The sequence below is a fragment of the Cupriavidus sp. SK-3 genome (genome assembly GCF_000611145.1).
GTDB lineage: Bacteria > Pseudomonadota > Gammaproteobacteria > Burkholderiales > Burkholderiaceae > Cupriavidus.
Window position 1 is genome coordinate 1 of sequence record NZ_JFJV02000162.1, and the last position, 43,774, is coordinate 43,774.

Here is a 43,774-nt window from a genome sequence, read left to right on the forward strand (position 1 = left end):
GCGGCTTGGTCGGCGTGACCGAGATCTTGCCGCGTGTCGGAAACTCATGATATTCCAGGGCGGCCTTGCGCAGTGATTCGCGGCTTTGGTCAGGTGTGCTATCCGGCTTTGCTTCGTTATTTTCGGGTGTGGTGGTCATGATTTGCAGTACGAGATTGGCACGCCAATCGTGCTTCGGGCTGGATTAACGGAATGCTGTGATTCCATCAATCTTCGGGAGTGTCGGCTTCGGTTTCGCGAGCGATATTCCGGCATATTCATGCCGGAAAAGACGCGGCGTATCGGGAGCGATACAAACCGCCGCCACCGCGGTTGGCATGGCCTGATCGCCATGAGAATGATCGCGCGGAGAGTATCGGACCAAGCGTAGCCGTGCCCCAGGCTGCCGTACAGTATCAGAGCGCGCCTAATTTACCGTATCAGCGAAGTGCGGGCGAAATCAGGAGGAGACGGGAATATAACCATGGCCCGGATTTGAAATAATCTCAACCCGCCTTGAATTCGATCGAGGCATTGCGCGAATGCCGGGGGCTAGCCGGCCGGCCTTGGTTCCCGTTGCGCCGGCGGCGCAAGCCCCCGGCGCTCAATCGGCGTCGAGAAGACAATGGAAGTCCTTGTCTCGCCGAACCCGTTGATCTGGGAGAGGAACAACTCCAGGTCCTCCAGATCGGTGGCCACCACGGATAGCATGTAGGAATCGTTGCCGCTGACATGATGGCATTCGAGTACGCGCGGCGAGTTGCGGAGTTTGTCCAGCAACGCCTGCTTGCCCGGCTGAGGCACATTGATTCCCACCATGGCGCGCACGCTGTAGCCCACGGCCTTCGGGTCGATGTCCGCATGGAATCCTCGCACCACGCCGGCCTCTTCCAGGCGGCGCAGGCGCTCCAGCGTAGCGGGGATGGACAAGCCTGTGGCTGCGGCCAGCACCTTGAGCGGTTGCCGCCCATCGGCCTGGATGGACTGGATCAGGCGCCATGCCTTGTCATCGAGTTCAAGCATAGGGTTTCCGTACTTTGGCCGGGCAGCTTAAAAAATCGAAAGCACGTCTGCCGAACCACAGAATTTACATGATTCATGCACCGCGGAGAACGGGATACCATCGGTGCATGGATTCGACGACACTTCTCCTCTTCGTCAAGGCGGCCCTGGTCGGGATTTCGATCGCGGCGCCGGTCGGCCCCATCGGGCTCCTGACGATTCAGCGCACGCTTGAGCGCGGCATGGCGGTGGGATTGGCCACCGGCATGGGAGCCGCGCTGGCGGACTCCGTGTATGGCGCGATCGGCGCCTTCGGGGTCAGCTGGATCATCCACGCGCTTGCCGCCGCGCGCATGCCCCTGGCGCTGGGCGGCGGCGCCTTGTTGCTCTGGCTGGCCTGGCGTACCTGGCGCGCGCCGCTGGCGGCATCGGCGGCGTCCGTGCCCGGCGGCTCGGATCTGCTGCGTTGTCTCGCCGGCACCTTTGTCCTGACGCTGTCCAATCCCGCCACCATCCTGTCGTTTGTGGCCGTGTTCGGCGCATTGGGCGGCGGTGCCCTGGGCCCGGTTTCTCCCGTTCCCATGATCCTGGGGGTATTTGCCGGGTCATCGCTCTGGTGGCTCGCGCTTTCCCTGGTGGTCGCACGGGGCCGCCATCTGTTCACGCCCGCCTGGCGCCAGCGCATCAACGCGGCCTCGGCCCTCGTGCTGGCCGCGTTTGCGATGTGGCAATGGATTTCGGTTGTGGGAACTTGATATGGCAAACCTGCCCGATCAATGACCGGCGCTTCTCGACTTGCTACCGGCGTTGCTCAAAAGGCAGCTGGCAACTTTCGCAACGCTTCAGGAACATGCCGGGCGCTTCCCTGTCTATGCATTGCGTTCAGTTACAATGCTGTAGTGCACCATCGCCTCGCAACAGGCCATTTCGGGCCATTAGCATCCTGCGGCGAGCACTGCGCCATCTCGGTTTCCCCCCAATTCATGCGATCCCTGCTGCTCCTGCTGACCGTTCTGTGCTTGTCTCTGCTGTCCTTCGGGGCAGCGGCGGGTTCGCACGCCGGTGCGGCGGGGGCTGCATTCGAGTCTGCCCAGGCCGAGCGGCTTGACCCGCTCGACCGCGTGATCCTGGAATCCTCGCTCGCCCGCACCCTCGACGAACTGGATGGCGGTGCCGACCTGGAACGCGTTGTGGCGCCGGGCGACGATGGGCTGCCGGGCGAATCGGCCGCGGAGTTGCTGGCGGAGGACGACAACCCGCCCGGCTACTGCGAAATCTGGTCCGCCGACCTGCTCGACCCGCTCGACATGCTCGACGAGATCGAGGAATCCAGCGCGCTCTTCGCGCTGCCGACCGTACGCGTCTCGCTGCCGCCCAACGAGATCGCGCAACAGCTCCCGGCGCGCCCGGAGCCTTTGCCCGCGGCCTTCTTCAAGCCGCCCATTTCCCTGATCTGACAGCCCTGGCAACCCCGGCGCGCCATTGGCGTGCCCGGGCTGCGTTCCCATTGCCTGGGCGCCTGGGCCCGATCGCGTCCGCGATCGCTGGCTGACCGTCGGCGCGCGCTTCTTGCGCGCGCCGGCGGCGGGCGCGCAGCCGTTTCGCCTGCCCCCATTTGTCATGCAGATCAAACAGATCACTATGTTTTCCATGGTGGCGTTGCTGTCGCTCGGAGCCTTGCCGGCTCTCGCGGCGGAAACGTTCACCTTGCCGCAACTGCTGTCCCTTTCGCAGTCCACCAACAAAGGCGTCGAAGCGGCGCAGGCCGGCGTGGATGCCGCCAGCGCCGCCGTGACCAGCGCGCGCGCCTATCCCAATCCGCAGGTGGAGGTGCTGTACGGCCGCCTGTCGCCGCGTACCTCCGGTGTGGCCGGTGGCGCCGCGCCGACCGTGGCCATCACCCAGAAGCTGGACTATCCGCAGCAGCGCAAACTGCGCGCCGAGATCGCCGGGCGTAGCCTGGAAGCTACCGAAGCTGGCCGCCAGGCGTTCCGGGCGGATCTGGCGGCGCGCGTCAAGACGTCGTATTTCGACGTATTGCGGCGCGAGATGGAACTGGCCGCGGCCAGGGAAGACCTGGCCATGATGCGGCAGATCCAGGACCGCGCCCGCCTGCGGGTGGAGGTTGGCGAAGCGCCGCGCTATGAGCTGATCAAGGCCGACACCGAACTGCTCGGTGCGCAAAAGACGCTGCAGAGCGCCCAGTTGCGGGTCAACCAGGCCAAGGCCGCGCTGCGCCAGCAGGTGGGCGGCGCCTTGCCGGCGGCCTATTCGCTGGCTGGCAGCCTGAACCAGGCGCCGGCGCTGCCGGCCCTGCCGGTGCTGCGCGATACGCTGACCGGGACCAACGCCGAACTGACCCAGCGCCGCCTGGAAGCCGACCGGGCCAGCCTGGCCGTGGACTACCAGCGCTCGCTGAGGCTGCCGGAACTGGCGGTGCGCGCCAGCGCCGAACGCCAGCCCGACAACACGGTCTCGCAGGTCGGCCTGGTCCTCACCATCCCGCTGTGGGACCGCCGCGGCGGCCCGGTGGGCGAGGCCACCGCGCAGGCGATCCAGGCCCGCTCCGCGCTGGAGGCGCGCGAGTTCGAGCTTGCGCAGGAGCTGGAGTCGGCCTACCGGCAATACGAGATCACGCAGGCGCAGGTGAGCGCGCTGGAAGGCGGCATCGTGCGCCAGGCCGAGTCCGCGCTCTCGGTGGCCGAGTCGGCCTATCGCTTTGGCGAGCGCGGCATCCTGGATTACCTCGATGCCCAGCGCGTGCTGCGCGGCGCGCGCAGCGACCTGATCGCCGCGCAGTACGAATTGCAGGCGGCCACCATCCAGATCGAGAAGCTGCTGTCGAGCGTGCCCGGGCAGACCGGGGCACCCACGGCTCCCTTCGCTCCTTCGGCACCTACGGAAACCAAATAAGCATGCGTCCCCATTTCCTTCTTTCCCTGACGGCAACCGCGGTCCTGCTGTTTTCCCTGGCAGGCTGCTCCGACGAACCCGCGCCCGCCACCGAAGCGCCCAGGCAGCCGCCCGGCGTAGTCAAGCCGGAAGGCACCCTGCAGGCATCGCTCAAAGTGGCGCCGGTCGCCACCAGCGCCTTCAGCGAAGTGCTGCGCGTGTCCGGGCGCATCGATTTCGACGAACAGCGCGTGGCCCGCATCGGCGCCAGCGTGACCGGCCGCGTGACGGATCTCTACGGCATCCTGGGCCAGGAGGTCAAGGCGGGCCAGGTGCTCGCCCGCCTGCATAGCAGCGAACTGGGCGCGGCCCAGATGGCCTTTCTGAAGGCCGAGGCCCAGACCGAGCTGCAGGTCCGCAACGCCGAGCGCGCGCGCCAGTTGTTCGCCGCCGACGTGATCGGCCGCGGCGAGCTGCAGCGTCGCGAGAGCGAGCTGGCGATCTCGTCGGCGGAGATGCGTGCCTACCGCGACCAGCTGCGCGTGCTTGGCATGTCGCCCGCCGCCGTGGCGCAACTCGCCAGGAGCGGCAGCATCGATTCCTACTCGCCGGTGTTCTCCAGCATCAGCGGCACCGTGGTGGAGCGCAACGTGGCGCAAGGCCAGGTGGTGCAGCCTGCCGACGCGCTGTACACCGTAGCCGACCTGTCGCGCGTATGGGTGGTGGCGGAGGTGCCGGAGCAGCAGGCGGCGCTGGTGGCCGAGGGCCAGAGCGTGGATATCGAGGTGCCGTCGCTGGGCAATGGCGCTGGCCAGAAGCAGATCACCGGCAAGCTCATCTACGTGGGCCGTACCGTGAATCCGCAAACGCGCACCGTGCTGGTCCGCACCGAGCTGGAGAACCGCGAAGGGCGCCTGAAGCCGGCCATGCTGGCCAGCATGCTGATTGCCAGCGCGCCGTCCGAGCAACTGGTGATCCCCGAATCCGCCATCGTGCGCGACGGCAACGACGAACTGGTGTACGTGGAGCAGGCCGGTGGCCTGTACCGCCTGACCAAGGTCAAGCTGGGCGCCGAGAGCGACGGCATGCGCGTAGTGCAGGGCGGCGTGAAACCGGGCGAGCGCATCGTGGTGGACGGCGCCTTCCATCTGGACAACGAGCGCAAGCGCCTGGAACAGGGGTAATCGATCATGATGAAAGCCCTTGTGGAAGCCGCTATCAAGCAGCGGCTGGTGGTTTGCGTGCTGGCCGTTGTGCTGTTCTTCTTCGGCCTGCGCGCGGCGACCAAACTGTCGGTGGATGCCTTCCCCGATGTCACCAACGTACAGGTGCAGATCGCCACCGAAGCCACCGGCCGTTCGCCGGAGGAGGTCGAGCGCTTTGTCACCGTGCCGGTGGAAATGGCGATGACCGGGCTGCCGGGCCTGGAAGAGATGCGCTCGCTCAACAAGGCGGGCCTGTCGCTGATCACGCTGGTGTTCACCGATGCGACGGATGTCTACTTCGCCCGCCAGCTGGTGATGGAGCGCCTGATCGAAGTGGCCGGCCGCATGCCCGAGGGCGTGACGCCGGTGCTCGGCCCGGTCTCCACCGGCCTGGGCGAGGTCTACCAGTACACGCTGGACCGCACCGACGACGGCAACCGCGCGTTGACGCCCGAGGAACTCTCCGAGCGCCGCATCGCGCAGGACTGGGTGGTGCGCCCGCTGCTGCGCTCGATTCCCGGCGTGGCGGAAATCAACTCGCAGGGCGGCTTCGTCAAGCAATACCAGGTGCTGGTCAACCCGGACCGCATGCGGCATTACGGGGTCACGCTGCAGCAGGTCTACCAGTCGCTCGCGCGCAATAACGCCAACTCCGGCGGCGGCGTGCTGCCGCACTATGCCGAGCAATACCTGATCCGCGGCGTGGGCCTGGCCCGCGGCGTGGACGATATCGGCAGCATCGTGCTCAAGGAGATCTCGGGCACGCCGGTCTATGTGCGCGACGTGGCCAATGTGACCATCGGCCACGAGGTGCGCCAGGGCGCGCTGGTCAAGAACGGCGAGACCGAGTCGGTCGGCGGCATCGTCATGATGATGCGCGGCGGCAATGCCAAGGCAGTGGTGAGCCGCGTCAAGGCCCGCGTGGCCGAGATCAACGAGCGCGGCATGCTGCCGGGCAAGCTGCAGATCGTGCCGTACTACGACCGCAGCGAGCTGGTGGATTCGGCGCTGTGGACAGTCACCAAGGTGCTGCTCGAAGGCGTGGTGCTGGTGGTGATCGTGCTCTTCCTGTTCCTGGGGGATGTGCGCTCGTCCGTCATCGTGCTGGCCACGCTGGTGCTGACGCCGCTGATGACCTTCATGGTGATGAACCAGGTGGGCTTGTCGGCCAACCTGATGTCGCTGGGGGGGCTGGCCATCGCCATCGGCTTGATGGTGGACGGCTCGGTGGTGGTGGTGGAGAACGCGTTCGAGCGGCTCGGCCATCGTGACAAGAGCGGCATGACCAAGACCGAGATCCTGGTCAAGGCAGTGCAGGAAGTGGCCACGCCGGTGATCGTCGGCGTGGGCATCATCATCCTGGTGTTCCTGCCGCTGATGACGCTGACCGGCATGGAAGGCAAGATGTTCGCGCCGCTGGCGTTCACCATCTCGATTGCGCTGGCGATTTCGCTGTTCCTGTCGCTGACGCTCTCGCCGGTGTTGTCGTCCTACCTGCTCAAGGGCGGTGCGGAGCACGATACCTGGCTGATCGCCTTCATGAAGCGCCACTACCTGCGCATGCTGCACTGGGCGCTGAACAATAGCCGCAAGACCGTGATCGGCGCGGTGGCGGCATTCATGGCCACCGTCGCCATCGTGCCGCTGCTGGGCACCTCCTTTATCCCCGAGATGAAGGAGGGCTCGATCGTGCCGGCGCTGGACCGCGTGCCCAATATCTCGCTGGAGGAGTCGGTCAAGCTGGAGATGGCGGCCAACAAGCTGGTGCTGTCGGTGCCGGGCGTGAAGTCGGTGGTGTCCGGCGTGGGCCGTGGCGAAAGCCCGGCCGACCCGCAGGGCCAGAACGAATCCACGCCCATCGCCAGCCTGAAGGACCGCGACGAGTGGCCGGACGGCTGGACCCAGGACGATATCGCCAACGCGATCCGCGAAAAGCTCAAGGCCATCCCCGGCGTGCAGATCGTGATGGCGCAGCCGATTTCCGACCGCGTCGACGAGATGGTCAGCGGCGTGCGTTCGGACGTGGCGGTGAAGGTGTTCGGCGATGACCTCGACAAGCTGCGTGAGCTGGCCGGCGAAATCGCCCGCGTGGCGGGCGGCATCCAGGGCTCGCAGGATATCCGCATCGAGCGCATCTCCGGGCAGCAGTACCTGTCGATCGAGATCGACCGCCAGGCCATTGCGCGCTACGGGCTCAATGCCTCGGACATCCACGACATCATCGAGATCGCCATCGGCGGCAAGCGCGCCACGGACATCTTCGAAGGCGAGCGCCGCTTTGCCGCGGCGGTGCGCCTGCCGGAAGAGTTCCGCGACAACGTGCAGGCCATCCGCCAACTGCTGGTGGCCACGCCCAACGGCGCCCAGGTGCCGCTGCAAAGCGTGGCGAAGATCGAAGTCACCGACGGTCCCGCGCAGATCAGCCGCGAAATGGCCAAGCGCCGCGTGGTGGTGATGATCAATGTGAAGGACCGCGACCTCGGCGGCTTCGTCGCCGAGCTGCAGCAGGCGGCGGACAGCAAGGTCAAGCTGCCGGAAGGCTATTACCTGGAGTGGGGCGGGCAGTTCCAGAACATGGAACGCGCCATGGGCCACCTGAAGATCATCGTGCCGGTGACCATCGCCGCGATCTTCTTCCTGCTGTTCCTGCTGTTCAACTCCGTGCGCTTTGCCACGCTGATCATCACCGTGCTGCCGTTTGCTTCCATCGGCGGCATCATCGGCCTGTTCATCACCGGCGAGTACCTGTCGGTGCCGGCCTCGGTGGGCTTTATCGCGCTGTGGGGCATGGCGGTGCTCAACGGGGTGGTGCTGGTGTCGTATATCCGCACGCTGCGCGATTCCGGCCTGTCGCTGGACCAGGCCGTGATCCAGGGCGCGACCCAGCGATTCCGCCCGGTGATGATGACGGCCACCATCGCCATGCTGGGGCTGGTGCCCTTCCTGTTCTCCACCGGCCCAGGCTCCGAAGTGCAGCGTCCGCTGGCGGTGGTCGTGATCGGCGGGCTGATTACGTCGACCCTGCTGACGCTGGTGATGGTGCCTACGCTGTACCGCTGGTTCGATAACCGGAAGCCGGACCCGATGAAGGATGTGCCGGTGTAGTACAGGCCCATCGCACAGTCAGGCAGCGCCCCACGCGGTTTCGGCGGGGCGTTTTTCTTTGGTGCAAGCTGGTGCGCTAACGCATGACCCCGTCCATTCGATATCATGTGCGCTGCCGCGGACCAACGCGCAAGGCACGGCATGGCGTCGCACCGGGGCGGCGGGGCGCCGAAGCCTTTTACCGTAACGCCTCCAGGGAATAACGTGTCAGGGCCAGCATCAGCACAGATTGCAGAAGAATTCGAAGCCGGTGCGGAGGCAGCGCCGCCGCAAGTGCACGTCCGCCTCGACGGGCGCGTACTTCCGGAAGCCTGCGAACTCTGGCGCGCGGCGCTGGCGCCGCTCTTCGACGTCAGGATTGGCGCCGCGCAGGGCGCCTTCACGGGTGAATTGATGGCGTTGCATCTGGGAGACAGCCTGATCGCGCGCTGCGCCGGCTCCGTGGAGCATCGCTTCAAGCGCGGCATCGTCGAGATCCGGCGCAGCAATATCGACCACATCCTGATTCAGCTCTATGCCGCGGGCGGCGTTCAGGGCGAGTATGGCAACCGGGCGCTCAATGCTGGCGTGGGTTCGATCAGCGTGCTCGACTTGGGGCGGACGCTGGATAGCTGGACACCGCCGTTTGCCAATATCACCCTTACCGTGCCGCGCGATCGCCTTCCCGCGTCGCTGCGGAGCTGGAACCTGCACGGTACGGTGCTGGACGCCGGCCAGGGATCGGCGCGCCTGCTGGCGTCGCACCTGTCGCAACTCCTGCTGGCTGGCGACACGCTGACAGGCGAGGAGAGGGCGGCATCGGTCACCGCGGCGCTGATCATGCTGGAGGGCGGTGGCGCCAGGCTTCGCGATAGCGAGCCCGACGTGCAAAAGGCGGCACGCCGCAGCATGCGCAAGCTGGTGCAGCGCTATATCGAAGAACACCTGACCGCGGAAGCGCTCTCGCCGGAACAGGTCGCCGGCGCTTTCCGCCTGTCGCGAGCCAGCCTCTACCGCCTGTTCGACGCCGACGGCGGCGTGAACGCCTACATCCAGGGCCGGAGGCTGGACCGCTGTTTCGATGAACTTGCCCGGTCCAAGGGCAGCGGGCTCAGCATCGCCGAGCTGGCATATCGTTACGCCTATTCGAATGAGAGCACCTTCAGCCGTGCCTTCCGCCGCCGCTTCAGCCTGAGTCCGCGGGAGGTGCGCGCGCTCGCGGAGCATCCGCGCAACAGCTGGCCAGCGGCGCCGGCCGACGCAAGCGAAGCGACCACCATCAACGAATGGCTGGAGAGCCTGCGGGGCGAATTCACTGCCACCGGCAGCGGCGCCTGACACGGTCTCGGGGGCCGTCCGATGCCTGGCCCGGATGCCGCCTGGCGGCAAGGGCTCAGTCCTCGACTTCGATGACCTGCCCGCCGCACTGTATGTAGCACGCCTGGTAAGCGCTGTCGCAGCTGTGGGTCGATGCGTAGCTGGAGCAGTAAGCCTGCCGCTTGGTGCATTGCTCCTTGCCCTTGTCATTCGCGGCGGTGGCGAGGCAGGTGGCAAGGGTGTTGGCGCGCCGTGTTTCACAGGCCTGCTCCTTGACGGCCGCGACCTGTTCCTTGCCGGTGATGCAGATCTGCTTGTTGGTTTCGCAGGTCGTCACGCATTGACGGCCCGCATCGGATTTTGGGGGGACGTACTTGTAGGATGTACATCCTGCCGCCAGCACTGCCAGGAGGAAGCCGCACAGGCTTCGGTATGGTCGTTGCATTTCCATCATCGGGAGCGCGCCACGGGGCGCTGGTGCATCGCGCCTGCCCGGCGCAAGTTCCCGGCTGGCGTTTCGGCGCCTGGAGCGCCCCGGCGCTTCTTCGGGGACCCCAGGCAGCCGTGGTTTTCAAACGAGGCAAAGCAGCGTGACTCCGGCCGTGAAGACCGGCTCAGCGCACCTTGGGCTTGCCATACCGGATCGGCACATCGACCCCCGCCGCCGGCGGAAGCAGTGTCTTGAGCTGCTCCCTGGCAGCCGCCGCGTCCTGGAAGGAAGCGAACGTCAGTTTGCTGATATTCATGTGATCGAAGTACTGGATGCCGGTGGCTGAGCGGCTTAGCTTGCCGACTTTCTGCTGGACTTCCTGGGTTGATACTTGCGAGACAATCACCTCGTTGCGGCTCTCGCCGACAACGCCCCGGTCGTTCACGACCAGCGTCACCGGGCTCCCCATGGCGCCCGCACTCTTTGCCGTGGCCGAAGCCGGCAGCGTCTGGAACGACTGGCTGCCAAGGCGAACGGCCGTCGTGCCCGCAAGGCTCTTCAATTCCGCGGGTGAAAGCTGCTGCCCGGCCACATAGGCCGACGCGCCCGCGTGGCACAGCGTGGCGGCGAGCGCCGCGGCGCCGCATAGCAAGACCCTGAGGGACAAGTTCTTTTTCATCATCATTTTCCTCGCCCCGTTATTTCGCGGCAATCACACGGTACTCAACAGCCAGGGGCTTGCTGAGCTTGACGCTGGCACCATCGGCTTCCGGCAGAAAGCTGCTGCAGGCGCCGGGCGCGGCGGGGGCCGGCATCGCGCTGACTGCGTACACCTCCCAATTCCCGGCGGCGTTCTCGCCATGGAATGCATAGCTGCCCAGCCCGTAGCTTTTCACTTCCGGCACGCCTGTGCTGTAGTAGCTGTTGTATGGAACGGCGAGTGCGGAAATGGTCCCCGAGGGGGATTTGACAAAGATGCCAACGCTGCCGACGCAGATGGAGCCGCTCAGTCTCAGCTGCAGGGCATCCACCTTGTCATTGCCGCCGACCGTGAACTGGCCCAGCTTCTGGACCGAACCGTACTTGAGCTGCGCGCTATCCGCGAACGCCTTGGTGAAGCCGCCAATTTCCAGGGTTGCCGGCTTGTAGGCGCTGTATGCCTTCGCCAGCCTGACGGCGGCCGCGGCATCCGCCAGGCCGAAGCCGTACCAGTTCGAGTAGTAGTTGCCGGCGGCATTCTTTTGCCAGCCCAGATCCAGCCGCGCAGTCTGGCTGCCATCGACGAGGCTGGCATCTTCACTGGCGGTAAATGTCCCCTGCTTCAGGTCAAGCCGGAAATTCCGGCTGTCGCGCGAGCCATAATTCGGATCGATTCTCCTGGCGGTCACGCGAAGAATCTCGCGGACGTCTCGCCACGTCAGGTTCGGATTTGCCGCCAGCATCAGCGAAACCACCCCCGAGATGGTCGGGGTGGCGGCCGAGGTGCCATTCATGCTGGAATAGTCGCAGTTCGGGTTATCTTTCTTGTTGGTCGCGGTGCCGCCAATGGTGAATGCATTGGCCAGTTCCAGGTAGTTGCGGCTATATCCTTTCGCGCAACTGGTCAGGTCGGTCGAGTAGATCGTCGGCCCGGAGCCGCCTTCTCCATACTGCCCCTTCTCCCCATATTCACCGCCGAGCCCGGTGATCCAGTTGACCGCCCCGGCGTTGGAGTAACTCGATTTGATGCCCCTGGCGTTGGCCGCGCCTACCAGGATGACGCCGGGCTCAAGCGCTTCCGTGTCATTCGCGGGATTTTCGCAACTGAGGACGCCGCTTATCCCGTCGATATCGGGGCAAAACCGGGGTTTGTCGCCTCCGGTGTTGTTGTACTCATTGCCTGATGCCTTCACCATGACCAGGCCCTTGCCGCTTCTCAGGTTCGGGAAGGCCCGGATGACGGCACTGGTCCCAGTTGCGGTGTCGTATTCGTCCGGGACCTCCGGGTTCCCTCCGTATGATGCATTGATGATATGGGCATTCCGGGACCAGTCTGCGCCGCCGTAGGCCTGCAGGATGTCGGCACCCGCGGTGCCGATGAAGCGCGCGCCGCCCAGGGTGGCGCGGGGCGCGATGCCAATCACGCCCTTGCCGTTCTGCGCCGCGCTGATGATGCCGGCGACATGGGTGCCATGCGCGTCCTTGATGTTCATCGGGATATCGGCGGGCGTGGGGTTGCTGGTGCCGTCGTCAAAGTTGTAAGTCATCGACTTGTTCACATTGGCGACCAGGTCCTCATTGTTGATATCGACGCCATCGTCGAGAACCAGGACATTGACGCCCTGGCCCTTGATACCCGCGGCATGCGCTTCTTCCACATTGAGGTCGGTGACGCCATCCGCCGTATCCGGGAATGACTTGAAGTAGCTGGTGGCCTGCCTGAGCGCCCATTGGTAGATGTACAGCGGCTCCGTGACCCCGGTCTGACAGGCAAACTTCGCATCGACGCCGGTTTCGGTACAGCTTGACGCCAGGGGCACGGGTGTGGGCGCGGGCGCGGGTGCGCCGGGCGTCTGGGCGCTCGTAGCCGCGGTCTCCGGGTTGTCGCCCCCGCACGCCGCGAGCGCGGCGGCCGCCAGAAGCGTCAGCGATATTAGTTTCGTTCTTCTTTTCAGCATGAGATTACCCGCTCTAAAAATTGAGTTTTCACTACGCCATGACTGGTGCCGGCCGAATACCGCGGGAACTGCATGGTGTCGGCGAGCCGCGGCGATGCGATTGCGCGGACGCTGCCCGCCGCCATGCGGCGCTATGGACGAACGCCGAAGACGCGACCGGGCCGGCGCATGAAATTGCGCCGGACGCAAGCCGCGCTGCCTGGTTGCTATCGAGGGCCTGTTGGAATGGCCTGGTCGTGCGCGGCCCGCTGGTGGCAAGGGTGTCGTGCCCGCCATCGAAGGTCGCTTGCCAGTCAGGCCCGGGGCCGCGCTCTTTCTCTAGAGGGCTGGCGCGTACCTCGAACCGGCGCCAATTTTTGCAGAGTTATCGTTTCGGCACTTGACGCTGCGTCTCACAAAAACTGACGTTTCGTCTCACGTGGGGGTGTCGCGGGCGCTGGCAGGCAAGCATCGCCGGCACGGGACCCGGCGGGGCATGCGCGAGGGGGGGGCGCTGCGCCCCTGTCCGCTATTTCAGGAAGGGAACTTGCGCGGCATGGCGATGGGTTGATGCAGGTAAAGCCGGCGGTGAGCCGGATCACCCGCCGCTGGCATCGGGCGATCGGGCAAGCCGAAAGCCCGGATCAACGATGGCAAATGTGGGATGACCGCGACGGCGATTCGTGGCAAGGCAACCCCTCTCGGTATCGGACCAGCCGCCGCCGCGAAACACACGATACGCATCATCGACCTCCGGATCGTATTGATCGGCGAGTTCGCGGTATCGCGGACCATTTTCTGGAAGGACTGGAAGTCCTTGGCAGGAGGTTGCAATGCCGGACGGCATCAATCCATGATACGTTCTCCACCGGACATTGCGCGGCATATGCCGATGGCCATTAGCACTTGCCTGGCACGTCCAGCGAACACTTATCCGGCGCCTTGTCGGCCGGGCTGAATTTATTGCACTTCTCTATCCGGAAAATCATGAAACAAAAACGAAAAGGGCAAAGCCCGCTGAAGCGGCATATCGCTGCAGGTTCGATCGTATTCGCAACGCTAATGGCGGGATGCGCTGCCCAGCCACCCGTGAGCGCCGCACCTAACCCAGGCCCGCAAGGCAGCCGTGGCACGCCGGAGGGCTGCCAGGCTGACAAGCTTGCCGATGACGCGCTGATCGGCAAGAGCGAGGCCGATGCCGTCGCACTGCTCAAGGGCTGTGCCTGGCGATTTGGCGAACGCGACGGCCAGCATCTGCCCGGCACCATGGACTACAACCCCCAGCGCCGCACGCTGGACGTCAAGGACGGCAAGGTGACCGCGGTACGCCGGGGTTGACTTCCTCTCCGGGCTAAACCCCGGAGATTCCTTCTGTAAGCGCCTGAAGTCCCAGGCGGGCAATATTCCGGGCGGCGTTTGTGTCGCGGTCGTGTACCGCTCCGCAATCGCTGCACTTCCACTGCCTTATTCCAAGTCCGGCCCTACCTTTCGGACTGCTGGGCGGGATAACGCCACAGCACGAGCACGTTTGGGTTGAAAACGCTTCGTTGACCTCTGCGAACACCACGCACTGCCTGATGGCCTTGTACTTGAGTTGTGTCCGGAACGTCGTCCACGAGGCATCGAGCACGGACTTCGCCATGTTCGTTTTTGCCAGCGCCTTCGCGTTCACGTTGCCGACGAAGATTGCTGCATGTCTTTTGACAAGCGCCGACGTTTCCTTGTGGATGGCGTCCTTGCGCTGATTCGCGATTTTGGCGTGGATAGCCTTCACGCGCTTCTTCTTGCGAGCACGTTGCGCAATACCCAGCGCCGCTTCCGAATCGCGATACCACTGCTTCGGCTCGAATTTTTCGCCACTGCAATACGTCGCGAGCGACTTCAGGCCAAGGTCGATGCCGAGCACCGACGCACCATCCGGCACGCGCTTTTCTTCGATCTGTACCTTGACGGCCACGTTGAGATACCAACGCCCGCGCGAGTCCTCGTTGAAACTGCCCGCCTTCAATTCGTATTTCGACAGGCCATATGAGTCCCACAGCCCGATATTGATGCCGTTGAAGCGGACCTGGCCGTTCTTGTACGTCAGCGCACGGGCCTTGAACGGCACCCATCCCAGCGAGTATTTTGGGGACTTGCGGTCGCTCACGCGCCAATTGAGACGCTGCCGTTTGAACTGCTTGAGCCGTGTCGCGAATTCTTCGCACACCTGCTGCTGCGTTGCCGACCCGATGGAGACGCCTTCGCACTTGCTGAAGCCGTTGGTCAGTTTTTGCAGGTCGAAGCCGGATAACCAGACCTTCGGGCGATTGCAGTACCGCTTGAGGCTGCGGAACTGGGTCTCGTTGCAGAAATTCCAGACCTGATTAACGTCGCGAGCCATCGCAAGCATCGCCTTCGCGTGCTTGTCCTTGATTCGCAGTTTCAGTGTCCTGGTGGCTTCCATTCCTGGATAGTACACTTGGTCTTAGAAAATACTCAAGAGGGAAAATATGGGGCGGCCACGCAAGACAGATAGCGATTTACGGCACGGTCGGCATTGCGTCTTTGCGCTGCATGTTCACTTGGTATTCGTTACAAAATATCGGCGCAACGTGTTCAAGAAAGAGCACCTGGACGCCATGCAGTTGATACTGGCAAACGTCTGCCGGGACTTCGAAGCCGAGTTGGTGGAATTCAACGGCGAGTACGACCACGTACACCTGTTGGTCAACTACCCGCCGAAGGTGGCGTTGTCGAATCTCGTCGCGTCGCTGAAAGGCGTGTCATCGCGTATGCTCCGACAGCAGTTTGGAGACTTTCATCCGTGGCTGAAGCGGCGGGGCGTGTTGTGGTCCCCGTCCTACTTCGCGTCATCGTGCGGTGGTGCGCCGATAGATATCCTTCGGCAATACATCGAGGAACAGCAAGCGCCCCATTAGGACGCCTGCGGCGTCCGTGCTCTCGACCCCGGACTAAACTCCAGGGCTTCCCGCACATCTGGTGATCGGCCCGTAAGGCGGACGCAGCATGCCGTCGCTTCGTGGCCCACGCTCTACGAGCGTTTCGGCTTTGCGCTGCACAGTTGCGTGCGGAAAGGCGCAGGGTCCGTGGCCCGTTACGAACTGGCGGTCACGGACTGAACTGGCTGCCGTCCGTCAGCGTCGGCAGCAGTCATCCGGACCCTATCTTCCCGGCATCCGCTTCCCGGTCATTCGCGTCCCGCGAGCTCGATGTGGTAGACCAGGCGCTGGATGAAGGTCTGCTGGCCGGGGCCCAGGGAGACAAAGGTGCAGCCAATGTGATGCATGGCGCGCTGGTCGCTCCACACCAGACCATGCCCGACCACCTGCAGGTCGAACTCCAGTTCGCCCTGGTTGCGAAAGTCCAGCCTGCATTTCGGCAAGATCGTGCCTGTCGGAAATGGGTCGGTATTGGCGATACTGGTGCGAAGGCCGACACCGGAGAGCGAAAGGTCGGCAATGTCTAGCTTCAGGACCTCGTCATCGGGCGTGCGCAGCTCGCAACGATAGCCCATGGCGGCGTCCGGGCGTGCGCGGGGGTGGCGGCGGCGTTCAAAGTGGTAGAGCTGGGCCGGGAAGGCCGCGGCGCAGGCCATGCCGCCCTGATACCTGATGGGGTAGGGTCTATTGATGACGAAGCGGATCTTGACATCGCGCAGCACCGCGGAGACGGCAATCTCGTCCGATGTCAGCAGCAAATCCCGCTCCGCTTCCGTGCGGCATCCGTCGAAGATGAAGGTACAGCCTACGGGGTCAACCTTCAGCAATGTGGTGGCAATCCTGTAGCCGTCGCGCGTGCGCAGCCTGACAACGCACTTCAGCCAGGCAAGATCGAGCAGCACGGCACTGATCTGTATGGGCAGGGTGAGCCGGTGGCGGGCATCGGGCGGGAAACCGTCTGGCGCTTGCGTGCTAGCGGTCTGGCGCTTGGCATTGGCGGGTTCGAGGCTCACGGATTCCTTCGGCAAATTGGGAATCGAGGAGGGCTGCGTCTCGATTCCAGCGGCGCTATGTTCAGATGGGCGGGCGGTCCGGCGGAGGAGCAGGGCGTTTCCCGATGAGGAATAACGGCAGGAAGTGGCGAGACTTTAGCCCATTCACTTATACGGAAGTCAAGGTTCTTCCCGCAGTGCCTGAATAGCGGGGGCGCCGTCCATGGTTCGCTGCATGCCGATCCGGATTGTCGTGGCGCCAGGTTCACCGTCGCTGTTGCGCCCAGGAAATCCACCCAGGCAAGCCCATGTGCGATAGCTGCAGCGCTTCGACCCCGCATCCGGCCTTCAGGGCATGGGGTTCGCCAGGCCAGCAGATCCTGTGACACGGAATTACCCCATGCGGTGCTGACGCGGAGCCGCAGGCGCGGTCTGCAGCCATGCGAAAGAACCGCGCAAGTTCGGGAAAAGTCTCCCCCAATTTGAAGAAATTTCCTATACACGCCGCACTTCGCAGCGCGAACACTCCAGGTTTGGTTGCAAGTCACTCTCAGTTGCGGGAGCGGACAGGCGCAACTTCTCCGGCCTGCCACAGGCGGTACTGGATGTCCTCGGCAGGGGACCTGGGCCAGTACAGGGAAGAACAAACATGGAGCAGGGGAAGTTCTGGTCATCGGTAATGCGCTCATGCGGCCTGGCTTGCGGCCTGATGGTGTTTCCGGTCGCCTCGCAGGGGCAGGCACCCGGAAGCGCGGCGCAGGAATGGCTGCGCCAGCAGGAGCGCGAACGCGCCTTGCGCGAGCAGCAGGAAACCACGCCGGATGTGCGAATACCGATGCCGGCCATGCCGGCGCCCGATCTGTTGCCGAAGGAAGAGGGACCGTGCTTCGCGATCCACGAGATCCGGCTGACGGGCGAGGATGCCGGCAAATTCCTGTGGGCGCTGAAGGCGGCTGACCCTGCCGCCGATCCCGCCACCGGCCGTTGCCTGGGCACCGCAGGCATCAACGTGGTGATGAAGCGCATCCAGAACGCCATCGTCGCGCGCGGCTTTGTGACCACGCGCGTGCTGGCGGCCCCGCAGGACCTGAGCAGCGGCGTCCTGACGCTCTCCGTAGTGCCGGGCCGGGTACGGGCGGTCCGCTTCGCTGTTGAGACCTCCTCGCGTGCCACCGCCTGGAACGCCGTACCGATCCGCCGTGGCGATCTGCTCAACCTGCGCGATATCGAACAGGCGCTGGAGAACTTCAAGCGCGTCCCCACCGTGGAGGCCGACATCCGGATCGTGCCGGCGGAAGGTGAGGGCGCACGGCCGGGTGAAAGCGACCTGGTCATCGCCTGGTCGCAGCGCCGGCCCGTGCGGCTGAACGTGGCGCTGGACGATTCCGGCAGCCGGGCGACGGGCAAGTACCAGGCGAGCGCCACGCTCTCGCTGGACGATACCTTGATGCTGAACGATCTGTTCTACGCTAACTTCAACCACGACGTATTCAGCTCCGGCGGCAAGGGCACGCAGGGCTACACCGTCCATTACAGCGTCCCGCTTGGCTACTGGCAGCTGGGCGCCACCGCCGCCGGCTACGAATATCGCCAGACCGTGGCCGGCTACTCCCAGAACTATGTCTACCGCGGCACCAGCGAAAACGCCGAAGTCCGCTTGTCGCGCCTGCTGTACCGCGATGCGACGCGCAAGACCGGCGCCTACGTCCGCGGCTGGCTGCGCCAGTCCGACAACTACATCGACGACACCGAGATCGAAGTGCAGCGCCGCCGCACCGGCGGCTGGGAACTGGGGCTGACGCATCGGGAGTACCTCGGCACGTCCACCCTCGATGCCACGCTCGCCTACCGGCGCGGCACTGGCGCTTTCGGAGCGATGGCGGCGCCGGAGGAAGCCTTCGGTGAAGGCACCTCGCGCATGCAGGTCATCACCGCCGACGCCCAGTTCGCCGTGCCATTCCGGATCGCCAACCAATCCCTGCGCTACACCGCCAACTGGCGGGCGCAATGGAACCGCACGCCGCTGGTGCCGCAGGATCGCTTCGCCATTGGCGGGCGCTATACCGTGCGCGGCTTTGACGGCGAACTCACGCTCATGGGCGAGCGTGGGTGGCTATGGCGCAACGACCTGGGGCTGGCCGTGGGCGCCGGGCAGGAAGTGTACGTTGCCGTCGATGTGGGGCACGTCGGCGGCCCCGCCACTCGCTGGCAACCGGGCCGCACCCTGGCGGGTTCGGCCATCGGCTTGCGCGGCCGCATGCATGGCGGCTACTGGGACGTCTTCGTCGGCACGCCGCTGTGCAAGCCCCAAGGGTTTCAGACCGACTCCGTCATCGCCGGCTTCAACGTGAGCTGGTCTTACTGATGTCGACAGGGCGCGTGCGCCCGCATTCGTATTCTCGAAAATTGGGAGTGCCCGCATGAACAAGAACTGCTACCGCATCATCTTCAACCGTGCCCGCGGCCTGCTTCAGGCCGTCGCCGAGATCGCCCGAGGCCACAGCGCTGGCGGGGGCCGGGGCGTAGCGGCCCGCAGACCTTGCGTCGTGACAGTGCGGCCATTGACTTTCGCCTTGTGGATCATCATGGGGCATGTCGCACCGGGCGGCGCGGCGCTTGCGCAGGTGGTGGCCGATCCCGGTGCGCCGGGCAGCCAGCGTCCGACTGTGCTGCAAGCGCCGAATGGCACCCCCCTGGTCAACATCCAGACCCCAAGTGCAGCCGGTGTTTCGCGCAACACCTACCAGCAATTCGACGTGGGCCGGCAAGGGGCGATTCTCAACAACTCCCGCGGGAACACGCAAACGCAACTGGGCGGCTGGGTGCAGGGTAATCCCTGGCTGGGCAAGGGGACTGCCAAGGTCATTCTCAACGAAATCAATTCGAGCAATCCCAGCCGGCTTAACGGCTATGTCGAAATCGCCGGTAGCCGGGCGCAACTGGTCATCGCCAACCCGGCCGGGATTTCCTGCGACGGCTGCGGCTTCATCAACGCCAACCGGCTGACCCTGACCACCGGTACGCCGGTCGTCAACGGCGGCTCTCTGGAGGGCTATCGCGTCGAAGGCGGCGCGCTTCAGGTCCAAGGCAAGGGCCTGGACGCCAGCGCTACCGATTACACCGACGTGATCGCCCGCTCGATGGAGGTCAACGCCGGTATCTGGGCCAGGCAACTGCAAGTCACCACGGGCGTCAACGACGTCAGCGCCGATCACACCCAGGTGGCAGCCAAGGCCGCTGGCGGCAGGGCCCCGGCCTTTGCCGTGGACGTGAGCAGCCTGGGCGGCATGTATAGCCAGAAAATCGTTTTATTGGGCACGGAGCATGGCGTCGGGGTTCGCAACGCCGGGAACCTGGGCGCCCAGGCGGGCGAACTGGTCGTGACCGCCGATGGCCGCCTGGAGAATGGCGGTGCCATGCAGGCGCGGACCGATACCCGGGTGAACGCCAGCGGCGGCGTCGCCAATGCCGGCACCCTCAGCGCCGGGCGCGAGTTGGTGGTGAGCACCCCGCAGGATGTGGACAACAGTGGCGGCACCCTCAACGGCCGCCGCGTAGAGGTCAATGCGCAATCGCTCGCCAACCGTGGCGGTGCGATCGAGCAGACCGGCAGACAGAACCTGGCCTTGCGCGCAACGGTCGCCACCAACCGCCATGGCGGGCGCATTGGCCTGGTCGAAGCCAGCAGCGGTGGTGGCCCGGGCAGCCCGGGTAACGGCGGCACCCCGGGAAACGGTAGCGAAGGCGGCAGCACAGGCACCGGAGGCATTGGGGACGTCGGTGCCGGCACCGTGCCCGCGCCGCAGCCTCCGGACCGCCTGGCCGACGGTGCACTCAGCATTGCCAGGATCCTCGACAACGATGGCGGCCGCATCTTTGCCGGCGGTGCGATCAACCTCGACGCCAGCGGGGGGCTGAATAACCACGGCGGCCATCTGGGCGTGCGCCAGCTCAGCGTCAGCGGGGGAGACCTGGCCAACCGCAGCGGCGAACTGCAAGTCTCGGGCACCGCCAGCATCCATGCCGGCCAGGTCGACAACGACGATGGCCGCCTGCAACTGGGCGGCCCGCTGACCTTCACGGCCGGCAACCTCTCCAACCGCGCGGGCATCTTCCACCACAGCGGCACGGATGCCACCCATCTGCAGGTGGCCGATACGCTCGACAACAGCGATGGCACCCTGGCGAGCAATGCCGCGCAGCTGAGCCTGTCGGCAGGCCAACTCGTCAACCAGCGAGGGAAGGTCAACCATGCCGGCGACACCGGCTTGAAGATGCAGGCCGGCACGCTCAGCGGCAAGGACGGCCAGATCGCCACGGCGGGCGCGGCGGCCCTCGAACTCGGCTGCGCCGATCACCGCAACGCCACCCTGAGCGCGGCCCGGATCGACCTCGCCGCAGCGTCGTTCGACAGCCGCGGCGGCAAGATCGTCGCCAGTGGCGAGCACGGCAACCGGCTCCACGTGGCCGGCTCGCTCGACAACAGCCAAGGCACGATCGCTACCAATGGCGACCTGAACATCCGCGCCGGCACGTTCGGCAACACGGACGGTACCGTGCAACACGCCGGCAACGGCCGCCTGGATATCGCAGCCGACACACTCAACGGTGCCGGCGGAACGCTCGCCAGCAATGGCGCCCTCACCCTTGGCGGCGAAATCACTGACCTGCGCGGCGGCACCACCCTGGCCCGCAAGATCGACATCGACACCGGCAAGCTGACCACCGCGGCGGGCAGCCTGAGCGCCAGCGGCACCGACGCACTCGCCGTGAAGGTGCGCGGGGCGCTGGACAATCACGGCGGCACCATCGCCGGCAACGGCGCCCTCGACCTGAAGGCGAAATCCCTGGGCAACCGCGGCGGCAAGATCCAGGCAGCCGGCGCTGCCGACACGCACATTGCCGTAGCCGAAACGCTGGACAACACCGGCGGCACCCTGGCAGCGGCGGGGGACACCGCCATCCAGGCCGGAACGCTGCGCAACCAGGGTGGCACGCTGCAAGCGGCCGGAGAGGCCGGGCTGGATGTCCGGGTCAACGGCCACCTCGACAACCGCGACAGCGGCGTCATTGCCAGCGGCGGCGCGGGCCAGATCACGGCAGGTTCCCTCGACAACCGCGACGGCATCCTCAACGCCCATGGCACCCTGAACGTCAGTACCAGCGAAGGGCTGGACAACCGCGCCGGCAGGCTCGTCAGCCATGGCGGCCTGGGCCTGACCGCCGGCAGCCTGGACAACCGCGATGGCGGCCTCGTCGCCTCCACCAGAGGCGGGGTGACTGTGGACTCCCGTGGCCGTACCGATAACGCCGGCGGCACGCTTCAGGCCGCCGGCGACCTGAAGCTGGACAGCACCGGGCTCGGCAACGCTGCCGGCACCGTCCTTGGCGCCAACGTGGACATCGACACCCGCCAGGCGGCGCTGGACAACGCCCACGGCACCCTCGCCAGCACGGCGGGCAGGCTCGACATCCGCAGCGGCGTACTCGACAACACCGCTGGCCTGCTGCAATCGGCTGGCGGCATGGGCCTGGACACCCATGGCCAGGCGCTGGTCAACACCCAGTCGGGGGCGAACGGCGGCATCCTCAGCGGAGGCACCCTCGCTTTGGACAGCGGCGACCTCGACAATCGCGCTGGCGTGCTCCACAGCCAGGGCGACCTGGCCGCACAAGCCGGTACCCTCGACAACCGTGGCGGTGGCCAGTTCAGCGGCAACGCCGACATACGCCTGGACGGCGGCGCGCTGCAGAACCAGGGCGGCAAGGTGCAGGCCAACAAAAACCTGACCGTGACGCTGACCGGTACTGCCGACAACCGCAACGGCCTGATAGCGGCGGGCGACGATCTGGGCGTGAATGCCGGCGCCATCCTCAATCGCGACACCGAAAGCACCCAAAGCACCCAAAGCGCCGATCCCCAGGCGCCGCTGGGTTTGCAGGGCGGCACCGTGGCCCTGTCCGGCAACCGCATCGACAACACCGCCGGCACCATTGCCGCCGACGGTCACATCGGCATCACCGGCGCGGGCGCGGGCAACACCCTGGACAACACCCGTGGCAGCATCTCTTCGGCGGGCAGCATCACCGTGGCCGCCAACCGCATCGTCAACAGTGCCGGCACGCTGCTGTCCGGCACCCACCAATCCATCGAGGCCGAGGGCATGACCGGCGATGGCAGAGTGCTTTCCAAGGGCAGCCTGACCGTTGCCTTGCAGCAGGACTTCGACAATAGCGGCGAAATCACCGCCAACGGCCGCGCGCTCATCAGCACCGCTGGCCGCCTGACCAACCGCAGCACCTTGCAGGCCGGCGACCTGGAAGTCCGCGGCAGCCATGTGGACAACACCGCCAGCGGCCAGATCAGCGGCGGGCGCACCGTGGTGGCGGCCGGCGGCACCCTGGGCAACCGCGGCCTGATCGACGGCGGCCGGACCCGCATCGAAGCCGGCACCCTCGAAAACGTCGGCACCGGGCGCATCTACGGCGACCATGTCGGCATCCAGGCGGGGAGCGTGCTCAACCGCGAGGAGCACGCCAACGGCCAGATCAAGGCCGCCGCCATCGCCGCGCGCCAGCGCCTCGACATCGGCGCCGGCGTTGTCAACAACCGCGAACAGGCGCTGATCTTCAGCGCCGGTGGTGGCAGCGACGCCATGAACATCGGCGGGGCGCTCGACGCCGACGGGCACGCCACCGGCCGCGCTGGCCTGCTGCTCAACGACAGCGCCACCATCGAATCCCTCGGCGGCCTCACGATCGACGCCAGCCGCCTGCGCAATGGCAACCTGCACTTCGGCACCGAGGTGGTGCAGCTTGGCGGACCGATCACGGGCATGTACCTGCAGCCCAACGGTGACCCGAAAAAATACGACATCAACGAATTCGCCTGGGAGCGTTGGAGCAGAGCGGGCCTCTACCGCAACAAGCAGACCGGCGCCGAAGTGAAGGCCTGGACCCAGTACGACATCACCCGCACCGAGTACGAAACCCAGGTCACCCAAAGCGCGCCGGCGCTGATCCGCTCCGGCGGCAACATGACGCTGCGCGGCGACGAACTGATCAATGATAGAAGCCACATCTTCGCCGGCGGCGCCCTGCAGGGCGACCTGCACAACCTGAAGAACGAACAGGTGTTCGGCGAGCACGTCCAGCGCGAGCAAGGCACCAGCCAGTACACCTACAGCCGCTGGCGCGGCGGCCTCAAGTGGTATCACGAGCGCAAGTGGGACGGCAGGATCGCCTACGCCCCCGCCGACACGATCCAGACCATCCCCCTGAACGTGTCCAAGACCCAGCAATACACCGCCAGCAATGGCAGTGGCTACAGCGTCGGCGGGCGCAATACCGGCGGCGTGGGTGGCACCATCGCCGGCGGCAGCGGCACTTCCGGCGGCGCCAGCTCGCGCGAGATCATTGAAGTGGCTGCCGCGGTGGGAAGCGTCAGCGGCCCAGGCGCCAGCACGAGCGGCAACGTCGGTGCCGCCAGTGGCAACGACCCCGCCGTGATCCGCATCGTGGGCGTCGACACCCAGGTCCCCACCAACAGCCTGTTCCGCGTCCAGCCGGACAGCGGCAGCTACCTGATCGAAACCGACCCGCGCTTTGCAAACTACCGCAACTGGCTCAGCTCCGACTACCTGCTGTCGCAGCTGGGCTACGACCCGGCGCTCATGCAAAAGCGCCTGGGCGATGGCTTCTACGAACAGGGCCTGGTGCGCGACCAGATCGGGCAGCTCACTGGCCGCCGCTTCCTCCAGGGCTACGGCAGCGACGAAGCGCAGTACCGCGCGCTGCTGGAAGCCGGCGGCACCTATGCCAAGGCCTGGAGCCTGCGCCCCGGCGTGGCGCTGAGCCCCGAACAGATGGCCCAGCTCACCAGCGACATGGTCTGGCTGGTCGAGCAGGACGTGACCCTGGCCGATGGTTCCCGCACCCGTGCCCTGGTGCCGCAGGTCTACGTGCGTGTCAAGCCGGGCGATCTCAACCGCAATGGCACGCTGATCGCCGCCAACAGCATCGACCTCGACCTCAAGGGCGACCTGGTCAACTCCGGCACCATCGCCGGGCGCACTGCCGTCAAGCTCACCGGCGAGAACCTGCGCAACCTTGGCGGGCGTATCACCGGCGATGTCGTAGACCTCAAGGCCCGCAACGATCTGGACAATATCGGCGGTACGCTGGATGCGGGCAAGGCGCTGTCCGTGACAGCCGGACGCGACCTCAATGTGGTCACCACCACGCACAGCGACGCCAAGCGGGCGGGCCTGAGCGACTTCAGCCGCACCAACATCGACCGCGCCGCTGGCCTGTACGTCAGTAACCCCGGCGGCACCCTGGTGGCCATGGCGGGGCGCGACGCCAACCTGATGGCCGCGCAAATCATCAATGCCGGCAAGGACGGCAAGACCGCCATCGTGGCCGGGCGCGACCTCAACCTCGGCACCGTGCAGGTCGCCGAGCAGGAAAACAACGTCCGCAACGCCAGCAACTACCTCAAACAGGGCCATGTGCAGGACGTTGGCACCACCGTGCGTACCGAAGGCGACGTTCGCCTGCAGGCCGGCGGCGATCTCAACGCCCGCGCCGCCAACGTCACCAGCGACAAAGGCGCTTTGGTGGCCGTGGCCCAGGGCGACGTCAACATCGTCGCCGGCGAGGCCGGCAGCAACTGGAGCGAAGGCCGCAAGCACAAGAGCAGCGGCCTGCTCGGCTCCACCACCAAAACCAGCCGCAACAGCGTGGAGGAAACCAACGCCGTAGCCAGTACCTTCAGCGGCAACACCGTGGCTGTGCAGGGGCAGAACGTTACGGTCACCGGCAGCAACGTGGTGTCCAATGCGCGCACGGTCGTCGCCGCGAAGAACGACCTCACCATTGAGGCGGCCACCGAGACCCGCAGCGAAAGCCACTTCAAGCGCACTGACAAGAGCGGTGTGTTTAGCGGCGGCGGGGTGGGTATAACCATGGGCAGCCAGATGCAGAGCGTCGACCAACGTATCGTTAGCACCAGCGCTGCGGCCTCCACCGTGGGCGCCACCGGCGGCAACGTCACCCTGGTGGCCGGCAACCACTACCAGCAGACCGGCAGCCACGTGCTGGCGCCTCAGGGCGATATCGGCATCCTCGCCAAATCGGTTGATATCAACGCCGCCATCAACACCATGAGCGCTACGCAAGACAGCAAATTCAGGCAAAGCGGCGTGACCGTGGCGCTCACCAATCCGGTGATCTCGGCGGTGCAGACTGCGCAGCAGATGAGCCGGGCGTCTAACCAAACCAGCGATGGCCGGATGCAGGTGCTGGCCGGGGCAGTCACGGCCTTGTCTACCTATAACGCGGCCTCCGCCGTTTCGCAAAACCCGGGCGCGGCCGGCGGCGTCAATGTCAGCGTCAATCTGGGCAGCAGCAAGAGCCAAAGCCATAGCGAACAAAGCGGCACGACCGCCCAAGGCAGCACCGTGGCGGCGGGAGGCAATCTCAACATCGTCGCAGCGGGCGGCGGCAAAGACAGCAACATGAATATCATCGGCTCCAATATCAGCGCCGGCAACAACGTCAGGCTGATTGCCGACAACAACGTCAATTTACAAGCGGCGCAAAGCACTTATGAGCAATACAGCAGCAATAGTTCCAGTAGCGGCTCCATCGGTATTGGCTTTGGCACCAGTGGCTTGACCGTCAATGCCAGCGCTAGCCAAGGGCGCGGCAACGCCGATGGATCGGACGTCAGCTATACCAATTCCCATATCAATGCCGGCAATCAACTGGTCATCGCCTCCGGCGGCGACACCAATCTGAGGGGGGCGATCGCCAGCGGCCAACAATTCATCGCCGCTGTCGGTGGCAATCTCAATATCGAAAGTCTGCAAGACACGAGCACCTACGTTTCCAAACAGCGAAACGTCGGCATCGGCGTGACCATCCCGATCGGTGCAGGTGCGGGCGGCGTCAGCCTCAGCGCCAGCAAGAGCAAGATCGACAGCAACTACCAAAGCGTGACCGAGCAATCCGGCGTCAAGGCGGGTGATGGCGGTTTTGATGTCTACGTCAAGGGCAATACCGATCTCAAGGGCGGCATCATCGCCAGCACCGGCAAGGCTGTCGATGATGCGAAGAACAGATTCGTCAGCGGCTCTCTAACGCAAAGCGATATCCAGAATCAAGCGCGTTACAGCGCCAATTCCATCAGTGTCACCGGTGGTGTGGGTACCCAAGCGGCCGGCAATCAAGGCACTGGCGTAGGTTTTGGCACAGACAGCGGCAACGCCAGCAGCACCAGCCAGAGCGGCATCAGCGGTATTGCGGGTAATACCGCTGTCAGAGCCGGCGACAAGGAAGCCGGCATAGCTAAGATCTTCGATCAGGATAAAGTGCAAAAGGATATCGATGCACAAACACAGATTACGTTGGCATTCAGCCAGCAAGCACCGAAGGCCATAGGGACATTTGCAGACCAGAAGGCCAAGGAATTACGGGCGCAAGGCAATGAGGAAGAAGCTAAACAATGGGATGAAGGTGGCACGTGGCGTGTCACTCTGCACAGCGCCGCCGGGGCTTTGAGCGGGGGTATTGCGGGCGCCTTGGGGGCAGGCGCCACTGCCGGTGCGGCGCCGCTGCTGACGGACTTGCAAAACAATGTCCGTGACGGCTTGATCAACGCCGGTGTCGACCAGGCCACAGCCAATCTGACATCGCAGGCCATTGCGCTAGGGACGGCGGCAGGCATGGGGGCGTTGGTGAGCGGTGGCAGTATCGCTGGCGCGGGGATGGGATTGGCAGTTGACGCTAATAATAGAATGCCTCATCAATCGGAATATGACTTCGCCAAAAAGAATGCGAAGATCATCGCGGATGCTCTCTCAAAAAAAGAAGGACGAACGGTGACGGTCGAAGAAGCCGAAGGTCGAATTATTGCCGAAATGCAGCGTAATTCGGATAAGCAAACGGCCGACTCCGCCGGAGGTAAGCGCGACTATGAAATACGCAGCTTCATCGGGTGCCAGAACCTGAACTGCAGCGGTTACAAGAACGATCCGCGCTATGCGGATCACGATTACAACAGCGAACTTGTTGCAGCGAATCAGGCGGCGTATGACGCCGGACAGGGCCAGCTTGGAAGCGGACGGACTTATAACGATCTGGTGACCAGCAATATCAAGAAAGATCCTGTGGGAGCTACATTGGCGGGTGCGGGGATGATTGGGTTGGGGGTAGTAACGGCTGGCGGCATTCCATCGTTTTTTGGTATGGCTACAGGCGGAACTATTGGGGCCTCCGTTAATGCTGGAGCTCAATACGTTCTCAATGATGGAAAAATAAGTTTAGTGAATATTGGTATGGCAGGTGCAACTGGTGCATTGACATTTGGTGCAAGCCTATTGCCTAACCTCCTGGTAAATACAGGAGGTGCGCTCGCGGGATCCTCAATCACAGGGCAAAATCCGAATTTTAGTATGGCGGGTGCGGTTGCCGGTACATTGGTGGGCTTTTATGCTGGCGGTAAGCTTGAGGGCGCGTTAAACAACAGCATGAATCCGTGGTATCGCCAGGTATGGCGGGATATAGGGTTTGGTATGTCTCAATATATTCCACCAAGTGCCTTACCATCCGTTGGCGGATCTACGGCTGGGGCAATCAGCTCGGAGGGGGCATCAGAAGCAGTTAATAGAATTTTGAATCGTAAGGCGTCAGCGAAAAAATAATAATGAGATTGCGCATAATGAAAGAATTGGTTAGATTTTTTTACTACTGTATATTTTTTTCTCTGATAATAATCGTGTCAGGGTTTTTCTGTGAATTTATTTTTTGGCCTTTCTTGGCATGGATTGCCGGTGCTGATGGTTATCATTTTCCATCAATTGAAAGATTGTATAAGTGGTTAAAGCTCATCGGTATCGTTACTTGGCCATGTGCAATTGCCATGTGGGTTTACGAAAAGGAATGAATTAGCTGACCAGCGAGCGCAGACGATTAGCAATTTGGTGGTGGCTGGTACGATCGCTGCCCCGGTCGGTGCCGTTCTTGCCATTGGGGGACCAATTGCAACAACCGTTGGCGGGGCATTGGGATATTCGGCGATCGGTTTCTTTGCGGGCAGCGGTATGGTCGCAGCTGATAAGTACGCCCAGAGCGGTACTGTAGGGCCGGTGCAGTCGCTCTTTGCGGGAACCGCAGCGGCGGTTGCAACTCCTATGGCGGAGCCAATTATGAAATTAAAATTATTTACCGCCGTCTTTCAAATTTTTTTCTTGTGTGGATGTGGGGCTGGAGGATTTTGGATGACCGGAAATCCATCTGCTGGAATGAATATCAAGCCTCTCGTTGAATATTGGGAAGAAAATGTTTGGAATGCGGAAAAGAGAAATCGGGACTGGATGGAGTGTGGAGGAATGCGAGATGGAGGATACAGTAGCCCAAAATCGGGTGTTAGTGCTCAAGAGATGCGAGATGCAGCCGGTGAAAAATATATGGAAATACAGCGATGCATGCTTAGAAATGGCTATCGCTACACCGGATCTTGCGAAGGCTCGATACGCCAAGCGTATCCAGCATGCAAGGCTCAATAGTGCTGAGCTTGAGATTGCCGCCGGCAACAACGCTAAGCTGATTGCCGACAACAACGTCAATTTACAGTAACTGTGAAAGCCGTGAAGGATAGAGCTATGAAAAATATTCAAGTCATTGATGGTGCGAAAAACTGCGTATATGCCATTTTTATGGCGACGGAAGAGGAGTTTGCTCTCATATTTCATGACGGTGCCGACATTGTGTTTGTTGAAGAGGTGTATGCGAAAAGTGATGAGCAGTTGCTTGATGCAGCATTCAACAATATTTGGCAGTGCCGCATTAGGAAATGTGATGCTCAGGGTATTCATGGAATAATTTTTTACGAGCTTGCTGAGAAAATGGTCTACTACCCGACTAGAAAAGATGAAGAGGCTATGAATCCTAACGGTTCAAGGCTCAGGTAATGCGGTAAGCCTGGAAGAGCGGGCGTAGGACCGCGTGACAGTATCTCCCGTGCCTTCGGGATTGGTACCAACGACCTTTATGACATCTTTACTGTCGGGGACACATATCCCTACGCGTACCAGGATCTGATCTTGCCTGACGGCGGGCGAATCCACTTCGTGCGGACCGCCGCCGGGACCGGCTATAGTGACGCGGTCTATAGGCATACGGCGACGCCGACCGAGTACTACGGGGCAGTCATATCCTATGTGGGCGGCAAATGGAAACCGAAGCTGCGCGACGGCCGGATCATGTACTTTGCCGATTGCGAGGGGTGCTCCAGTCGTCCCGCCGCGCTGCGGGAATACTACGACCGGCTGGGCAACAAGCTGACCTTGACGCGTGATGTCGTGGCAACCTGACGCAAATCGCCAATTCGGACGGCCGCTACATCAACCTAACCTATGACAACGCGAATCGTGTCACTCGGGCGAACGACAACATCGGGCGCACCGTTGGCTATCAGTATGACAGTGGCGGCCGGCTCACGCAGGTGACCGATCCGGATTGCGGCGTTGAGCAGTACACCTACGATGCCGCGAACAACCTGCTCACCGTCAAGAAGCCCCATGGGCAGTTGATGGTGACCAATCAATATGATGCCAACAGCCGGGTTAGCCAGCAGACGCTGGCCGACGGCAGCGCCGGGCCTGGTCAACTACTTGCAGCGGCAACCCTCGTTGAGGCACACCGCATCACTGCGTATATCGGGAATGAACAGCGGGAAATTGACCGCGGGGAATGAAGCGCACGGGAGAAAACGCCTCGCTACCCATAACGCCTTCCCTCCCCCATAACCGCTTCACACCTTACTGCATCGTCTTCAGGTCGCCGATCCGGATCAGCATTTCGGTGAACATCTGCATATCCAGGTCGAGGTCGGAGACTTCCTTGTACTCCTTGGCATTGTGCGCGGTGTACTTCTTGCCGGGCATGGCCGGGCCGAAGTTGATGGCGTTCGGCATCAGCTTGGCCGTGGTGCTGCCGGCGGTGGGCACAGGTTTGGATTCGAGCCCCGTGGTATCGCCGAAGATATTGAGCAGGGTGGCCAGCCACGCGCCCTTGGGGTCGCGCGCCATCCAGTCGCCTTGCTCGTGGCTGATCGTCACCTTCTCGTGGTTGGCGTCGGCCCAGGCGTTGATCTTGTCGGCCACGGCCCTGGACAGCGCCTGCGGCGTGTTGCCGCGCGGCATGCGCACGTTGGCGGTGACTTCCAACTGGCCGTCCTTCTCCCGGACCAGGTTGGGCGACATCGTGAGCGGCCCCATGAAATCGTCCTTGTAGGCCACGCCCATTTTCTCGCCCAGGTAGCCGGTGCCGTACAGGTCGTTGAGGTACTTTGCCGCCCTGGCGTAGTGGTTGTCGGCCAGCGCGACCCCGGATTCCTGCAGGAACAGCGTCAGGCGGGGCAGGGGGTTCACGCCTTCCTCGGGGCGCGAGCCATGGGCGGAGGTACCGGTGACCTTGACCTCCACGCTGTCGGCGCCCTGGCTGATATCGATGGTGAACTTGCCCTGCGCCGCGTACTTTTCGATAAAGCCGGCGCGCGCCGCTTCAAGCCGCGCACGGGCCGCGCCGAGATCGCCGCCCTTGAGCTGCGCGCTGGCGGTTTGCGGCACGGCGTTGGCGGCCGCCGCGCCGCTCATGGCGACGATGGCGGTGGTCTTGCCATCGGTGGCCTGGACGGGGAAGAACACCTTCAGGCTGCCCGATCCCTTCTCGGCCACAACGGCGGGGTATTTGCTGTCGAGCACGATGTTGTACTCGGGCAGCGAGGTGTGCTCGCGGTAGTATTTCATGCCGTCGCCGCCGGTTTCCTCGGTGGTCTCGATCATCAGGCGGATGGTGCGGTCGAGCTTCAGGCCGCTCTCCTTCACGGTCTTCATCGCGTACAGCACCGTGGCGATCGAGCCTTTGTCATCGATGGTGCCGCGGCCATAGAGATAGTCGCCAACGCGCGTGACCTTGAACGGGTCGAGCCTGGTGCCGTCGTCCAGCACCCATTCGTCAGCCACCACGGGCACCACGTCGGCGTGGGTCAGCAAGCCGAATTCTTCCTTGCCCCGGCCCGGCAGCGTGACCTCGAACACGCGATTGTCCACGTTGCGGAAGGTCAGGCCGAAGTCCCTGGCCATGCCTTCCACCAGCTTGCCGAACGAGACGATGGCGGGGTTCTCGTGCTGGGGAACCTTGTCGTCGCGCACGGTGCGCAAGGCCACCATGCGCTCGATGGCGGAGATCACGGCCCGCTGGTTGTGGAGCCTGTTGTACACGCCGAGCAGGCGGCCGATATTGGTCAGGTCGTCGCCGCTCAGCACGGCCTGCTTGCGATACGCGGCGACACTGCCCGCCAGCTTGGGATTGGCCCTGACCGCTTCATCCAGGAAAGCGTTGAAATTCGCCGGCGGCTTTGCCTGCGCGGCCGCGACGAGGGTGTCTAGATCAGGCTTCTTGAGCGTTTCGGCGATGGCTGGCTGGCCCAGGGCCAGCGAGAGGAGGGCGAGCGAGGCGAGCAGCGTCGGGCGTTTCATGGGCAGGAATCCCAAAAACCGGAGATGTTCGCATGAGTCGGCCACTTTCGCACGCTTGATGACTTTTTGTTGGTACATTCAGTAACGCCAACGTCATATTCACGCTCTACTATCGGCGCACCGCGAACCCGTGCGCACCGAAATCCCCCGGTTCAACGGCTTTGCACAGACGAGAGGATCCCCACGCATGTCGTACCTTACCGATAGGGCCCGCGCGCCGCGCCGTGATGCCGAAGGCGTAGTCACTGTTCCGGGCCAGATGCTTGAAGACATCGTTGCCGCCAATCCGGCGCGCCGCACTGTGTTGCGCGGTGGCCTGAGCATGTCGCTGCTGTCCGTATTCGGCACGGGCGGCCTGCTTGCCGCCTGCGGCGGCGATGACGCGGCAGCAACGCCGTCCCCCGCTCCGGCACCCGCGCCGGCACCGGCACCGACGCCAGCGCAGCCGCTCGACTACAAGATCGGCTTTACCCCGGTGGCGGACAAGGTGACAGCGGACACCGTGACGTTGCCGGCCAACTACGCCTACGACGTCCTGTTCTCGGCCGGCGACCCGGTCGTCGCCGGTGCGCCGGGGTACAGCGGATCCTTCCAGACGTCGGCCGAGACCGAGTTGCAAGCCGGTGGCAACCACGACGGCATGCACTTCTTCCCGTTGCCGGGCGTCGACCCGCAGCAAGGCGGCTTGCTGGCGATCAACCACGAGACGCTCGACGCGGCCATCCTGTTCCCCGGCGGCACCTACAATGCCGCGACCGCAACGGCCGAACAGAAGAAGATCGCCCTGTCCTCGGTCGGCGTGTCGGTCATCGAAATCGCACTGTCCGGCGGCAAGTGGCAGGTCAGGAAGGGCTCAGCCTACAACAAGCGCTATACGGGCAACACGGTGTACAAGGTCAGCGGCCCCGCCGCAGGCGCCGTGGGCGGCACCGTGGTCGGCACGCTCAACAATTGCTCGAGCGGCCATACGCCCTGGGGTACTTACCTGACGTGCGAGGAGACCACCGACAACTACCTGGACCCGACCCAGCCGGAAATCGGCTACGGCTGGGTGGTGGAGATCGATCCGCTGAACCAGCTCGCCGCGCCGACCAAGCGCACCGCGATGGGCCGCTTCGACCACGAGAACACCGCGTTCATGACCGGCGCCGGCAATCGCGTCGCGTTCTACATGGGCGACGACAGCACGCCGGGCTGCATCTACAAGTTCGTCCCCACGAAACCCTTCGATCCGAACGACCGCAAGGCCAATTTCAACCTGCTCGACGAGGGCACGCTGTATGTCGCCAGGTTCAATGCCGACGGCGGCGGCCAATGGATCGAACTGACCCAGGGCAAGAACAACCTGCTGGCCGGCGCAACCGATCCGGGCAATACCACGCAAGGCCCGCAGACGCCGGTGGTGGTCAATTTCACCACGCAGGCCGATGTGCTGGTCAACACCAAGGCTGCCGCGCGCGTGGCCGGCGGCACGCTGATGGACCGGCCGGAGTGGATCACGGTAGGGCCGGATAAAACCCTGTTCTGCACGCTGACCAACAACGGCGGCCGCAAGGTGCCCGATGCGGCCAACCCCCGCATGAACAACTCGCATGGGCACATCATCCGATGGAAGGAAGCCGGCGATTCCCCGCTGGCCACGAGCTTCACCTGGGAGATCTTCCTGCTGGCGGGAGATCCCTCCATCGCCGCGTATAACCTGAAGGGCACGATCAACGGCAACACCTTCTCCAGCCCGGACGGCATCCGCGTGGATCCCAAGGGCCGCCTGTGGGTGCAGACCGACGCCGGCACCGGCGCGAGCACCACCAACATCTTCGGTGCCAACTCCATGCACTACGTCGACCAGGACACCCGCGAGTGCAAACGTTTCCTGGTTGGCCCGCACGGATGCGAGATCACCGGCATTGCGTACACGCCTGACCTGACCACGTTCTTTATCAACATCCAGCATCCCACCGACAAATGGCCGGACGCCGGCAAGCCTGCCAGGTCTTCGACCATCGTGGTCCGCCACAAGGACGGCAAGCCGATCGGCGCGTAGGGACGGCTGCGCAGATCCGTGCCGGCCTTGCCGGCACGCCGGGCCGCAGCCTGCAGGTTGCGGCTCTTTCGCTTCACGGTGCGACCTCGTTTTGCGATCTCACTTCCGTTCAATCACCACCTCCAGATACTCGCTGGGCAGCACCAGCGTCCCATCCCCCGAGCGGTTCCGGCTGCCGATCAACGCCAGCAGATCCTGCTCAAAGGCAGCCTGCTTTTCAGCGTCGAGCGCAGCGAACGCCTTGTTCATCGGTCCGTAGTAGGTACGGAAGATCTCAAGAAAATGCGCCGGCGAGTGGTAGCGGAAGGTGAACTGGCGGGTAGCCGTGTGGATCGCGCGCGCAGTCTCGCCGAAGAGGGTGTCGAGCGCCGCAGTCGTGCCCCACAACGCGGGCGATCTGACGCCCGGCGCGGGCGGAATGTACTTGCCGATCGTCTTGAACACCTGCCCGATAAAGCTCTCGGGCGTCCAGTTGGCCAGTCCGATCCTGCCGCGGGGTTTGCAGACGCGGGCAAGCTCGCTCGCGGCCTGTTCCTGGTTGGGGGTGAACATCACGCCAAAGGTGGACATCACCACGTCGAACGACGCGTCGGGAAACGGCAGGTTTTCGGCGTCCGCTTCCTGGAACTTGATCGTATGGCCTTCGGCCTGCGCGCGCACGCGGCCGGCTTCCAGCAGCGCGGGCACATAGTCGGTGGAGGTGACTTCGCACCAGCGGCGCGCGGCCGCCAGCGTGGCATTGCCGTTGCCGGCGGCGACGTCAAGCACGCGTGCGCCGGAGCGCAGGTCGAGCGCCTCGCACAGGTTCTCGCCGACGATCTGCAGCGTGGTGCCCACGACCGCGTAGTTGCCGGCGGACCAGGCCGCTTGCTGGCGGATCTTGACCGCGGAGAGATCGATGACGGGGGCGGGATTGGAAAGGACTGCGGACATGGCAGTTCTCCTTATGGTTTTGCGATTGGGATTCAGGGAGCCGGGGCTTGCCGTGCCGGGCGCGTTACTCCGTCATGCCGGCGCCGGAGCCGCCCATTTCAGGTGTTGTCGCGGATGGGCGTAGGTGTAGTATCTCCACGTTGCCTGTCTAGATGAATGCCCTGGCGTCCAGCGTTCTTGCGCGGGACGCCGGAATTGACGGACCCGATTGACGGACCCAATTGACGGACCCTGTTCATGGATGCCGTTTCCGACGTACTTCGCGTTGTCCGCCTGAGCGGCGCGGTCTATCTCAACGGCGAATTCACCGCGCCGTGGTGCGTGCTTGGCGAAGCGGATGCGGCGCTGTGCGAAGCCTTCCTGCCGCGCACCGAGCGTGTCGTGTCGTTCCACCTGGTCACTGAAGGGAGTTGCTGGGCACGGCTCGCGGACGATCCCATGTCGGCCATTCATCTCACTGCCGGCGAACTGCTGGTGGTGCCGCAAGGCGAGTCGCACATCATGGCCAGCGTCCTCGACATGTCCCCGGTGCAGGTGGGGCCTTTGCTGGCCGCGCAACTGGAGACGGCGCCACGCCAGGTGATCAGGCTGTCATACGGCGGCGGCGGCACCGGCACGCGTCTCGTGTGCGGATTCCTGGCTTGCAACGACCTCTTGAGCAATCCGCTGATTTCCGCGCTGCCGCGCATCTTCAAGGTCGATATGCGCAACGATCCACGCTCCGCCTGGCTGGACGCTTCGCTGCAGTTCGCGGCGGCCGAGGCGGCGGACTGGCGGGCCGGCAGCGAGCTCATCCTTGCCAGGTTGTCGGAACTGCTCTTTGTCGAAGCGGTGCGCCGCTGTATCGACGGATTGCCGGCGGACAAGAAGGGATGGCTTGCCGGCGTGCGCGACCGCTTCGTCGGACGGGCGTTATCGATGATGCACGCGCAACCCGCCCATGACTGGACCGTGGATGAGCTCGCGCGCAGCGCGGGGCTGTCACGCTCGGCGCTGGCGCAGCGTTTCACCGACCTGCTGGGACAACCGCCGATGCAGTATCTGGCGCACTGGCGCCTGCAGATCGCGGCGCAGGAACTCCTCACCGGGGGCAAATCGGTTGCCGCGGTGGCGGAGCACGTCGGCTATGAGTCGGAAGCGGCTTTCAACCGGGCGTTCAAGCGCGAATTCGGCCAGCCGCCGGCAGGCTGGCGACGGTGCCGCGGAAAGGGCGCGGCGCCAGTCCCCGCTGCCGAGCGCTCGGGACTGGCATAGCCGCAACGGCCCGGCGGTAGCCTCAGCCGCCCATTTCCTTCGGGAAATACGCTTCCTGGAACTGCTCCAGCACGCTGGTCATCTCCTGTACCGCCGCCTCCGCATCGCCCCGTTCGAAATGCGCCATGAAGCGGCGGCGCGAAGGGAAGATGTAGCTGGTGTCGTGCGGTCCGATCCGGATCACGAATTCCACCAGGACCTCGATCAAGCCGTTGATGAAGGCAATCATGATCGGGTTGTCGGTCATGCGCGCCAGGATGCGATGGAACTCGTGGTTAAGCGCGACCTTTGTCTCGAACTCCCCCGACTCGGCCGCCGCGACCGCGGCGTCGATATTCGCATTCAGGGCCGCGATGTCACTGGCCGTGGCGCGCTGGCAGGCTTCCCGGATCACAATGGATTCCACCCAGATACGCGCCTGCGTGAGGTGCCGCGGCGCGATGCCGCCCAGGCGGTAGAGGTCGAGCAGGCCGCTCACGATGGCGACCGACGCGCCATTGTTGCCTGTGATGAAGATGCCGCCGTGAGCCCCCTTCTTGAGTTGCACCAGGCCGGCCTGTTCCAGCGAGCGCACCGCTTCGCGCAAGGTGTTGCGCGAAACGCCCAGCTCCGCCGCCAGGGCGCGCTCCGCAGGCAGTTTCGCCCCGGGCAGCAGGCGGCCGGAAGTGATCTCCTGGCGAATCTGGCGCGCAATGTCGTCGGCCGCGCGCAGTACCTGGACAGGCTTGAACTGCGGGCCCGGTGCTTCGGCCAGGGTCGCGGGGCTTTGCGCGTCAATCTCGTTGGTCATATTCGATGGCGTCGGGAGGAAGTCCGCATTGTAGAAGGCCGGCGGCGCGAAACCCTTGCCGATCCCGTTCCGGGTTTTCCAGTATGTTCAATGCTATGGCGATTTGTAGAATGGTTCAACCAATAAATCAGAAAGAACCAGCGTCAAGCTGACGCGTGAGACGAAGGAGGAGACATGCGTATTGTGCGTATTGTGCGTATTGCCAGAGCACTGGCCACCCTGTGCGCCGCCGTGCTGCCGTGGTCCGGTACGGCCCACGCCGATGCCAAGGCGGCGGGTTATCCCGAGCGGCCGATCAAACTTGTCGTGGTCTATCAATCGGGCGGTGCCAACGACATCGTGGCGCGGATCCTGGCCGAGCGCATGAGCGGGACCCTGGGCCAGCCGGTCATGGTGGTCAACAAACCGGGCGCAAATGGCGCCATCGGCGCGCAATCCGTGGCGAGCAGCCCGGCCGACGGCTACACGGTGCTGATGGGCGGGATGCCCCTGGTGGTGGCCCGGGCCATGTACAAGAACCCGGCCGTGGATTTCGAGCGGGACCTGGCGCCGGTCGGCAAGGCGGTGAACCTGAACCTGGTGCTGGTGGCGCGCAAGGGGTTTGCCGCGGACAAGTTCGAGCAGGTGGTGGCGATGGAGAGCAAGAAGCCTGGCAGCACATCCATGGCGGTGACGGCTTCCACTTATGAGTTCTACTACGCACGGATCAACAAGCTGGCGCGGATCGACACCTTGAAGGTGCCTTACGCCGGCGTGCCGGCCGCGATGAACGACCTGAACGGCAACCGCGTCGACATGCTGATGGACACCCTGGCGGCGCAAAAGCCCTTCCTGGACAGTGGTACCACCAAACCGCTGGCGGTATTCGGGCGCAAGCGGCTTGCCGCGCTGCCCGAGGTGCCCACGCTCACCGAACTGGGTTTGAAGGGCTTCGAGGACCAGCCCTATGTCGGCATGCTGGTACCCAGGGGTACGCCGAATGCGGTCATCGCCAGATTGAACGGCGCGCTGAGGCAGGCCGTGGAGAACCCGGAGATAAAGGCCAAGCTCGAAGCCATGGGGTTCAGTGTGGAGACCGGCACGCCCGAGGCATTCTTCCAGGAGATGAAGTCCGACTCCGGGAAGATGGTGGCTATCGGCGCGCAGGCCGGGATAGAAAAGCAATGACGAGGGGTGACGGGATGCAGGGTATGCAGCAGGGCAGGGAGCCGCTCTACGCGGGATCGACGGTGGCGGAGCTCTACCGCTCGGCGTTCAAATCCTTCGCGCAGCGCGAAGCGATCGTGGGGGACGGGGTACGCCTGAGCTATCAGGCGCTGGAAGCGCAGTGCCATCGCATGGTCCGGTACTTCGAGTCGATCGGGCTGCGCCGCCAGGATGGCATCAGCCTGCTGTCGGGCAACCGGGCGGACGCCGTGGTGGCGATCATCGCGGCGCAATTGATGGGCTTGCGCTACACCGCGCTGCATCCGCTCGCCGCGCAGGACGACCACGTGTTTGCCTTGCGCGACGCGGGCATCAAGGCCCTGATCGTGGATGTGCCGCGCTTCGCCGAGCGCGGCGCCGCGCTGGCGGCGCTGGGCGTGGTCGAGCATGTGCTGACGCTGGGGCCGGCTTCGTTCGGCGCCGATGTCAACGCTGCGCTGCCTGCGTTCGATGGCGCCGACATCCCCTTGCGCGTCCAGCCCGAGGATATTTCCAAGATCTCCTATACGGGCGGCACCACGGGCAAGTCCAAGGGCGTGATCCACCGGCAGCGCACTACCGTGACCATGACACTGCAGCAGCTGGCTTGCTGGGAGTGGCCGGCGCAAACGCGCTTCCTGGCGGCGACGCCGATCTCTCATGCTTCGGGCGCCATCATGCTGCCGGTTTTGCTGCGCGGGGGTACCTTGTTCTTCATGAGCAAGTTCAGCCCGGAGGATTTCCTGCAAACCGTGGTGGCGGAGCGCATCAGTTCGACCTTCCTGGTGCCCACCCAGATCTACGGTCTGCTCGATTGCGAGACGCTGGACCAATACGATCTCTCGTCGCTGCAGATGGTGCTCTACGGCGCGGCGCCCATCGCCGAGGCACGGCTCGCGCAGGCAGTGCAGCGCCTGGGTCCGGTGTTCTGCCAGATCTACGGGCAAGCCGAGGCGCCGATGACGATCAGCTATCTGCGGCGGCATGAGCACGACCCGCGGCGGCCCCAACTGTTGCGCTCCTGCGGAAGGCCGCTGCCCGGCAACCAGGTCAAGCTGCTCGATGCCAACCTTCGGGAAGTTGGCCCTGGCGAGGTTGGCGAGCTATGCGTGCGCGGGCCGCTGATCATGCATGAATACCTGAACCGGCCGGAGGAAACCGAAAAAGCCTTTGCCGGCGACTGGCTGCATACCGGCGACATGGCCAGGCAGGATGCCGACGGCTACCTGTACATCGTCGATCGCGCCAAGGACATGATTATCTCGGGCGGTTTCAACGTCTATTCCAGCGAGGTCGAGAACTGCCTGGCGCAGCACCCCGCGGTATCGCTGTCGGCAGTGATCGGCCTGCCCCATCCCAAGTGGGGCGAAGCCGTCACGGCGGTAGTGGTGCTGAAACCGGGATGCAGCGCCAACGCGCAGGAGCTGATTGCCTTTGTGGCGAAACGCAAGGGAGTGGTCAATGCGCCGAAGACCGTTGTGTTCGAAGCCAATCTGCCGCTGACCGCCGTCAGCAAGCTCGACAAGAAGGCCATCCGGGCGATGTACGCGCACGGCAATGCCAACACCACGGATGGCACGGACAGCACGGACAGCACGGACAACATGGTCAGTTCGCCGCAGCACATCGTTTGAACGCCCGTTTGCGCAGCCGGCCGGTGCTGCTGCGCGAACAGCCGGACCTCGGTAGAATCGCTCACGACGTCGCATGCGAGAAGCGCGGCCCTTATTTGCCCCATGCAGGTGCAACAACGCACGGCGCGCCCCGCATGTCCGCACGGAACCAAGGAATCAGACCCAATGAGCGATGCGAGTTTAACCCCCTCGGCCGAGAGCAAGCCTGTGCTCGAATACCCATGCGGAGACGCGCCGGCGCCGGGCAGCGTGCGGGAGATCGTACCGGGCGTGCTGTGGATCCGCATGCCGATGCCATTCGCGCTGAGCCATATCAACCTCTGGGCGGTGCGCGACGGCGCGGGCTGGGCGGGGGTGGACGCGGGATTGCAGACCAGCGAGACCGCCGCAGCCTGGCGCGATCTCTTCGCGCAGGACGGGGCGCTGGCGGACGGGCTGACCCGGCTGTTCGTCACGCACATGCATCCGGACCATATCGGCATGGCGGGCTGGCTGACCCGCAAGTTCGGTTGCCGCCTGTGGATGACCCGGCTGGAATACCTGAACTGCCGCGTTCTCGCCGCGGACACGGGGCGCGAGGCGCCGGAGGACGGCGTGCGCTTCTATCGCCGCGCGGGCTGGGACGACAACGCCATCGAGGCATACCGCGTGCGCTTCGGCGGCTTCGGCAAGTACGTCCATGCCTTGCCCGACAGCTACCGGCGCTTGCGCGACGGCGAGAGCCTGACGATTGGCGATCACCAGTGGCGGGTTGTCGTCGGCAACGGCCACTCGCCCGAACACGCCTGCCTCTATAGCGAGACGCTGAAGATCCTGATCAGCGGCGACCAGATCCTGCCGCGCATCTCCTCCAACGTGTCGGTATTCCCCACCGAGCCCGACGCGGACCCGATGGGCGACTGGCTTGCCTCGCTCGCCAGGCTGCGCCGGGAAGTCCCGGACGATGTACTGGTGCTGCCTGCGCACAACGAGCCCTTCCGCGGCCTGCATGCGCGCATCGATTACCTGGAGCGCAGCCAGCACCAGGCACTCGACCGGCTGCGCCAGGCGCTGTCCGACCCAAAGCGCGCGGTGGATGTCTTCGCCGAGCTGTTCTCCCGCCCCATTGGCGGGGAGCCCGGATTGCTGGGCATGGCGACTGGCGAGAGCATTGCCCACCTGAACTACCTCGTGCATCGGGAAGAGGCCGTGATGGAAGTGGGCCCGGACGGCATCGCGCGGTATCGCAAGGCCTGAGTCTGGCGGCGGTCAGATCCAGGCGTCGTTGACCGCCGTCCGCTCACCGCCCTCGCCGCCGGTATTCACCACGCCCCGGGGTTCGATCAGCAGCAGTTTCACCTCCGTTTCGGCAAAGGGCTTGTGCTCGACGCCCCTGGGCACCACGAACATCTCGCCTGCCGATAGCCGGACCTGTCCATCGCGGAAATCGATGCGCAGTTGCCCTTCCAGCACGATGAACGTCTCATCGGTATCGGCATGGCTGTGCCAGATGAAATCGCCCTCGATCCTGACCAGCTTGAACTGGTAGTCGTTCATCTCGGCGATCACCTTCGGCGTCCACTGCTCGTGGATCAGGCCGAGTTTCTGCGCGAAATTCAGGCTTTGGTACTTACCGGTGGCGGTTGCCCGATCGTTGTCCATGGCGTTGCTCTCCTTGCCTTGTCATGAGGGCTTACCTTAGCAAGGCATGCGGGGGAAATCTTGTACGATCGTGCAAGCCTCAGCGAGCCGCGGGCGCGGCCACGCCCTGCATGTTCATCCAGCGCGCAGGCGACAGGCCGTAGGCCTTGCCGAAGTGGCGCGTCATATGGCTCTGGTCCGTGAAACCCGCGGCCAGGGCGGCATCGGCCAGCGACTGGCCCCGCACCAGCAGCGAGCGGACCTGGTCGAGCCGGCGCATGGTCAGGTAGCGGTACGGGCTGGTGCCATATAACAAGCGGAAATCGCGCGACAGGCTCCAGCGGTCTCGTCCGCTGTGCGCTTCCAGTTCGCCCAGCGTGACCGTGCGGTGCAGCGCGCCGTGTATATACTCGCGCGCCCGCTCGGCGGCCTGGTAGTCGTAGCCCTGGCGGCGGGCAGGCGCACCGGATACCGCTTCCAGCGCATGCGCAAGATCGAACAAGGCGTCGTCTTCCTCCAGCGGATTGATTGGGCTGTCCATGCCCTGGAGCAGGATACCGGTTGCCGCGTGCAGCCGCGGGTCCCTGGACATGCCATCCTTGATGAACGGGAGCGGCTTGCCGCCCAGCACCTGCTGGATCAGCGCCGGTTCGATATACATGATCCGGTACTTGAAGCCAGCGTCCGAGCCGGCCTCGCCGTCATGGGGCTCATCGGGATGCAGCACGACGGTCCCGCCGGGCAGGCTGTTGCGCTGCCCGCCCCGATACTGGAAGCGCTGCACGCCGCAGAGCGTGCGCCCGATGGCGTAGGTATCGTGGCGATGCATATCGTAGCCGTGCCCAGAGAAGAACGCTTCGATGCGCTCCAGCCGGCCTTGCTGCGGCGCGCGAAGTACCCAGTCCCTGGGTGTGTCTTTCAGGCGCATATCGGTTCATCCCTCGCGGTTGCCCTGGCGCTGGCATCCCGGTGGGATCACCGGACCGGCACCTTGGGCAGATGCCAATCTTGCCACACCGCCAGCAGCCGCTGCAGGCCGGTGATGCGCGTTTGCCGCTCAGGTACCCAGGTTCAAGCCGAAGTTCACCTTGAACAGGATCAGAATCCCGAACACGGCGAACAGCGCCGCGGCGACGAAGCGCATCTTGCTCAGCGGGATAATGCGGGTCAGGCGATCGCCCAGCAGGACCGCGGGCACATTGGCCGCCATCATGCCCAGCGTGGTGCCGACCACGACCATGCTCAGGTTCGCGTACTGCGCACCCAGCGCAATGGTGGCGAACTGGGTCTTGTCGCCCATTTCGGCGAGGAAGAAGGCCACCACGGTGGTGGCGAAGGCGCCGGCCTGCTTGCCGTTTTTCCCTTCGTCGTCGAGCTTGTCGGGGATCAGGGCCCAGGCGGCGAATCCGAGGAAGGCGATGCCCAGCACCCAGCGCGTCACATCCGGGCTGACGTGCGAGGCAGCCCAGTCGCCCAGCGCGGCGGCAAAGAGGTGGTTGAAGATGGTTGCGACGAAAATGCCCGCAATGATGCTCCACTGCTTGCCGGGAAACCGGGAGGCCAGGACAAAGGACAGGAGCTGAGTCTTGTCGCCCATTTCCGCCAGGGCGACCATGCTGAATGAAGCAATGAGTGCTTCCATGAGATATCCAAAGGGGCCGGCAACACACGAACCAATGACTTCACCGTCCAGTGCCAGCCCCAGCTGGTGGACAGAAAAGTCAAAGGTCTCGCAGAGCCAATCAGGCTGCCGGCGCCATGGTTTTTTGTACCAAGTATGTTGACGTCGGCTCCTCCAGGGGGACTGGAGGCTAGCTACTCCCCTAAGACGGCGCAGATGATATCACAAGCCTGCGCTCGCGGGGATCCGGTGCGCCGGGCGATCAAAGGTTTGTCACCGCTGGCATCGGCGCCTTGTGCCCTCCTTGTGCCCTTTGACGCACAGCCTTGCCGCGAACAATACTATAGGGCTCTGGGGTCACCCAGATTCCATCCATGCCAGACCATACCGGCCCTACCGATTCGCGATGACCCAGCCCGATATCCACGACCACGCCTCCCTGATCAGTGCCTTCCGGCGCGGCCACCGCCCCGCCTACCTGTTTTTCTGGGGCCACAGCGCCAGGCCGGGGGCCGCGGTGGGCAAGGAGTGCCTGTCGCAGTGGTGGCCCGCTCGGTTCAGCGTGGATGGCCAGGTGTTCGCCAGCGCGGAGCATTTCATGATGGCCGGCAAGGCGCGCCTGTTCGGCGACGAGCCTGCCCTGGCGCGGATACTGGCGGCGCCCCCCCC

At 64.2% G+C, this 43,774-nt stretch carries 34 protein-coding genes, 1 pseudogene and 1 riboswitch; of the genes and pseudogenes, 22 read left to right on the forward strand and 13 right to left on the reverse strand.

The window, feature by feature from the left end:
• A partial coding sequence (locus tag CF70_RS34950; protein ID WP_152561836.1) for a hypothetical protein occupies nucleotides 1-139 on the reverse strand: 139 nt, incomplete at its 3' end.
• 392 nt (nucleotides 140-531) lie between these two features.
• Nucleotides 532-1,002: an Lrp/AsnC family transcriptional regulator gene (locus CF70_RS16565; protein WP_035866809.1), complete on the reverse strand. Its 471-nt coding sequence runs from the start codon at nucleotides 1,000-1,002 to the stop codon at nucleotides 532-534.
• A gap of 107 nt (nucleotides 1,003-1,109) precedes the next feature.
• On the opposite strand from CF70_RS16565, the gene CF70_RS16570 reads away from it, so the two are divergent.
• From CF70_RS16570 to CF70_RS16595, 6 genes are all read left to right on the forward strand, one after another.
• Nucleotides 1,110-1,736, forward strand: a complete 627-nt coding sequence (locus CF70_RS16570) for a LysE family translocator (protein ID WP_035866812.1) — start codon at nucleotides 1,110-1,112, stop codon at nucleotides 1,734-1,736.
• A gap of 228 nt (nucleotides 1,737-1,964) precedes the next feature.
• Entirely contained in the window at nucleotides 1,965-2,438 is a 474-nt protein-coding gene (locus CF70_RS16575) for a hypothetical protein (RefSeq protein WP_035866815.1), read from the forward strand.
• Nucleotides 2,439-2,631: 193 nt separating this feature from the next.
• Nucleotides 2,632-3,894 (forward strand): TolC family protein, encoded by a 1,263-nt coding sequence (locus CF70_RS16580; RefSeq protein ID WP_414629457.1) that lies wholly within the window; start codon nucleotides 2,632-2,634, stop codon nucleotides 3,892-3,894.
• Nucleotides 3,895-3,896: 2 nt separating this feature from the next.
• Nucleotides 3,897-5,057 carry an efflux RND transporter periplasmic adaptor subunit gene (locus CF70_RS16585; protein ID WP_035866816.1) on the forward strand — a complete coding sequence of 387 codons (1,161 nt, stop codon included), beginning with the start codon at nucleotides 3,897-3,899 and terminating at the stop codon, nucleotides 5,055-5,057.
• 6 nt (nucleotides 5,058-5,063) lie between these two features.
• On the forward strand, nucleotides 5,064-8,183 hold the full coding sequence (locus CF70_RS16590) for an efflux RND transporter permease subunit (protein WP_035866819.1): 3,120 nt from the start codon (nucleotides 5,064-5,066) through the stop codon (nucleotides 8,181-8,183).
• A gap of 273 nt (nucleotides 8,184-8,456) precedes the next feature.
• Nucleotides 8,457-9,500 (forward strand): helix-turn-helix domain-containing protein, encoded by a 1,044-nt coding sequence (locus CF70_RS16595; protein ID WP_035866821.1) that lies wholly within the window; start codon nucleotides 8,457-8,459, stop codon nucleotides 9,498-9,500.
• 55 nt (nucleotides 9,501-9,555) lie between these two features.
• Here the strand turns inward: CF70_RS16595 and CF70_RS16600 are convergent, their stop codons facing one another.
• The 3 genes from CF70_RS16600 to CF70_RS16610 all read right to left on the reverse strand — a co-directional run bounded on the left by CF70_RS16600 (nucleotide 9,556) and on the right by CF70_RS16610 (nucleotide 12,842).
• Entirely contained in the window at nucleotides 9,556-9,933 is a 378-nt protein-coding gene (locus tag CF70_RS16600; protein ID WP_152561837.1) for a hypothetical protein, read from the reverse strand.
• 160 nt (nucleotides 9,934-10,093) lie between these two features.
• Nucleotides 10,094-10,576, reverse strand: coding sequence for a hypothetical protein (locus CF70_RS16605; protein WP_152561838.1), 483 nt, complete (start codon nucleotides 10,574-10,576; stop codon nucleotides 10,094-10,096).
• 31 nt (nucleotides 10,577-10,607) lie between these two features.
• Nucleotides 10,608-12,842: a S8 family peptidase gene (locus tag CF70_RS16610; RefSeq protein WP_235185082.1), complete on the reverse strand. Its 2,235-nt coding sequence runs from the start codon at nucleotides 12,840-12,842 to the stop codon at nucleotides 10,608-10,610.
• Between the two features lie 690 nt (nucleotides 12,843-13,532).
• Here CF70_RS16610 and CF70_RS16620 point away from each other — a divergent pair.
• Nucleotides 13,533-13,883, forward strand: a complete 351-nt coding sequence (locus CF70_RS16620) for a hypothetical protein (RefSeq protein WP_035866832.1) — start codon at nucleotides 13,533-13,535, stop codon at nucleotides 13,881-13,883.
• Nucleotides 13,884-13,896: 13 nt separating this feature from the next.
• On the opposite strand, the gene CF70_RS16625 is transcribed toward CF70_RS16620, so the two are convergent.
• A complete protein-coding gene (locus CF70_RS16625; protein WP_035866835.1) occupies nucleotides 13,897-14,991 on the reverse strand; it encodes an RNA-guided endonuclease InsQ/TnpB family protein in 1,095 nt (364 codons plus the stop codon).
• A gap of 46 nt (nucleotides 14,992-15,037) precedes the next feature.
• Between CF70_RS16625 and tnpA the strand changes: the two genes are divergently transcribed.
• Nucleotides 15,038-15,466: an IS200/IS605 family transposase gene (gene tnpA / locus CF70_RS16630; protein WP_035866837.1), complete on the forward strand. Its 429-nt coding sequence runs from the start codon at nucleotides 15,038-15,040 to the stop codon at nucleotides 15,464-15,466.
• A 269-nt stretch (nucleotides 15,467-15,735) separates the two neighbouring features.
• Here tnpA and CF70_RS16635 read toward each other — a convergent pair whose 3' ends face one another.
• Nucleotides 15,736-16,500 carry a flagellar brake protein gene (locus tag CF70_RS16635; RefSeq protein ID WP_035866902.1) on the reverse strand — a complete coding sequence of 255 codons (765 nt, stop codon included), beginning with the start codon at nucleotides 16,498-16,500 and terminating at the stop codon, nucleotides 15,736-15,738.
• 628 nt (nucleotides 16,501-17,128) lie between these two features.
• Between CF70_RS16635 and CF70_RS16640 the strand changes: the two genes are divergently transcribed.
• The 8 genes and pseudogenes from CF70_RS16640 to CF70_RS16665 all read left to right on the forward strand — a co-directional run bounded on the left by CF70_RS16640 (nucleotide 17,129) and on the right by CF70_RS16665 (nucleotide 30,238).
• Nucleotides 17,129-18,844: a ShlB/FhaC/HecB family hemolysin secretion/activation protein gene (locus CF70_RS16640; protein WP_035866839.1), complete on the forward strand. Its 1,716-nt coding sequence runs from the start codon at nucleotides 17,129-17,131 to the stop codon at nucleotides 18,842-18,844.
• 55 nt (nucleotides 18,845-18,899) lie between these two features.
• A pseudogene (locus tag CF70_RS38975) lies at nucleotides 18,900-20,012 on the forward strand (filamentous hemagglutinin N-terminal domain-containing protein); the annotation flags it as partial.
• Between the two features lie 258 nt (nucleotides 20,013-20,270).
• Nucleotides 20,271-28,184, forward strand: a complete 7,914-nt coding sequence (locus CF70_RS36070; RefSeq protein WP_235185085.1) for a hemagglutinin repeat-containing protein — start codon at nucleotides 20,271-20,273, stop codon at nucleotides 28,182-28,184.
• A 17-nt stretch (nucleotides 28,185-28,201) separates the two neighbouring features.
• Nucleotides 28,202-28,426, forward strand: coding sequence for a hypothetical protein (locus CF70_RS36075; protein ID WP_152561839.1), 225 nt, complete (start codon nucleotides 28,202-28,204; stop codon nucleotides 28,424-28,426).
• A 40-nt stretch (nucleotides 28,427-28,466) separates the two neighbouring features.
• Entirely contained in the window at nucleotides 28,467-29,048 is a 582-nt protein-coding gene (locus CF70_RS37930) for a hypothetical protein (protein WP_235185086.1), read from the forward strand.
• Between the two features lie 96 nt (nucleotides 29,049-29,144).
• Nucleotides 29,145-29,453: a hypothetical protein gene (locus CF70_RS16655; RefSeq protein WP_035866843.1), complete on the forward strand. Its 309-nt coding sequence runs from the start codon at nucleotides 29,145-29,147 to the stop codon at nucleotides 29,451-29,453.
• 132 nt (nucleotides 29,454-29,585) lie between these two features.
• Nucleotides 29,586-29,855, forward strand: a complete 270-nt coding sequence (locus CF70_RS16660) for a hypothetical protein (protein ID WP_035866846.1) — start codon at nucleotides 29,586-29,588, stop codon at nucleotides 29,853-29,855.
• A 131-nt stretch (nucleotides 29,856-29,986) separates the two neighbouring features.
• Entirely contained in the window at nucleotides 29,987-30,238 is a 252-nt protein-coding gene (locus CF70_RS16665) for an RHS repeat domain-containing protein (RefSeq protein ID WP_035866849.1), read from the forward strand.
• 64 nt (nucleotides 30,239-30,302) lie between these two features.
• Here CF70_RS16665 and CF70_RS16670 read toward each other — a convergent pair whose 3' ends face one another.
• A complete protein-coding gene (locus tag CF70_RS16670; RefSeq protein ID WP_035866906.1) occupies nucleotides 30,303-32,024 on the reverse strand; it encodes a dipeptidase in 1,722 nt (573 codons plus the stop codon).
• A 187-nt stretch (nucleotides 32,025-32,211) separates the two neighbouring features.
• On the opposite strand from CF70_RS16670, the gene CF70_RS16675 reads away from it, so the two are divergent.
• Nucleotides 32,212-34,068: a PhoX family protein gene (locus tag CF70_RS16675; RefSeq protein ID WP_035866852.1), complete on the forward strand. Its 1,857-nt coding sequence runs from the start codon at nucleotides 32,212-32,214 to the stop codon at nucleotides 34,066-34,068.
• A gap of 99 nt (nucleotides 34,069-34,167) precedes the next feature.
• On the opposite strand, the gene CF70_RS16680 is transcribed toward CF70_RS16675, so the two are convergent.
• Complete coding sequence (locus tag CF70_RS16680) at nucleotides 34,168-35,001, reverse strand: class I SAM-dependent methyltransferase (protein ID WP_035866854.1); 834 nt, start codon at nucleotides 34,999-35,001, stop codon at nucleotides 34,168-34,170.
• Nucleotides 35,002-35,238: 237 nt separating this feature from the next.
• Between CF70_RS16680 and CF70_RS16685 the strand changes: the two genes are divergently transcribed.
• Complete coding sequence (locus CF70_RS16685; RefSeq protein ID WP_035866857.1) at nucleotides 35,239-36,255, forward strand: AraC family transcriptional regulator; 1,017 nt, start codon at nucleotides 35,239-35,241, stop codon at nucleotides 36,253-36,255.
• Between the two features lie 22 nt (nucleotides 36,256-36,277).
• On the opposite strand, the gene CF70_RS16690 is transcribed toward CF70_RS16685, so the two are convergent.
• Nucleotides 36,278-37,045 (reverse strand): FadR/GntR family transcriptional regulator, encoded by a 768-nt coding sequence (locus tag CF70_RS16690; RefSeq protein WP_035866859.1) that lies wholly within the window; start codon nucleotides 37,043-37,045, stop codon nucleotides 36,278-36,280.
• Between the two features lie 174 nt (nucleotides 37,046-37,219).
• Between CF70_RS16690 and CF70_RS16695 the strand changes: the two genes are divergently transcribed.
• The 3 genes from CF70_RS16695 to CF70_RS16705 all read left to right on the forward strand — a co-directional run bounded on the left by CF70_RS16695 (nucleotide 37,220) and on the right by CF70_RS16705 (nucleotide 41,100).
• Nucleotides 37,220-38,212, forward strand: coding sequence for a Bug family tripartite tricarboxylate transporter substrate binding protein (locus CF70_RS16695; RefSeq protein WP_035866861.1), 993 nt, complete (start codon nucleotides 37,220-37,222; stop codon nucleotides 38,210-38,212).
• Complete coding sequence (locus CF70_RS16700) at nucleotides 38,209-39,864, forward strand: AMP-binding protein (protein WP_235185087.1); 1,656 nt, start codon at nucleotides 38,209-38,211, stop codon at nucleotides 39,862-39,864. The genes CF70_RS16695 and CF70_RS16700 overlap by 4 nt, the downstream gene beginning before the upstream one ends.
• A 165-nt stretch (nucleotides 39,865-40,029) precedes the next feature.
• Nucleotides 40,030-41,100, forward strand: a complete 1,071-nt coding sequence (locus tag CF70_RS16705; protein ID WP_035866863.1) for an MBL fold metallo-hydrolase — start codon at nucleotides 40,030-40,032, stop codon at nucleotides 41,098-41,100.
• A 12-nt stretch (nucleotides 41,101-41,112) separates the two neighbouring features.
• Here CF70_RS16705 and CF70_RS16710 read toward each other — a convergent pair whose 3' ends face one another.
• The 3 genes from CF70_RS16710 to CF70_RS16720 form a co-directional block, all read right to left on the reverse strand.
• Nucleotides 41,113-41,505, reverse strand: a complete 393-nt coding sequence (locus CF70_RS16710) for a cupin domain-containing protein (RefSeq protein WP_035866865.1) — start codon at nucleotides 41,503-41,505, stop codon at nucleotides 41,113-41,115.
• Between the two features lie 79 nt (nucleotides 41,506-41,584).
• Entirely contained in the window at nucleotides 41,585-42,412 is an 828-nt protein-coding gene (locus CF70_RS16715) for an AraC family transcriptional regulator (RefSeq protein ID WP_035866868.1), read from the reverse strand.
• A 129-nt stretch (nucleotides 42,413-42,541) separates the two neighbouring features.
• Nucleotides 42,542-43,126: a TMEM165/GDT1 family protein gene (locus tag CF70_RS16720; protein ID WP_035866870.1), complete on the reverse strand. Its 585-nt coding sequence runs from the start codon at nucleotides 43,124-43,126 to the stop codon at nucleotides 42,542-42,544.
• A gap of 9 nt (nucleotides 43,127-43,135) precedes the next feature.
• Nucleotides 43,136-43,322: riboswitch (yybP-ykoY riboswitch) on the reverse strand.
• A 189-nt stretch (nucleotides 43,323-43,511) separates the two neighbouring features.
• Here CF70_RS16720 and CF70_RS37935 point away from each other — a divergent pair.
• The coding region (locus CF70_RS37935; RefSeq protein ID WP_235185088.1) for an NADAR family protein at nucleotides 43,512-43,774 on the forward strand (263 nt) is incomplete at its 3' end.

Excerpts from the sequence above, each read along its gene's own strand:
- CF70_RS16565 (WP_035866809.1), bottom strand. The coding sequence starts at position 1,002 with ATGCTTGAACTCGATGACAAGGCATGGCGCCTGATCCAGTCCATCCAG.
- CF70_RS16570 (WP_035866812.1), top strand. The coding sequence starts at position 1,110 with ATGGATTCGACGACACTTCTCCTCTTCGTCAAGGCGGCCCTGGTCGGG.
- CF70_RS16575 (WP_035866815.1), top strand. The coding sequence starts at position 1,965 with ATGCGATCCCTGCTGCTCCTGCTGACCGTTCTGTGCTTGTCTCTGCTG.
- CF70_RS16580 (WP_414629457.1), top strand. The coding sequence starts at position 2,632 with ATGGTGGCGTTGCTGTCGCTCGGAGCCTTGCCGGCTCTCGCGGCGGAA.
- CF70_RS16585 (WP_035866816.1), top strand. The coding sequence starts at position 3,897 with ATGCGTCCCCATTTCCTTCTTTCCCTGACGGCAACCGCGGTCCTGCTG.
- CF70_RS16590 (WP_035866819.1), top strand. The coding sequence starts at position 5,064 with ATGATGAAAGCCCTTGTGGAAGCCGCTATCAAGCAGCGGCTGGTGGTT.
- CF70_RS16600 (WP_152561837.1), bottom strand. The coding sequence starts at position 9,933 with ATGATGGAAATGCAACGACCATACCGAAGCCTGTGCGGCTTCCTCCTG.
- CF70_RS16610 (WP_235185082.1), bottom strand. The coding sequence starts at position 12,842 with ATGGCGGGCACGACACCCTTGCCACCAGCGGGCCGCGCACGACCAGGC.
- CF70_RS16620 (WP_035866832.1), top strand. The coding sequence starts at position 13,533 with ATGAAACAAAAACGAAAAGGGCAAAGCCCGCTGAAGCGGCATATCGCT.
- CF70_RS16625 (WP_035866835.1), bottom strand. The coding sequence starts at position 14,991 with ATGGAAGCCACCAGGACACTGAAACTGCGAATCAAGGACAAGCACGCG.
- tnpA (WP_035866837.1), top strand. The coding sequence starts at position 15,038 with ATGGGGCGGCCACGCAAGACAGATAGCGATTTACGGCACGGTCGGCAT.
- CF70_RS16640 (WP_035866839.1), top strand. The coding sequence starts at position 17,129 with ATGGAGCAGGGGAAGTTCTGGTCATCGGTAATGCGCTCATGCGGCCTG.
- CF70_RS36075 (WP_152561839.1), top strand. The coding sequence starts at position 28,202 with ATGAAAGAATTGGTTAGATTTTTTTACTACTGTATATTTTTTTCTCTG.
- CF70_RS16655 (WP_035866843.1), top strand. The coding sequence starts at position 29,145 with ATGAAAAATATTCAAGTCATTGATGGTGCGAAAAACTGCGTATATGCC.
- CF70_RS16670 (WP_035866906.1), bottom strand. The coding sequence starts at position 32,024 with ATGAAACGCCCGACGCTGCTCGCCTCGCTCGCCCTCCTCTCGCTGGCC.
- CF70_RS16675 (WP_035866852.1), top strand. The coding sequence starts at position 32,212 with ATGTCGTACCTTACCGATAGGGCCCGCGCGCCGCGCCGTGATGCCGAA.
- CF70_RS16680 (WP_035866854.1), bottom strand. The coding sequence starts at position 35,001 with ATGTCCGCAGTCCTTTCCAATCCCGCCCCCGTCATCGATCTCTCCGCG.
- CF70_RS16685 (WP_035866857.1), top strand. The coding sequence starts at position 35,239 with ATGGATGCCGTTTCCGACGTACTTCGCGTTGTCCGCCTGAGCGGCGCG.
- CF70_RS16690 (WP_035866859.1), bottom strand. The coding sequence starts at position 37,045 with ATGACCAACGAGATTGACGCGCAAAGCCCCGCGACCCTGGCCGAAGCA.
- CF70_RS16695 (WP_035866861.1), top strand. The coding sequence starts at position 37,220 with ATGCGTATTGTGCGTATTGTGCGTATTGCCAGAGCACTGGCCACCCTG.
- CF70_RS16700 (WP_235185087.1), top strand. The coding sequence starts at position 38,209 with ATGACGAGGGGTGACGGGATGCAGGGTATGCAGCAGGGCAGGGAGCCG.
- CF70_RS16705 (WP_035866863.1), top strand. The coding sequence starts at position 40,030 with ATGAGCGATGCGAGTTTAACCCCCTCGGCCGAGAGCAAGCCTGTGCTC.
- CF70_RS16710 (WP_035866865.1), bottom strand. The coding sequence starts at position 41,505 with ATGGACAACGATCGGGCAACCGCCACCGGTAAGTACCAAAGCCTGAAT.
- CF70_RS16715 (WP_035866868.1), bottom strand. The coding sequence starts at position 42,412 with ATGCGCCTGAAAGACACACCCAGGGACTGGGTACTTCGCGCGCCGCAG.
- CF70_RS16720 (WP_035866870.1), bottom strand. The coding sequence starts at position 43,126 with ATGGAAGCACTCATTGCTTCATTCAGCATGGTCGCCCTGGCGGAAATG.